We start from the raw sequence: 52,380 nt of genomic DNA on the forward strand, positions 1-52,380 counted from the left end.
TCGATCGACATCGGCCTGCAGCAGGTCGCCGAGCAAGCCTTCGCGGGCCGCCGTGGAGCGCTGGTCGCAATCGAACCGGCAACCGGCGACGTGCTCGCGTTCGTGTCGGCGCCGAGCTTCGATCCGAATTCGTTTGTCGATGGCATCGATCAGCAGACCTGGGACGAGCTCAACAACTCGCCCGACCATCCGCTCCTGAACCGTCCATTGCACGGCACCTATCCGCCGGGCTCCACCTACAAGCCGTTCATGGCGCTCGCCGCGCTGACGCTGCATAAGCGCACGCCGGGCTGGGGCTTCCAGGATCCGGGCTCGTACACGTTCGGCGGCCATACGTTCCGCAACGACGTGCGCTCGGGCCAGGGCTGGGTGGACATGAACCGCGCGATCGTGGTGTCGAACGACACGTATTTCTACATGCTCGCGCACGATCTCGGCGTCAACGCGATCGCCGGCTTCATGAAGCCGTGGGGCTTCGGCCAGATCACCGGCATCGACATTTCGGGCGAAGCGCGCGGCATCCTGCCGTCGACGGACTGGAAGCGCAAGGCGTACCGCAAGCCCGAGCAGCAGCGCTGGTATGAAGGCGAAACGATCAGTCTGGGCATCGGCCAGGGCTATAACTCGTTCACCATTCTCCAACTCGCCCACGCCACGGCCACGCTCGCGAATAACGGCGTCGTGATGAAGCCTCACCTCGTGCGCGACATCGAAAATCCGATCACCAAAGATACGCGCCCGGTCGTGCGCGATCCGAGCGACAAGATCGCCGTGAAGCAATCGGACATCGACATCATCAAGCGCGCGATGGAAGGCGTCGTGACCAACGGTACGGCGTCGAAGCTGTTCATCGGCGCGCCCTATCTGGCCGCCGGCAAGACCGGTACGGCGCAGGTCTACTCGCTGCAAGGCGCGAACTACAAGGGCCATGCGATCGCCGAGCATCTGCGCGACCACGCGCTCTTCATCGCGTTCGCGCCGGCTGAGCAACCGAAGATCGCGCTCGCGCTGATCGTCGAAAACGGCGGCTGGGGCGCGGAAGCGGCCGGCCCGATCGCGCGGCGCGTGCTCGATTACTACCTGGTCGGCAAGAACAAGCCCGGTGCTGAAGCGGCGGCTGTCGCGGCAGCAGCCTCGGCGACAGAGGATGCATCCGCGCCCGAAGTGGGTAGCGCACCGGCACCGCAGGACGCGGCGCAGCCAGTCAAGGTCGCGGCGGGCTTCACGGCATTGCCGATGCCGGGTGCTGCTTCGGCCGCTGCGGCAGCTTCTGCGGCGGCGGCTGCTTCGGCTTCGGCTGCTGCATCGGCGGCCACGGCTGCGACATCGCCTGCTGCTTCCGCATCCGGAGCAACGAGCGCATCAGCGGCCGTCGCTGCATCCACCACCGCAAAGATTCCAACGCCGCGTAAATCCGGCGTCCCGCGCAAACCCCGCCCGAGCAGCGAGTCGGTACCGACTGCCGCCGCTCCGTCGCGGGATGACAGCATTCAACCTACGTCGCCACGCCAGCCGGTTTCCGGCGGCATCGACGAGTAAGGAGAAAGGCATGCAATTCGACAAGCGCGCCTGGCTCGACCGCATCAAGCGGATGTTTGTGGGCTTCGACCGTCCGCTTGCCCTGATCGTGTTTCTGCTGCTGTGCGTCGGCATCATCACGCTATACAGTGCGACGCTGGACATGCCCGGCCGCGTGGAAGACCAACTGCGCAACATCATGCTGACGTTCGTGCTGATGTGGGCGCTGGCCAATGTGCCACCCACCACGCTGATGCGTTTCGCGGTCCCGCTCTATACGTTCGGGATCGCGTTACTGGTGGCGGTGGCGCTGTTCGGCCTCACACGCAAGGGCGCGAAGCGCTGGATCAACGTCGGCGTGGTGATCCAGCCATCGGAAATTCTGAAGATCGCCACACCGCTGATGCTCGCCTGGTACTACCAGCGCCGCGAAGGCGTGATGCGCTGGTACGACTTTCTGGTCGGCTTCCTGATCCTGATTGTGCCGGTCGGTTTGATCGCCAAGCAGCCTGACCTGGGCACCGCCGTGCTGGTGTTCGCGGCCGGCCTCTTCGTGATTTACTTCGCGGGGCTGAGTTTCAAGCTGATCGTGCCCGTGCTGATTGCCGGCGTGATCGCGGTCGGCTCGATCGCGGCGTTCCAGGACAAGATCTGTCAGCCGGAAGTGCAGTGGCCGCTGATGCACGACTATCAGAAGCACCGTATCTGTACGCTGCTGGATCCGACTTCCGATCCGCTCGGCAAGGGTTTCCACACGATTCAGGCGGTGATTGCAATCGGCTCGGGTGGCCCGCTCGGCAAGGGTTGGCTGAAGGGTACCCAGGCGCACCTGGAGTTCATCCCCGAGAAGCACACTGACTTCATCTTCGCCGTGTTCTCCGAGGAGTTCGGGCTGGCGGGCGGGATCGTGCTGCTCACGCTTTATATGCTGCTGATCGCGCGCGGTTTGTATATCGCTGCCAATGGGGCGACGCTGTTTGGGCGGCTACTGGCCGGATCGCTGACGATGGCGTTCTTCACCTATGCGTTCGTCAACATCGGTATGGTGAGCGGGATCTTGCCGGTGGTGGGCGTGCCGTTGCCGTTCATGAGCTACGGGGGCACCGCGCTGACTACGCTCGGGGTCGCGATCGGCCTCATCATGAGCGTCGCACGGCAGAAGCGGTTGATGCAGAGTTAGAGTCGGGCTGGGCGCAGGTCCCAGACTGCGGAGCCGATGGCAGCAAAGTCGCAGCAGACCACAGCAGGCCCGATAAAGAAAGGGGGCGCACCGTCAGGAGCGCCCCTTTTTCATTTAATGCGGTCTCGCCTACTGCGGTTTCACTTCCTTCTGATCCCGCAATTGCGCGCTCAGTTGCTGATACTTGAGTTTCGCCGCCGGATCGCCCTGTGCCGCCGCAGCAGCGTAGTACGCACGCGCCACGTTCAGATTCTTGTCCACGCCGTCACCGCCACGTTCGTAGAACGAGCCGGTCACATACTGCGCGGTCATGTCGCCACCTTGCGCGGCCTTCTTGTACCAGACGAACGCCTGCTGGTTATCGCGAGTCGTGCCGCGGCCATCGAGAAACTGGTTGGCCAACGCGAGCTCTGCCTGCACATGTCCCTGTTGCGCGGCCTTCAGGAACCACCGGTGCGCTTCGACGGGATCACGCCCGACGAACTCACCGTCGTCGTACATCTTGCCGTACACGTACTGCGCGTGCGACATGTTGGCGTCGGCGGCTTTGCGCAGCCACTTTTTGCCTTCGTCGACATTGGCCGTGGTGCCTTCACCGTTGAGCAACATCATCGCGTAGTTGAACTCGGCCAGCCGGCTGCCGCGCTGCGCGGCTTTACGGAACTCGGCAAGCGCCGCGCTCAGATTGCCGGCGTTGTAGTCGGCGACCGCGGTTTGCGTCTCCGGATCGTTCGACTTCGCGACGCGGTTGTCCTGCGCATACGCCGTCACATTCGCTATCAACGCCGCTGTAACCGCCAGACGCACCACGACGCACTGCACCATCCCCTTCATGTCCTCACCTCCTGCAACGCCTGGCGGGTCGCGCGCAACATCCACATGACGTCGGCGGCCAGGGCGATAAAACGAAAACCGGCATCGCGATGCTGCTTTGCGCTCGCGACATCCATGGCAAAAATTCCTGCGGCGATACCGGCCTTGTCGGCGGCGCTGACAATGCGCGCCATCGCCGCCTGCACGTCGGCATGCTTCGAATCGCCAAGGTGGCCGAGGCTCGCGGCCAGATCGGCCGGTCCGACGAACAGGCAATCGACGCCTGGCGTCGCCGCAATCTTCTCCACCTCCTGCAACCCCCGCGCCGACTCGATCTGCACGATCGTCGCAATCTGCGCGTTGGCGGATTGCACGTAGTCGCGCCGCATGCCGTACGCAGCCGCCCGCACTGCGCCGGCCACACCGCGCTGACCGTCGAGTGCATCGGCGGTCGGATACTGCGTCAAACGCACGGCCTGTGCCGCCTCTTCCGCGCTTTCAATGTTCGGGAACATCAGCGTCCGTGCGCCGGCGTCGAGCACGCGCTTGACGAGCCACGCCTCGCTGGCAGGCACGCGTACGACCGGCTCGCTCGGCAAATGCGCCGCAGCGATCGCGCGCAATTGCGACGTAACGTCGCCGCTATCGTTCGGCGCATGCTCCATGTCGATCAGCAGCCAGTCGAAACCGGCGTGCGCGAGCGCCTCGGCTGCGGAATCGCTACCGAGCGAAAGCCACAGGCCGAACAATGTATCGGCTTCTTTCAGACGTTGCTTGAGGGGATTCGTGAAGGTGCTCATTGCCGCGCTCCCTGGCGATGGGATACATCGCCTGAAACACGGGTGAGGATGGCGCAGCCGAACAGGCCAACGCCCAAGCCGTGACGGCCTGAATGCCTGCTGCGACGCAATGCGGTGACCGGCATGTCTCGCTCCATGTGGTTATCGGAGCGATCATACCGTGACAATAACGCGGGGGTTGGGCCGCAGGCTCGAGTCGCGCGGCCCTGAACTTAATCGCGGACCACGTCGGCCCAGCAGTTCGGCGTCTCGAACAGACGCACCTTATGCAAACGCAGATTCACGCCGTAATGCGCGTCGTAGACGTTCGCGAGAATATCGAACGCAACAGCGGCGAGATTCTCAACGGTGGGGATGCGATCGAGTACGACCGTCTTGTGCCCCGCCATGGTTTCCAGAAAACCGCGCACCTGCGTATCGCCTTCGTAGACGAGAAATGCATGGTCCCACTTGTCGACCAGATGCTCGACCGCGAGCGACTTCACGTCGGCGAAGTCCATCACCATGCCGCGATCCGGCGCGCCTTCGGTATCGACCAGATCGCCTTGCAGCGTGATTTCGAGCACATAGCGATGGCCGTGCAGATTACGGCACTGGCTACGGTGATCGGGGATGCGGTGGCCCGCGTCGAATTCGAGTTTTCGTGTAATCGTCAGCACGGCAAATCAGGGAATGTTCAGATACTTGTGGGTCTGCATCGACAGGCGCCATTGCGGATGGCGTTTGCACCAGTCGATCGCGAGCTTGGTGTTGAGGTCGCGCGACGGGCCGTCCATCGGCTGGACGAGGAAATACTCGAAGTCGAGCTTCGCATACTCGGACAAACGCTGGTTGTCCTGCGGAATCACAACCTTCAGTTCGTTGCCCTTGGTGACGACGAGCGGGGCGTCGGCTTTCGGGCTCACGCAGATCCAGTCGATCGTCTCAAGGACAGGCAACGAGCCGTTGGTTTCGATGGCGATTTCGAAGCCGGCGGCATGCAGTGCGTCGACGAACGGCTGATCGATCTGCAACATAGGTTCACCACCCGTGCAGACCACGAAGCGTTCGCCCTCGCCCTCCGGCCATTGCGACGCGATCATCTGCACCAGCTCTTCAGGCGTACGGTACTTGCCGCCGTTCTCACCATCGGTCCCGACGAAGTCCGTATCGCAGAAACGGCAGACCGCATCCGCACGATCTTCTTCGCGGCCCGACCACAGATTGCAGCCGGCGAACCGGCAGAACACGGCCGGACGCCCGGCATTCGCGCCCTCGCCCTGCAATGTGTAGAAGATTTCCTTGACCGCGTAAGTCATGCTGCTTTCTGCCTTGTGTTCCTGAAAATAATTGCCTGCGCGGCGCCCGTTCGCACGGTGCGCCAGCGCAAAACTTCGGTGAGCGTCAAACCGGCTCGGTCACCTTCTCACCGGCCAGATACGCTTCGTAACCGCGCTTGCGCAAGCGGCACGCCGGGCATTCGCCGCAGCCGAAACCCCATGCATGCAACTCGGCGCGCTCGCCGACATAGCAGGTGTGCGTTTCGACGCGCACCAGTTCGACCAGTTCGTCACCGCCCAGCTCATGCGCGAGACGCCACGTATCGGCCTTATCGAGCCACATCAGCGGCGTTTCGAGCAGGAAGCGCGTATCCATGCCGAGGTTCAGCGCGACCTGCAATGCCTTCATCGTGTCGTCGCGGCAATCGGGGTAGCCCGAGAAGTCCGTCTCGCACATGCCGCCGACCAGCACCTGCAAACCGCGCCGATACGCGATGGCCGCAGCGATCGTCATGAACATCAGGTTGCGGCCCGGCACGAACGTATTCGGCAAACCGTTCGCCGTGGCGTGGATCTCGATCTCGCGCGTCATCGCGGTATCGCTGATCGAGCCGAGCACCGACAGATCGATCATGTGATCTTCGCCGAGGCGATCGGCCCAAGCCGGAAATGTCCGCGTCACCGCGTTGCGAAACCCTTCGCGGCATTCGAGTTCGACTCGGTGCCGCTGGCCATAATCGAAGCCCAGCGTCTCGACCGTTTCATAACGTTCGAGGGCCCAGGCGAGGCACGTGGCGGAATCCTGGCCGCCGGAAAACAGCACCAGAGCGCTACGTTTAGCGTCTTTGCGGATCACCGTGAAACTCCGTGAATGATGAGTGCCACGTCGCGCTGCGCGAGGTGCGCCATGCAAGCAACGCGGCGCGACGCGTGCCGGCACTGCTGCCGGCCCAAAGCAGTATAGGCCGCGCCTTCCGCATGCAGAGTCGCTGGGCGCTTATACCGTTAATCGTCGGGCGAAGGGTTCGGCACCTGTTGCGGCCTTGCCGTGTTGCGGCAGAGTGCGCAAAAAGCGCTGCTTCAGGATACGAAAAGACGCGTTTGGTGCGGTGACGCGCAAGTGGAACGCCGACAGCACCCTCGCATGCAAGTCCTTGAACTGGCGCGATTTTATCACGCGACGGCCAATGCCGCCGAGCACACCCGCCGCGGCGGCAAGCTAGCCATGCCGCCACACATGCCCATCAGAAAAGGAAAAGCCCCAGGAATCTTGCGATTTCCTGGGGCTGAATCCTGGTGGCCTGGGACGGAATCGAACCATCGACACGCGGATTTTCAATCCGCTGCTCTACCAACTGAGCTACCGGGCCAACGAAGAACGAAATGATATCAAAGGGTCAGCTGCTCGGCAAGCCCCCTCTCGAAAAAATCTACCGCGCCCGAGCCTGCACGCATTGCGCAGGCCGTTCACTCTCCTTTGTTCTTGCCGAGATCGACACCGAGCTGCTTGAGCTTGCGATACAAGTGCGTGCGCTCGAGACCCGTCTTTTCCGCGACGCGCGTCATGCTGCCATTCTCACGCGCGAGGTGATATTCGAAGTAAGCACGCTCGAACGCGTCGCGCGCATCGCGCAACGGGATGTCGAACGAGATCGACGCCGTTTGCGCAGCCAACGCGCCGCTGCCCATGCCATCCGACGACAGCATCGGCAACGCAGCCGCCGACGCCACGGCCGAGGCGCTGACCGGCAACGCCGGCTTGGCGACCGCGCCGCCCGGTGCACCGACCGCATTTCCGCGGGCGAGACCCTGCTCGACGGCCTTCAGCAGCTTCTGCAACGCGATCGGCTTCTCGAGGAAATTGAGTGCGCCGATCTTGGTCGCTTCAACTGCCGTATCGATCGTTGCGTGACCGGACATCATGATCACCGGCATGGTCAGTTGCCCCTGCGCGGCCCATTCTTTGAGCAAGGTCACGCCGTCCGTATCGGGCATCCAGATGTCGAGCAGCACCAGGTCCGGCGCCTGGCGCAAGCGGAATTCGCGCGCTTCCTGCGCGTTTTCCGCGGCCTCCACGACATGCCCCTCGTCGCTCAGGATCTCCGAGAGCAATTCCCGGATGCCCATTTCATCATCTACCACCAGGATGGTTGCCATTTACGCTGCCCTTGTCTGCACTGTTGCTTTTGTCGTTCCCTGTGACGCATTGCCATGCGCCGGCCGCGACCCTGCTCCAGGTGCCGCGGCATCGTCTGCCAGTTGAAGGAAGAGGATCGAAATCTGCGCGCCCTCGATCACATCGCCCGCTTTCATGCGGTTGCGAATGTCGATGCGCGCGCCGTGTTCGTCGACGATCTTCTTGACCATCGCAAGACCGAGGCCCGTACCTTTGGCCTTGGTCGTCACGTAAGGTTCGAATGCACGTGTCAGGATACGCGCGGGGAAGCCCGGTCCGTTATCCGACACTGTCAGACGCACCGCGACGTGTACTTTGCCTTCCGCGTCGGGGTCTCCGTATTCTACTGTCCTCGTCTCGAGCAACACACGCGGTTGTTCGACGTCGGCCACCGCATCCTGCGCATTCTGCAGCAGGTTGTGAATCACCTGTCGCAATTGTGTCGCGTCGCCACGAATCGCCGGCAAATCCGCGAGTTCTACCTGAATGGCGCCCTTGCCTTCTTCGATACCGTACAGCGTGAGCACTTCGCTGACCAGTTCGTTCAGTTGCAGATGCGCGAGCACCGCCGGAGGCGTGCGTGCATAGTCGCGGAAATTGTCGACCATCTGCTTCATCGCCGCGACCTGGTTGACGATGGTGGTCGCGCCGCGCTTCAGCACATCGGCATCCGATGGCGACAGCTTGTCGGCGAGTTTCATCTGCAAACGCTCGGCGGACAGCTGGATCGGCGTGAGCGGGTTCTTGATTTCGTGCGCGAGACGCCGCGCCACTTCGCCCCAGGCGATCGAACGCTGCGCGGAGATCACATCCGAAATATCGTCGAACACCACGACGTAGCCGGAGGTCTGCATGTCTTCCGCATCGCGGTCGGTGGCGGACACGAGACGCGCGCCTCGCACAAGCAAGGTGAGCGGCTCGGTTTCGCCCGGCACCTGCACCGAGAACTGCTGCTGCCAGTGGCCGCGGTCGTCGTGACCGTCACCGCTCGCGGCCTCGCGATCGGCGAAGGCCTTGCGCACCATGCCGCCGAATTCGCTCAACACGCCAATCTGCTCGAGCGCCGAGCCCATTACCTCCTGGAACTGCTGACGGAAAATCCGCTCGGCGCCGCGGTTTGCGGTAGTGAGACGGAACTGCCGGTCGAACACGAACACGCCGGCGGTCAGGTTCGCGAGAATGCTTTCCAGATAGGCTTTCGAATGCTCGAGTGCGATCCGGTTGTTCTCGACCGCCGCACGCGCTTCGGAGAGCTGCCGCGTCATGGCGTTAAACGACTGCGTGAGGAAGCCCAGCTCGTCGCGCGATTTGATTTCGCGCTTCGGCGTGTAGTCGCCTTCGGTCACTTCCTTGGTGCCCTGCGCGAGCAGGAACAACGGCCGCGCAAGCTGATTGCCAAGCGCGAGCGCCAGCATCATCGCGATGAAGGTGGCGAGGAACAGCGCGAGCGTCAGCGTGCCGATGTACATCTTGCGCAATCCGGTACGGCCCAGCGCCTTCTCCTGATATTCGCGATAAGCCCGCTGCACTGCGTCGGCATTACGCGCGAGCGACGGCGACACCGGCTGCGTGAGCTGCAGGAAGCGTTCGGCGGGCTGCAACAGCGACGCGTTCGAATCGGGAATGCGCTGCACGACGCGCAGCCGCAACGCGCCCTTGCTGCCGTGCGCGCGCGGATCGCCGTCGACTTCCCCTTCGATCGCTGCATAGCCGCGGCCACGCGCCTGATCGATCATCAATGGCGTGGGCAAGTCGTTCGACACGAGCGTCGCGTAATTGCCGGACGCCTGCGCGACCACGTGCATGTCCGGCGTTGCGCCCGACATGCTGCGCGTGGGTTCGACGATCGTCGCGTCCTGCACGCCGAACTGATCGCGCAAGCGCAGCAGCGTGAGTGTGGTGCCGGCGGCATCAGCGCTCGCCAGCTGCTCGGACATCAGGCGGCCCTTGGTCTGCAGATCGGACAGCGAGGCGTCGAGCATGCCGCGGCCGAGATTCAGGCCCGAAGTCAACGCAGTTTCGACATTCACGTCGAACCACGATTCGATACTGCGCGAGACGAACTGATACGAGACCACGTAAATGATGCCACCCGGCACCACACCGACCAACGCCATGAAGAACGCAAGTTTCGCTAACAGCCGGGTGCCGAACTTACCTTTTCTAAGCCGCGCAATGATGATGATGACGAGCGTCGCCACCACCAGCAAAAAGATCATCGCGACCACGAGATTGGCCGCGTACAGCCACTGGTAATAGCGGTCGAAAAATTCGGTATTCGCGCTCGCCGCTGCAAGCAGCACGAGCAGCAGCACGGCCGTCACGGCGACCGTGGACACCAGCACGCGCACGACGATGCTGCTGACGCTGGTGGCTTGGCGCACTCTATTTAGCACGTTCGGTCACCGTGAAGGTAAAGCGTTTCCACTCCGACGAGAGGCTCCAGTCGCGGTTGTTCACCGCGTCGATCTGGAACGGCTTGGGCATCAGTGCGATGTCGAGTTGCATGCGCACCGACGCGTTGTACGTCTCCCCGACATGCACCTGATTGCGATCGATCACGTGCCACGACGTGATGTGCTTGATCACCGCGAGCGCATCTTTCAGCGTCGTGAAGCCGAGCTGCAAGCCACCCGACGACACGCTCGACACACGATACTCACGCGTAAGCGGCTGGAACGACAGGCGGATGCTCTGCGACACGCTCACTGGCTGCTCGTCGAACCAGTACCAGCGCGGCCGGCTCAGTTCGAAGTCTGTCGTGAAGTACAGCGGAATGCCTTTGTTGACGGCGTCTTCGAGATTGCTGTTCAGGTCGAAGTCGAAACGCGCGTCGATGCTCCAGCCGGTGTTGTCCGATTGCAGCGACGCGCGCTGCACCGCGATCGAATCGGCATACGCCGCGCCCGGTACGGCGAGCCACACGGCCAGCACGATCCAGAGCACGGCAGCGAGCCGAAGCGGGAAGAAGCGTTTGATGGTCACCGTTTCTGAAAGCGCGCGTAGAAAAATCCGTCGTGGTCTGAGTTCGAGCCGGCGCTATCTTCAGCGGCATGTCCGGCATGGGACCCGGCCGATGTGCCGGCGGGCGCGCGGGCAACTGAAGGTAAAAGTTGCCCCGGCGCGTCCAATCGTACCGCATCCTGGTACTTGTTTCCAAACCACTGCGCCTGCAACTCGCCTTCTTCGGGGAAGATCGAACACGTAACGTAGAGCAACTCGCCGCCAGGCTTCACAAGTGGCCATAGCGCGTCGAGAATGCGGCGCTGCTCGGCGACCAGCGCGGGAATATCCGACGCGCGACGCAGCCAGCGAATATCGGGATGACGCCGCACGATGCCCGAGGCCGAACACGGCACGTCGGCCAGAATGCGGTCGAACGGCTGGTCGATGTCGTCGTGCCATTTTGCGGGCGCGCCCGCGTCGCCGATACGCACTTCCGCTTCGAGCTTGAGCCGCTGCAAGTTTTCACCGATGCGACGCGCGCGCGACGCGTCGCTTTCGAGCGCCACGAGTTGCAAGTTGGCGAGTTCGAGCAGATGGCCGGTTTTGCCGCCAGGCGCTGCGCACGCGTCGAGCACACGCATGCCGTCACGCACGCCAAGCAGTTGCGCAGCGAGTTGCGCGCCGGCGTCTTGCACGGACACCACGCCGTCGTTGAAGCCGGGGATCCGGTCGACGGACATCGCCGTGGCGAGCTTGACGGCGTATTCGCCGGCCCTGCTCGCGGGAATGTGATGGTCGTGCAGCACCTGCAGATAGGCGTCGACTGTCGAGCGGCGCGCGTTGACGCGCAATGTCAGCGGACCTTGCGTGTTGCCGGAGGCGAGCACGGCTTGCCAGGCATCGGGCCACGCGCGCTTCACCGCATCGATCCACCACGCCGGGTAGTTCCAGCGCGCGACTTCGTCGGCTTGCGCTGCGCTCAGCAGCGCCTCACGCTCACGTAGGAAATTACGCAGCACGGCGTTGACGAGACCCTTTGCGAACGCGAATTCACGACGCGCGGCGATGGCGCTTACCGCCTGATCGACAACCGTGAACGGCGTGTAGGCGGCGTTCGCTTCATCGTCGACGAGCAAAGCGAGCGCGCAGGCGAGCACATGACCGACGTGCGGCGGGGGTGCCTTCTTCACCAACTTCGCGATCAGCCACTCGGCGGTCGCCAGACGCCGCATGGTGCGGTACGCGATGTCCTGCACCGCGCCGCGCGCAGCAGCGGCGCTGCCTTCAGGCGCGGAGACGAATACGGCTTGCAACGCGGCCGGCAACGCCGCGCCGAGGCGCACGGCGCCGACGGCCTGGCCCGCGCAGTCGAGCGCGAAACCCAGCGATTCGGGCGCGAGATGCAGCATCGTCAAACGGGATTCGCGCGGACGCGTCGATGGCGAAGCAGAACGCGAAGAAGGCTTTGGAGTCATGAAAAAGGCAAAGGCAGGCCGTGCGGTACGCGCGGCGCAATCAGCACACATTGTAGCGTGGCGTGGGGTAGAGACCGCCGAAGGCGGACTGGCGGTGGCCCTTGAACAAAAAAGGCGAGCCCGCAGACTCGCCTTTCGTCACGCTGGATCGCCGGGTCAGTGCACCGTTACTCGAAGCGCCCCGTACGCGCCATTTCCATCAAACGCGCGATGCGTTCCTCGGTGGCCGGGTGCGTCGAGAACAGATTCGCGATGCCACCGCCTGACAGCGGATTCATGATCATCATCTGCGCGGTGGCCGGATGCTGCTCGGCCGTAGGGAACGGAATGCCGCTCGCGTAGCGATGGATCTTGTCGAGCGCCGAGGCGAGCGCCTGCGGGTCGCCGGAAATCTGCGCGCCGCCGCGGTCCGCTTCGAATTCGCGTGCACGTGAGATCGCCATCTGAATCAGCGCACCGGCGATCGGTGCGAGCAACGCGACAGCGATGCCCGCAATGGGGTTCGTGGGACGGCCGTTTTCGTCACGGCTGCCGAAGAACATCGCGAAGTTCGCCAGCGCGGAAATGGCGCCGGCCATGGTCGCCGAAACCGTGGAGATCAGAATGTCGCGGTGCTTCACGTGCGCCAGTTCGTGCGCCATCACGCCACGCATTTCGCGCTCGGACAACACACGCAGGATGCCCGTGGTGGCGGCAACCGCCGCATGTTCCGGATTGCGACCGGTGGCGAACGCGTTCGGCGCGTCTTCGTTGATCAGGTAGACGCGCGGCATCGGCAGGCCAGCACGCGTGGAAAGCTCGCGCACCATGCGGTAGAACTGCGGCGCACTGTTTTCGTCGACTTCCTGCGCGTTGTACATGCGCAGAACCATCTTGTCCGAGAACCAGTACGAAAAGAAATTCATCCCAAGGGCGATCACGAGCGCGATCGTCATACCGCGCGATCCGCCGATCATCCCGCCGATCACGATGAAAAGGGCCGTGATCGCGGCCATCAACATCGCGGTTTTGACCCAATTGAACATGTCTGCTACTCCTTGCCCTAACGCGGGTTCATATCTGCGCCGCGTGATCGCGGCGGCTGATTGTAAGCGAAATGTTAGATATGGGCGCGTGAGGAAAATTCAATCATCTTGATGCGGTGGCGAGCTTGATGCCCAAGCCGACGAATGCGCCACCGACGCCGCGATCCAGCCACCGCTTCACCAGCGGCTGGCCGGAGAAGCGCTGGGTCACGCTGCCGGCAACCCACGCGACAAAACTGTTCCAGATCATGCTCATCACGACGAACACCCCGCCGAGCGTGAGAAACGCCAGCGCCTTATGGTCGCTGCCCGTTGTGACGAATTGCGGAAAGAACGACACGAAGAACAGCACGACCTTGGGATTCAGCACATTGGTCCAGAAGCCTTGCAGGAACAACTGACGCAACGACTTCGGCGCGCCGGCCGCGCGCGTTTCGCCCACCGCCTGATCCGCCGCCGGTTTGACGAAAATCAGGCGCACGCCGAGATACATCAGATAAATAGCGCCGACGAATTTGATGACGGTGAACGCGGTGGCCGAAGCGGCCAGCAGCGCCGTCAAGCCGAACGCACAGGCAAGCGAATGAACGCAGCAACCGGCGGAGATACCGAGCGCTGACATCAGCCCTGCGCCACGTCCCTGCGCGACGCTGCGCCCGACGATGTAAGCCGTATCGGGACCGGGCGTCACATTCAGCAGAAAGACGGCAACGACGAAAAACTCGAAATGGGTGATGCCAAACATGGGGATCCTCTAAACGCGGGCTGTTGCATAGAGGATTCTAACGCGCTGCAGACCTGCAGCGGGGCTCCTGAACATCGGCCGAATGGACGATGTTCAAGCTATGCGCAAGGCGGTTATTTTGCTTCGGGCAGCTGGAAACGCTGACCCGCGGCCAGCGTGGCGCCGGCCAGGAATTCGCGCACCGGCAAGCGCTTGCCGCCGGGTTTTTGCAATTGCGTGAGACGCAGGGCGCCTTCACCACAGGCAACCACGACGCCTTCCGGAGAGACGTCGGCGATCGTGCCGGGCGCTGTGTTGCCTTGCGCCTCGACCGGAACCGCTGCCCAGATCTTGATCGACGTACCGTCTTCCAGCGTGCCCACGCCGCCGGGGAACGGGTCGAACGCGCGCACCTGACGCGCGAGGACCGCGGCCGGCTCGCGCCAGTCGAGTGCAGCCTCGTGCTTGCCGATCTTTTCCGCGTAAGTCACGCCGTCCGCGGGTTGCGGCGTTGCCGCCAGCTTGCCGCTGCGCTCGAGTTCGATCAGCGCTTCGACGATCAGCTTCGCGCCGTCCTGTGCGAGGCGGTCGTGCAAGGTAGCGGTCGTGTCGTCGTTGGAGATCGGCGTGCGTGCTTCGGAAATCATCGCGCCGGTGTCGAGACCGACGTCCATCTGCATCAGCGTGATGCCGGTTTCCGTGTCGCCCGCCTCGATCGCGCGGTGGATCGGCGCGGCACCGCGCCAGCGCGGCAACAGCGACGCGTGAATGTTGATGCAGCCCAGCGGCGGAATATCGAGCACTTCCTGCGGCAGGATCAGACCGTAAGCGGCCACCACCATCACGTCGTGCGGCGTGGCGCGCAGTTGATCGATCGCGGCCGCAGCTTCGGCCGGATATTTGCCGACGCGGCGCAGCGAAGGCGGCTGCGCCACGGCAAGCCCGTGTTCCTGCGCGTAGCGCTTGACCGGACTCGCCTGCAATTTCATCCCGCGACCCGCTGGCCGGTCGGGCTGGGTCAGCACGAGCGGCACCGGAAAACCGGCGCTGTGAATCGCGGCCAGCGCGGCCGCGGCGAACTCCGGCGTACCGGCAAAGATGACGCGCAACGAATGACTCATGAAGGGGGCAGTAGGCGAGGTGGACGCGCGTTACATCGCATGAGCGAGCTTCTTCATCTTGCTCTTGATGCGGGTCTGCTTGAGCGACGACAGGTACTCGACGAACACGCGGCCCATCAGGTGATCCATCTCGTGTTGAATGCAAACGGCCAGCAGGCCTTCGCAATCCAGCTCGAAGGTTTCGCCCTTCTCGTTCAGCGCCCGCACGCGCACTTTCTCGGCGCGCTCGACGTTGTCGTAAATGCCCGGTACCGAGAGGCAGCCCTCTTCCGACAACTTCTTCTCGTCGCTCGACCAGATGATTTCCGGATTGATGAAGGCGAGCAGTTCGTCGTGCGTTTCCGACACGTCGATCACGATCACGCGTTCATGCACGTCCACCTGGGTCGCCGCGAGGCCGACGCCGGGCGCGGCGTACATCGTTTCGGACATGTCGGCGACGAGCCGGCGGATGCGGTCGTTGACGACTTCGACCGGCTTCGCAATCTTGTGCAGCCGCTTGTCCGGGTAATTGAGAATGTTCAGTAAAGCCATGATCTTGAGTGTGTTTTTTCGGCGCCGCTGCCGGTGGAAGGCTAGCGTTGGCCATTCGGCCAGGTTGTGGGCACATCGCGTTACGCAGAGGATAGAGGCTGTCGAACCGGTTCGATTCAACGCGCCACGTGCGCCAAACGACGAGCCCGCGCGGGTGGGCGCGGCGCTGCAGTTATTTCGGATGATGAAAATTTTAGCATGGCGCCCGCCTGCCCGCTGGCCCTGTAAGAGGATCGACCGTCAATGGATACCTTGCCCGCAACCAATATTGAACTCGCCGCCTGGCTGCGGCTTTCACTCGCGCCGGGGCTGAAGCCCGCTGCCCTGCGCCTGCTACTGGCCGCTTTCGGGCTACCGGAAGCGATCTTCAATCAATCGCCCGAGGCGCTTGCCGAGTTCGCGGGTGAGGCCGCGGCGCGTGCCGTGCTGGCGCCGTCCAGCCCAGATTTCGACGCGCAACTCGACGCGGTGATCGCATGGCACGAGCTGCCCGGCAACCACGTGGTGACACTCGACGATCCCGCCTACCCGCCGGCGCTCCTGACCATGCCCGATCCGCCGCCCCTACTATATATAAAGGGCCGGCTCGATCTGTTGCATACAAGGGCGGTCGCTCTGGTGGGCAGCCGCAGCGCAACGCCGCAAGGCGCGGAGGACGCGGAGCGCTTCGCGCGTGAGCTTTCGCAGGCCGGTGTCACGATCGTATCGGGGCTCGCGCTGGGCATTGATGGTGCCGCGCATCGGGGTGGCCTGGAAGGCGCCGGTAGTACGGTGGCCGTGATCGGCACCGGAGCCGACCTCGTGTATCCGGCCGCGCATCATGCACTGGCGCGGCAGATAGCAACGGAAGGCGCGATCCTTTCGGAATGGCCGCTCGGCACGCCGGCGCGCGCCGCCAATTTTCCGCAACGTAACCGCCTGATCGCCGGCCTCGTCAGCGGGGTTGTGATCGTCGAGGCCGCCATGCGCTCAGGCTCGCTGATCACGGCTCGGCTCGCCAATGAAATGGGGCGCGATATCTTCGCGTTGCCCGGCTCGATCCATGCGCCCTTGTCGCGCGGTTGTCATCGAATCATCAAGCAGGGCGCCAAGCTGGTGGAAACGCCCGATGAGGTGCTGGAGGAATTGGGCATCGCGAGGTCCGTAGCAACTGCGCCGGCATCACCCACAGCCCCGCCGGCCATGAGCGCAGAGGCGTTGCAACTCCTCGATGCGCTCGGCCACGCCCCCGCCACGCTTGAAATTCTTGCCACTCGTACCGAGATGGGGGACGCGGCATTGCAAAACACGCTGCTGCAGCTCGAACTCGCCGGCCAGGTGACCGCGCTGCCCGGTGGCCGCTTCACGCGAGCCGCCCACGGCTGACCCCGCATGGACCATGGGTTGACCACCATTCGGGATCGGCCATGCTACATTCGCGCCAAAGCACCTGACAAAAGTACGCAAGGAACGACCATGCCCGCGCTGAATCTCGACACCGACCAAGACCGGATCGCCGAGCGCGTCAACGAACCCGACACGCTGTTCGTTGCCTGCCTGTGCGCGGAGTGGTGCGGGACGTGCCGTGAGTATCGGGATGCCTTCGACCGGCTGGCCGATAAGCATCCGGAGATCTGTTTCGCATGGATCGACATCGAAACCCATGCGGACCGCTTCGAGGACCTGGATGTCGAGAATTTCCCGACCATCCTGATCGAAGACTCAGTAACGACACGTTTTTTTGGCACGGTTTTGCCGCAGGCGGCGATTGTGGAGCGGATGTTGTCCGATCTGACGGCGGTGCCCGGCGTCAGCGGCGCACCCAAACTGCGGCCCGCGCTCGCCGTCGCGTGAATGTGGCCGCCAGCCGCTGAACCTTACGGCACGGGCGTTGCGACCGACACACAGCGCGTTTTCCGCAGCTTGCCCAGTTACTGAGCGCGCAATTATCATGGCGCGCTTTTTATGGCACTTGACACGCCGCGTCGGCGCCGTGTGCTATAAAGCGGTCGTTATTGGGTCGCAAAGGTCGCAAACGAGGGTCGCGCTAATAAATGCGCACTCAAGGCCATCAACCCGGATCTACCAACCTCACATCGAGTCATGTCCAAAGCACTGATCATCGCCGAAAAGCCTTCCGTCGCGAACGACATCGCGCGGGCTTTGGGCGGCTTTACCAAGCATGACGAATACTACGAAAGCGACGAGTACGTCCTTTCCTCGGCAGTCGGCCACTTGCTGGAAATTGCCGCGCCCGAAGACTATGAAGTCAAGCGCGGCAAGTGGAGCTTCGCCAACCTGCCCGTCATTCCGCCGCATTTCGATCTGAATCCGATCGCCAAGAGCGAGTCGCGCCTGAAGGTGCTGACCAAGCTGCTCAAGCGTAAAGACGTCGATCGCCTGATTAACGCATGTGACGCGGGGCGCGAGGGCGAGCTGATTTTCCGCCTGATCGCGCAACACGCGAAAGCCAAGCAACCGGTACAGCGTCTGTGGCTTCAGTCGATGACAGCCGGCTCGATCCGCGACGGCTTTGCCCGTCTGCGTAGCGACGAAGAAATGCAGCCGCTCGCCGATGCGGCACGCTGCCGCTCGGAAGCGGACTGGCTGGTCGGCATCAACGGCACGCGCGCCATGACTGCGTTCAACAGCAAGGGTGGCGGCTTCTTCCTGACCACGGTCGGGCGGGTGCAGACGCCCACGTTGTCAATCGTCGTCGAACGCGAAGAAAAGATTCGCCGCTTCGTGCCGCGCGATTACTGGGAAGTGAAGGCGGAGTTCGTCTGCGCGGCCGGTTTTTACGAAGGCCGCTGGTTCGATCCGCAATTCAAACGCGACGAGTTCGATCCGGAAAAACGCGATTCGCGCCTGTGGGCACTGCCCGCGGCCGAAACGATCGTCGCCGCCTGCCGCGGCCAGATCGGCAAGGTAACCGAAGAATCAAAGCCGTCCACGCAACTGTCGCCGGCGCTGTTCGACCTGACCAGCTTGCAGCGTGAGGCCAACGGCCGTTTCGGCTTCTCGGCGAAAAACACGCTGGGTCTCGCTCAGGCGCTGTACGAAAAGCACAAGGTGCTGACCTATCCCCGGACCGACGCACGTGCGTTGCCGGAAGACTATATGGATACGGTCAAGGAAACGCTCGGCATGCTCAAGGAGAGCAACAACTATCTCCCGTATGCCAAGCAGGTGCTCGACAAGGGCTGGGTGAAGCCGAACAAGCGTATCTTCGATAACTCGAAGATCAGCGACCACTTCGCAATCATCCCGACGGCGCAGGCGCCGAAGAATCTGTCCGAGCCGGAACAGAAGCTCTACGACCTGGTCGTGAAGCGCTTCCTGTCGGTGTTCTTCCCGGCCGCTGAGTACCGGGTGACGACGCGGATCACGGAAGTGGTCGGTCATCACTTCAAGACTGAAGGCAAGGTGCTGGTCGAACCGGGCTGGCTGCAGGTCTACGGCCGCGAAATCAGCGGTGAAGACGCGAACCTCGTGCCGGTGCAGAAGGACGAGAAGGTCAAGACGGACAAGATCGCCGCCCAGCAACTGGTGACGAAACCGCCCGCACGCTACAACGAAGCGACCCTGCTCTCCGCCATGGAAGGCGCGGGCAAACTGGTCGAAGACGACGAATTGCGCGAAGCCATGGCGGCCAAGGGGCTCGGCACGCCGGCCACGCGCGCCGCCATCATCGAAGGCCTGCTCGGTGAAAAGTATTTGATCCGCGAAGGCCGCGATCTGATTCCGACCGCCAAGGCATTCCAGCTGATGACGCTACTGCGCGGTCTCGGCGTGAAGGAACTGACCGCGCCGGAATTGACCGGCGAGTGGGAATACAAGCTCTCGCAGATGGAGCGTGGCAACCTGCCGCGCGACGCGTTCATGCAGGAAATCGCCCGCATGACGCAGACCATCGTCAAGCGCGCGAAAGAGTACGACTCCGACACGATCCCGGGCGATTACGCGACGTTGCAGACGCCGTGCCCGAATTGCGGCGGTCAGGTGAAGGAAAACTACCGGCGCTTCGCGTGCTCGAAGTGCGAGTTTTCGATCTCGAAGATTCCGGGTGGCCGTCAGTTCGAAATCCCGGAAGTTGAAGAGCTGCTGCAGAACAAGACGATCGGACCGCTGTCGGGTTTCCGCAGCAAGATGGGCCGTCCGTTCTCGGCGATCCTTAAGCTCTCGCTCGATGACGAGATCAAGAACTACAAGCTCGAATTCGACTTCGGTCAGGATTCCGGCGGCGAAGACGGCGAACCGCCTGACTTCTCCGATCAGGAGGCAGTCGGCGCATGCCCGAAGTGCAAGGGCCGCGTGTTCGAACACGGCATGAGCTATGTCTGCGAGAACTCGGTTGCCAATCCGAAGACTTGTGACTTCCGCTCGGGCAAGGTGATTCTGCAGCAGGAAATCGCCCGTGAGCAGATGTCGAAGTTGCTCGAAGAAGGACGCACCGATCTGCTGACGAACTTCAAGTCGTCGCGCACCGGCCGCAACTTCAAGGCGTTCCTCGTCAAGCAGAACGACGGCAAGATCGGCTTCGAATTCGAGAAGAAAGAGCCGTCGGCCAAGACCGCAGCGAAAACCGCGGCGGCGAAGACTGCAGCGAAGGCAGCGCCGGAGTCTGATGACGAAGACGCACCGATCGCAGTAAAGGCGGCGCCCGCGAAGAAGGCCGCGGCGAAGAAAGCACCTGCCACGAAGACTGCGGCAGCGAAGACCGCCGCAGCCAAGAAGGCGCCGGCCAAGAAAGCAGTAGCGCGCAAGACGGGCTCGTAATTCGGGCGAAGGCTGGAGGGTATTCAACCTCCGGCCAGCTTCGAACTTGCCGATAAAAAAGGCGCAGTCACTTACGTGACTGCGCCTTTTTATTTGTCGGCCCGACCGCGCTTATCTCAAGCGCTGCCGACACAATCGCTCGGTTAATTACAGCGGCGACACAGCGGTTGGCCGCGGACGATTCGTCGTCTTCGTCAAAGTCTTCGGCAGCGGCGATAACTCGCTATCCAACAGCCGTGACAGCGGCTCAGCGCCATCGAATGCTTCCGGCGGCATGGGATCCGCTGAATCGAGCGCGGCGGACGTGGCGGGCCTGCCAAGGCCGTCCTTGATCCACTGCTCACCGAGCAGACTGTTCGGCGTCTGGCTGAAATGCTCGACCAGATGATCGATGAACGTACGCACCTTCGCCGGCAAGTGACGGCGGCTCGGATACGCGATGTTGATCTCGACCTGCGGCAAACGGAAATCGCCGAGCAAACGCACGAGCCTGCCGCGCGTCATGTCGCGGCCAATCAGGTAGCTCGGCAGAATCGCGATGCCCATGCCGAGCAGCGCGAACTGCCGCAGCATTTCCGTGTTGTTCGCCACGATGACGTTGACCGGCCGCACGCGTACTTCGCCTTCCGAACCAGTGAACACGCGCTCGTCGCCCCAATACTCAGACGGCAAGCTCAGGCACGGATGCTCGAGGAGATGCTCAGGACGCGTGGGCGTGCCGTGCTTTTCCAGATACGCGGGCGTCGCGCACACCGTCATGCAACCGGTGGTCAAACGCCGCGTGACAATGCTCGCGCTGCGCATCTGCCGTGTGACCACCACGCCGACGTCGAAACCTTCTTCGACCAGATCGACCTGACGGTCGACCAGCGTGACATCGGGAATGACTTTCGGATAGCGCTCGGCGTACGTCTGCAGCACAGGCGCGAGGTTATGCAAGCCGAACACGACCGGTGCGACTATTCGCAACGTGCCGACGGGTTCGTGATTGCGCGCGACCACCATCTGCTCGACGTCTTCCAGTTCGTCGAGAATCTGGCGCGCGCGCTCGAGATAAACCTGACCGGATTCGGTCAGAGACAAGCTGCGGGTTGTGCGATTGAGCAGCCGCGTACCAAGACGGCCTTCGAGATCGGCAACGTGGCGGGTGGCAACTGCGTTGGAAATATCCATCGCGCTCGCAGCGCGGGCAAAACTGCCGAGATCCGCCACTTTGACGAAAACTCGCATCGACTGCAAATGATCCATAAGACAACTCCTGCCGTGTTACTGCTTCCTGACAATTAGTGAAAACCAGTGAAGCGAACTTGGAATTCTCCTACGACTCGCGAAATCGTGCAGAAGTTGCCCGCGAAAGACGAAATATTGTCGAAATTTGTGCGACTGTGTTCCCCAGTGTTGGGCGTGACCCTTGATTGTTCCGATAAGAGCAACAATCTGCTGCAGCGCAGCTTGCACTGTCTTTTTTGTTCGAACAGATGCAATGGTCGTCCGGCATTGCGAAATCAGAAAAGGTCGCAATGCGGGGTCGGACCGGCAAAGAAAAACCGCCCGAAGGCGGCTTCTGTGCGAAGTGACCACTCACCTAATCAGGCAGCGAGCTTTCCTTCGAGTGCAAGTTTGGTCTCTTTCAAAGCCGGCGGCAGACCTTGCTGCAATGTGTCAAATAGCTCGGTATGGAGCGCGAGTTCGGCGCGCCAGGCCGCGTCGTCGACCGAGATCACCTGCTGGAATTGCTCGCGGCTGAAATCCAGGCCACTCCAGTCGATGTCTTCATAGTGCGGCGACACGCCGAACGTGTGTTCTTCACCTTGCGCCTTGCCTTCGATGCGCCCGACCATCCAGCTCAACACGCGCATGTTCTCGCCGAAGCCCGGCCAGACGAACTTGCCGTCCGCGCCCTTGCGGAACCAGTTGACGCAGAAGATCTTCGGCAGCTTCGCGTTCAGTTTCTCGAGACGCTCGCCGGTTTTGAGCCAGTGCCCGAAGTAGTCGCTCATGTTGTAGCCGCAGAACGGCAGCATCGCGAACGGGTCGCGGCGCACCACGCCCTGCTGCCCCGCTGCCGCTGCGGTCGTTTCCGAGCCCATGGTGGCCGCCATGTAGACGCCTTCGACCCAATTGCGCGCTTCAGTGACGAGCGGCACGGTGGTCGAGCGGCGGCCGCCGAAAATAAACGCGTCAATCGCGACGCCGGCCGGGTTCTCCCAGTCGGCATCGATCGACGGACATTGCGAAGCCGGCGCCGTGAAGCGCGCGTTCGGGTGCGCGGCCTTGCGCCCGCTCTCCTTCGCGCTCGCCGGCGTCCAGTCCTTGCCCTGCCAGTCGATCAGGTGCGCGGGCGGCTCGTCGGTCATGCCTTCCCACCAGACGTCGCCGTCGTCGGTTAGCGCGACGTTCGTGAAGATGACGTTTTCCTTCAACGTGGCCATCGCGTTGAAGTTGGTCTTTTCGCTCGTGCCCGGCGCGACGCCGAAATAGCCCGCCTCCGGGTTAATCGCGTACAGACGGCCGTCCTTACCTGGCTTGATCCACGCAATATCGTCACCGATCGTGGAGATTTTCCAGCCGTTCAGACCTTCCGGCGGAATCAGCATCGCAAAGTTGGTCTTGCCGCACGCCGACGGAAACGCCGCCGCGACGTGATGCTTGTGCCCTTGCGGCGACGTCACGCCGAGAATCAGCATGTGTTCGGCGAGCCAGCCTTCGGCACGGCCCATCGTGGACGCGATACGCAGCGCAAAGCACTTCTTGCCGAGCAACGCATTGCCGCCGTAGCCCGATCCGTAACTCCAGATTTCGCGCGATTCAGGGAAATGAACGATGTATTTCGTGTCGTTGCACGGCCACGGCACGTCTTTCTCGCCCGCCGCGAGCGGTGCGCCAACGGAATGCACGCACGGCACGAACTCGCCGTCTTCGCCCAGCACCTCGTACACCTTGCGACCCATGCGCGTCATGATGCGCATGTTGGTCACCACGTACGGGCTGTCGCTCAACTCGACACCGATGTGCGCGATCGGCGAACCGAGCGGTCCCATCGAGAACGGCACCACATACATGGTGCGGCCGCGCATGGCGCCGTCGAAGAGGCCGTTGAGCGTTGCACGCACCTCAGCCGGTTCGATCCAGTTGTTGGTTGGCCCGGCATCTTCACGACGCTGCGAGCAGATGTAGGTGCGGTCTTCGACACGCGCCACGTCCGACGGATCGGACCATGCGAGATAGGAGTTGGGACGTTTGGCGGGATTGAGCTTCTTGAGGGTGCCGGCTTCGACCATCTGGGCACACAGGCGGTCGTACTCTTCCTGTGAACCGTCGCACCAGACGATTCGATCGGGCTGGGTCACGGCGGCAACGCGCTGGACCCACTCGATCAGTTTTCGGTGTTTGACCCACTCGGGCGCCCCTGCGGACGCCTCGATAGTGGGCTGTCCTTCGAATGAGGGATGATTCATCGACCTGTCTCCGTTTTGAAAGCAATAGAAAAACGGTACAAGCCCAGTGACGCTGCATGCGAGAGGCGTTCAATTCATTGCGTCGACATTCCTGCAAGCCGACGCGTAATTTGTGCAGGTCATCATGGGCTACACAGCGCGTTGCGCGGAGGTTCCAGCCGACGGTCGTCTGCAACCGTCTGTAAAGCGACTTGCCTCAACACGCAACAAACTGTTAAAAACGATGTCAATCGGCCTTGCCGTGGCGCTGCCGTTCTACGCGGCAGCTTCTACAGTAAGGCATTCAGCCAGACCGGCATGTGACCTGGGTCACATGGTGGGACAGTCAGCATAACACTCGGTTCCGCACCGCTATGGTGCACCGCAAGACACATACCATGAAGATTGCCATCCTCGACGATTACCAGGACGCCGTCCGCAAGCTCGACTGCTTTCAACTGCTGGCCGACCATGAGGTCAAGGTTTTCAACAACACCGTCCGCGGTCTCGGCCAGTTGGCGAGCCGTCTTTCCGAAGTCGACGCACTCGTCCTGATTCGCGAACGTACCCGCATCAACTCGCAACTACTCGATAAATTGCCGCGTTTGCGCATGATCAGCCAAACCGGCAAAGTCTCCAGCCATATCGATCTGGCCGCTTGTACCGAGCGCGGCATTGCCGTGCTGGAAGGCAGCGGCTCACCGATCGCACCGGCCGAACTGACGTGGGCTCTCATCATGGCCGCTCAACGGCGGATTCCGCAATACGTAGCAAACCTTAAGCAAGGGGCCTGGCAGCAGTCCGGTTTGAAGACGTCGGCGTTGCCGCCGAACTTCGGTTTGGGCCAGGTGCTGCGCGGTCAGACGCTGGGGATTTGGGGTTACGGCAAGATCGGCCGCCTGCTTGCCGGGTACGGCAAGGCATTCGGCATGAACGTGCTGATCTGGGGTCGCGAGCATTCACGCGAAGCGGCGCGCGCGGACGGCTATGGTGTGGCCGAGAGCCGCGAGGAGCTGTTCGAGCAGAGCGATGTGCTGTCGTTGCACCTGCGACTGCATGACGACACGCGCGGCATCGTCAAGCAGGAAGACCTGATGCGGATGAAGCCGACCGCGTTGCTCGTGAACACGAGCCGGGCCGAACTGCTCGACGACAACGCACTCGTCAATGCGTTGTCGCACAACCGTCCGGGGATGGTCGCGATCGACGTCTACGAAAGCGAGCCGATTCTGCAGGGCTACAGCCTGCTGCGCATGGAGAACGTAATCTGCACGCCGCACATCGGCTACGTGGAACGCGAGAGCTACGAGCTGTATTTCACCGCTGCGTTCCAGAACATTCTGGCTTTCGACGCCGGTGATACGTCCAGCGTGGCGAATCCGGAAGCATTGCAGGGCGGGCGCCGGCGTTAATTTTCGGCGTTAGTCCCGCGCCGCTACCCGCCTCAGCGCACTTCGTGTGCGCCGGCTTCCAGCAGATCGGGCATGCGTTCCAGAAAGGTCTCGCCGTCGGTGCGACCCAGGTTGTACGCGTGCACCATCTGCGAAGGACTCGTGTAGTCCCAACTCGAAATGGGCACCTTGCGCGACGGTTGCACGTAGAGCCGTTGCTGCACGCCGTGTGGCACGACGAACATCTGCGGCCGCGGATAAAGGCGCGTGACCATCACCAGCACGTTGCCGGGCGCATCGGCGTCGAGCGCGCCGACCGGCACGTTATCGACCATCCCGCCGTCGAGCACCGGCCGGCCATTGCGCCGTAAAACCGGCGTGAACGGCGGCGTACTCGACGATTGCAGGATCAGATCGGCGAGGTCCTCGACGCTCGCGCAATCCTGCGCGCGCACAAATTCCGGATGAAAACCGAGCGTCTGACCCAAGGTCGGATGCAGCGTTTTGCGCACGTATTTCTCGATGTTGTACGCGATCAGGCCCGCGGCAACGGCGCTGCGCGCGCCAAGCCAGCGCGGCAGGTGCGACACGCCGATGCGGATTTCGGGCGCGTCGGCAAGCGTGGAAAATTGGTCGCGGTAGATATCGAGCAGCGCCTGCCGGTAGATCCGGTAATGCGGAAACACCGATTCGCCACGCAGCAGATTGCCCCAGTAGGCATTGCGGGTGTTGTGGCGCAGCGCGTCTTCGTAATAGCGCATGACCCAGTCGGAATCGCGCGTGTAGAGCATGCACGCGGTGGCGGCGCCGGCCGAAATGCCGGCGATGACGCGCGGCCGGATATCCAGCTCCGGCTGCACCACGTCCCAGAATCCCGCCTGCCACCAGCAGCGATTGCCGCCGCCGGCGAATACGACCTGATCGAACATCTTGGCTTTTTCCTCTAATACAGCTTGCTGGCCCGCTTCAGGTGTCAGTCGAGCAGCGCGTAGGTGGTGGTCGCGTGGACGGCCATGTTGCCGGCTTCGTCGAATAACTCGACTTCGCCGAACACGAGATTGCGGCCCATGCGCAGCACGCGCGCGGTGATCAGCACGTCGCCGTTGCGAACCGCGCGCATGAAACTGATGTTGAGCGAGACGGTGCTCATCGGCTTGAAGCCGCCGAGCGCGGCCGAAATCGCGACGATCATCGCCGTGTCGGCGGCCGCCATGAAGACCTGGCCGCAGATCACGCCGCCGGAATGGCGCAGTCCGCCGGAAAACGGTAAACGCAACGTCGCACTTTCTTCGTCGACCTTGACCGGGGTCAGCGTGAGCGCGCGGACCCAGGGCGCGAGGATGCGGTCGAGCAGCTCGTTAATCTCTTTATCATCCATGGCGGTCCCCGGTCGAAAGCCGCGCGACGCTTCGCGCGGCAGGTATCCGCGACATGATACCGGCACGGCGAACCGCGCGCCTTCCCGGTGCGTAACGGTCGGCAGCGCAGGTGCCGGGTCTCCGCCCTTCCAGATTTTTTAAGAAATCTGCTAAAGGGGCTTGGCAATCTCGGAAAGTTTCGGCATAATTTCGCTTCTGTTGGGGGCGTTAGCTCAGTTGGTAGAGCAGCGGACTCTTAATCCGTAGGTCGAGTGTTCGAGTCACTCACGCCCCACCAAAGCATTCAACAAAAAGCCCGGTCCTTGCGACTGGGCTTTTTGCTTTTCGGCGCCGGTGCGGTGCGAGAATACCGGCTCCGCATTCCCCCGACATGCCATCGGGAACCCACGATCCAAAACGCCGGAATCGCACTATGTCCAAGTCAAAATTACGCCCCGGGGATCTGGGTGCCCCGCTCTCCGAAAAAGAGTTCGAAGAACTCGATGACTTTCTGACTTCAGACCAGACGTCGGACGAGACCCTAACAATCATGGGCCTGGACGGCTATCTGACCGCCTTGGCCATCGGCCCGACTACCGTACCGCCAAGTTACTGGCTGCCACGAGTCTGGGGCCCGAACGAGGATGACGCTCCCAAATTCGAGACAACGGATCAGGCGCAGCATATTCTCGGACTGATCTTGCGGGACATGAACGGCATCATCACCAGCCTCGAAGACGACCCGGACGATTTCGAACCAGTGCTTGCCTTTAGGCGGATAGGCGACCGCGAATACCTCGACGGCGAAGCGTGGGCTTTGGGCTTCATGGAAGGCCTCATGCTGGTTCGGGCAGATTGGCAAGCGCTGTTCGATAACGAGCAGGGCCGGGAATGGCTGAATCCGCTGTATCTGATGGGCTCGGACGAGATTCTGCCGGAAGAGCAGCAGTTGATCGCCACGGCAGAACAGCGGGAAGTCCTCACCAAACAAATTCCCGCCAGCGTCGCCGCGATCTATCGTTTCTGGCTGCCCCACCGTCAGGCAGTCCATGAGCGAAAGCTCGCCGCCGCGATGCAGCGCACTGAACCCAAAGTCGGACGCAACGACCCCTGTCCTTGCGGCAGCGGCAAGAAATTCAAGAAATGCTGCGGCGCTGCGGCGGAGCTTCACTGAAAGTCATTTCCTTCAATACACCCCGCCCCACCGCCCGATACCGTTGAGCGTCGCAAATCCTGCGCGCTCACGTATCGAGGCATCAGATGACCGTCTTACTCTCCATGGCCGCCTTCGCGTTGGCCTCGTCGATTTCTCCTGGGCCGGTCAATGTCGTCGCGCTGAGCGCCGGCGCACAACATGGGTTCGCCGCGAGCATGCGGCATGTGACCGGCGCGACCCTCGGGTTCACGCTGCTGTTGTTGCTCATCGGTCTCGGTCTGCACGAGTTGCTCGCGCATTTCCCCAATCTGATCGACATCGTCAAATGGGCCGGCGTCGGGTTCCTGCTTTACATGGCCTACAAACTCGCCGTCGATGACGGCAAGCTCGGCGCGGACAAGCCCACCCGCGGCCCCTCCTTCGCCTACGGCGCGGCGATGCAATGGCTCAATCCGAAAGCGTGGCTCGCGTCGCTAGCCGGCATGGGTGCCTACGCGGCCGATGGCGACGGCCGGGTAGTCTGGCAATTCACCGTCGTGTACTTCGTGGTTTGCTATCTGTCGATCGCCAGCTGGGCATATGCCGGCACGTTCCTGCGTCGATACTTGCAGGATCCGAAGCGCGTGAGGTTTTTCAATCGTGTGATGGCGGCTTTGCTCGCGGCTAGCGCGTTGTATCTGCTGATTGCGTGACGCGAAACACGCGTCCGCAGTTCAACTGCGATACTGCCCCGGCGTTGCCGCAACCAGCCGCTTGAAGGTCCGCTGCAAATGCGCCTGATCGGCAAAGCCGGCATCGAGGGCGACGTCCGCGATCGGGTAGCCGCGCCGGAGTTGCGCGCGGCTGAACTGGATGCGTCGGTTGATCAGATACGCGTGCGGCGTCATGCCGTAACGCTGTTTGAACGCACGGATCAGATGCGAAGCGGATAGCTCAGCCGCCTCGCAGACATCCTCCAGCTTCAGCGGACGGGTGCAATTTTCGGCGATGAATTCCGCGGCGCGCGCGAGTTGGCCGCTCGCGTCGTGATCCGGCAAGGGCGCCGGATTCAACTTTTGCTGGACTTCCGAGAAGAACGAGAGCGCTGCGCTTTCCTTGCGCATGGGTTCGCTGTCATCGTCTACGAGGATCGTGTAGAGACGGTTCAAACCATCGAACAACGCCGGGTCCGTCGTCATGGTCTGTGAGAAAGCGCGAAACGCGTGGTTGTCGCTGAAACCCAGGTCGTGTTGCAGACCCGTGAGCCAATCGACGTCCACATGCAGCATTCGATACGACCAGCGCTCGTCGGCAAGCGGGTTGCAGGCGTGCACGTCGTCCGGATTCATCATCACCACCGCACCGGCACCGATCCACTCATTCGCGTGACGATTCACGTACACGCTGCGCCCGCCGGTGACGGCGCCGATCGAGAACGTCTCGTGCGAATGCTTGGCATAGCAGACCTCGCGGCCGTCTTCGATGGAACGCGCCTCGATGAATGGCAACGCGTCATCGCGCCAGAATTTCGGCGCCGCCGCCATCACCGCTGAATCACTCCGGCCATTCGTCCCGCTCATCTCGTGCTCCTCGGTCAGGCGCTTTATTCCGTCGCAACTTCGTCGCCGCGGCACAGTCGGCGCGAACCACATCGTAACGGTCCAAACCGCTACGGACCAGCGTCGAAAGCATCGCGCTCGCAGGAAACCCCGGAATTTCACGCTTGCCAATCTCAAACACATAGTTATATTATGACTAGATCAACAAAGACTAGCCTGCAGCCACTTTAATTATGGTCCGCCACTCTCCGCTCGCCCTCGCCGTTCTCGCCATGCTGACTGAGGCGCCGATGCATCCGTACCGGATGCAGCAGCTCATCAAGGCACGCGGCAAGGACGAGGTCATCAACGTCGGCCAGCGCAACAGCCTGTACCAAACCATCGATCGCCTGGTGCGCGGCGACCTGATCGCCATCCGCGAGACGGAGCGCGACGGCGCGTTCCCCGAACGCACGGTCTATGAAATCACCGAAGCCGGCCGCGACACCGGCCGTCTGTGGCTGCGCGAACAACTTGCGCAACCTGCGCGCGATTTCCCGGCCTTTCCGGCTGCGCTCTCGTTCCTGCCGCTGCTCTCGCCCGAAGATGTGTGCCGTCAACTCGATACCCGCGTCGGCGCACTCGAACGGGAATTGGCCCGGCTCGATGAGACCACTGCACAAGCCACCGAGGTGCAGGTGCCGCGGTTGTTCCTGCTGGAAGGTGAACTGGTGCGCGCGCAACTGGTTGTCGAACTGGACTGGGTTCGCAGCGTTGTGGCTGATCTAAAGGCCGGCACGCTGACCTGGAGCCAGGAATGGCTCGACGAAATTGCTCAACGTTTCATACTGCCGGCCGGCGAATACAAGTACCGGCTTGCCCAACCTGCCGCAAAGAAGGAGGCGAAGTCATGAACCGTGAACCCATGGAGGTGATCGTGATCGGAGCCGGTACGGGCGGCCTCTGCCTGGCGCACGGGTTGAAGCGCGCCGGCATCAACGTGAATGTCTACGAACGCGACCGCACACGCGCGGACGGTTTGCAGGGCTATCGCGTCGGCATCAATCCGCACGGGCTCGCGTCGCTGGAAGCGTGTCTTCCGCCCGAACTCTATGCGACCTTTCTCGCGACCTGCGCGCGCACACCCGGCCACTTCAACATCCTGACCGAGCGCATGACCGAATTGCTCACGGTGCCGCTTGAAGACGAATCGATGAGCGGCGGCAAATCGGTCAGCCGGATGACGCTCAGGCAAGTCCTGCTGACAGGTCTCGAAGCGCAAGTGCACTTCGACAAGACGTTCACGTCGTACGAGCAGAACGGCGACGGCAGCGTCACCGCGCATTTCGCGGACGGCACGCATGTGACTGCCGATCTGCTGGTCGGTGCGGACGGTGCGCGTTCGAAGGTACGCCGCCAGCTCCTGCCGCACGCGCGGCTTGAAAACACCGGCATCGTCAGCATCGGCGCGAAGGTTCCGATGGACGAAACATCACGCGCGCTGCTGCCGCCCAAGGTGCTCGACGGCATTACGTTAATCAATGCACCGAAGGGCTATGGCGGCATCATCCATGTGATGGAATTTCCGTGGCGCGCGGACGGCGGCGGAATGAAAGAAGGCATCGGCAGCAACGACGCCGAATTGCTCTCGCGCTGGCCCGGATTGCTCTACGACAACACGCGCGACTATTTGATGTGGGGTATCTGGGGCGCACTGCACAACTTGCCGGCCAACCCCAAATCGCTCGGACCGGCCGCGTTACTCGCGCTCGCGACGCAGATCACCGATGGCTGGCATCCCAATCTGCGCGCTCTGATTCGCGCGTCGGATCCTTCCACCACTTTCAGCGTCGATGTGCGCACGTCGGTGCCTGTCGACGCATGGCCGACCACCAACGTCACGGTCCTGGGTGACGCAGTGCATCTGATGACGCCGGGCCGCGGCGTCGGTGCGAACACCGCGCTGCGCGATGCCGCACTACTCGCCGCGCGTCTCGCCGACGCGCAACAGGGCAAGCTATCGGGGCGCGACGCCGTCGCGGGTTACGAGGAGGAGATGCGCCGCTACGGCTTTCATGCGGTCGCGGAATCGCGCAAGCAGTTCGACGCGCGCGGCGCGCTGCATCGGCCGGTCGTCGGAAGAATGGCGTTGAGCGCCATGCGCACCAGCTTGCGTGTAGTGAACAACGTGCCGATGCTCAAGCGCCGCATGATCGACGCCGAGAACGAATTTCGCGGCGTCGATCGTCGCGCGGCACCGGCCGTGCACGATCAGCAATACGGTCAATAAGTTACTTCGGCGTGATGTCGATATTGCCGAGGTACTTCGCCGCCAGCGTCTTCACCGTGCCGTCGGCCTGAACCTTCGCGATCGCCGCGTTCAACTGGTCACGCAACGCGGTGTCGCCCTTGCGAATCCCGTAGGCGATACCGCTGCCGAGAATCTTGTCATCGCGCACCGGCTGTCCGACGAACGCATAGTCCTTGCCAGTAGGCTTCGACAGAAATCCCGTCTGGCCGGCCGGCGCGAGAACGAGCGTCGCATCGAGTCGGCCCGCCAGCAGATCTGTATAGACCTGGTTCTGATCCTGATACGGTACGACGGTGACACCCGCCGGTTCCCAATGCGCCTTCGCGAAGGTTTCCTGAATCGACGCCTGCAACACGCCGACGCGTTTGCCCTTCAACGATTCCGGCGTCGGCAGCAAACCGCTGTCGCGCTTCGCAATCAGTTGCGTCGGCACGCGATACACAACAGTTGTGAAATCGATCGCCTGACGACGTTGCTCGGTGGCGTTCATCGCCGAATTGATCGCGTCGAACTTGCGGCCTTGCAGCGCGGGAATCAAGCCGTCGAACGAGGTTTCGACCCACTTGCACGTCATGTGCGCAGCGACGCACACGGCATTGCCGACGTCGATGTCGAGACCTTGCAACTCACCGTTCGGCCCTTTCGATTCGAACGGCGGATACTGCGCCTCGAGTCCGAAACGCAGCGTCGAGGTGTCGGCGGCGATCGCGGCGGTCGACGCAGCAATCGACGCGAATGCGCAGGCCAGCGCCAATAGAGGCTTGAGCAATTTCATAACGGGTCCCTTTCCTTCGATATTGTTGTAACGCAGCATGCTGCGCGCTGATGCGTAACGACGTGACCGCGCGACGATCATACTGCTGTCAAAAATGCTGCCGGTTCATGCGGCTGTTGATCTCATTGCGTTCTTCTGCGATCCGACCAGGTCTTCATGCAGCCGCAGCGACAACCTCGCACAAGCGGCAAATCAGATCAGATTTCGCACAAACGTCGCGCGCCTTCGATCAAGGTCGCGTCGTCCTTCGAGAAGCTCAGGCGGATCAAACCGGAATCTGTGCCATCGGTATAGAACGCCGACAGCGGAATCGTCGCGACACGTGCATCGCGAATCAGGCGCAGCACGAAGTCGCTATCGCTTTCCTCGGAGAAACCGCGGAAACGCGCGAGCATGAAGAAGCTGCCTTCGCTCGGCAGCAATTCGAAGCGCGACTCGCGCAGCGCATGGGCGAGCAGGTCACGCTTCTTCTGATAGAACGCGGACAGGCCGAGGTAGCTCTCGCGATTGGCCAGCGCATCGACAAACGCATACTGCATCGGCGTATCGGCAGAAAACACCATGAACTGATGGACTTTGCGGATCTCGTCCATGAGCGCAGCGGGCGCGAGGCAATAGCCCACGCGCCAACCAGTCACGTGATACGACTTGCCGAATGACGACACGATCACGCTGCGTTCAGCGAGTTCAGAATCGCAGGCCATGCTTTGATGTTTGGCGCCGTCGAACACCACGTGTTCGTAGACTTCGTCGGCGAGAATCACGATGTCGGTGTTGCGCGTCACGGCCTTCAGACGCGCAATGTCGGCCTCGCTGAACACGGTCGCGGTCGGGTTGTGCGGCGTGTTGATGATGATCATGCGCGTCTTCGGCGTGATCGCGGCGGCGACCTCGTCCCAGTCCACACGGAAATCGGTCAGCGACAGTTTGATCGCGATCGGCGTTGCGCCTTGCAGGCGAACGATCGGGCCGTAGCTATCGAACGAAGGCTCGAAGTAAATCACTTCATCGCCCGGATGCACCAGGGCGCTGATCGTCGAATACAGGCCTTCGCTGGCGCTGGCGATCACCGTGACTTCACTCGACGGATCATAGCGAACGCCGTACAGCGTCTCGACCTTGTCCGCGAGCGCTTCGCGCAGGGCCGCGATGCCGGCCATCGGCGCGTACTGGTTATGACCGGCGCGCATGGCTTGCGCGACACCGTCGATCAGCTTCGCGTCGGGTGCGAAATTCGGCGCACCTTGCGACAGGTTCAGCGCATCGTGTTGCGCGGCCAGTTGGCCGATCACGGTAAAAATCGTCGTGCCTACGTCAGGCAGTTTCGAGCGGGCTTGCATGGCGCTCTGCATAAGGCTTTCTCCCTTTCTCCATCCGGCAGCGGATTCGCGGACTGCCCACAGCGCGGCGGTCCCATCCGGTTCGATGATTAGGCATCAGCCAAAGAACCGTCACAATCGAAACTTTGTCATGCGCGGCATGCGTTTACGTCATGGCTCGCGCAATGCCGTGCTGTAGCAGGCTATGGCAATGAAATCGGGGGGTTGGCGGGAGAATTGCAGCCGCGCGGGGCGCACGGAAAACAGTAGAGGTATGACGTAATGTGATGCGGAGCGGTAATGCGATGGTGCGATTTGCTGCTGGTTGCTGCTATTTGCAACGACGGCGCGCAGTGGCGCTGCAGAACAACCCGGCTGCGACCAGGCGGTCGCAGCCGTCTAAAACAAACTAATCGACGATCAGGCATCGTCCATCATGCGGACTTTGACCTTCTTGCCCTTCACCTTGCCCCCGCTGAGCTTGCGCAGTGCCTCGCGCGCGACGCTACGCTCCACGGCCACGTAGGTGGACATTTCGGTTACGTTGATCTTGCCGATCTGCGAACCGGCGAAACCTGCTTCACCGGTGAGCGCGCCGAGCACGTCGCCCGGACGGATCTTTTCCTTGCGGCCGCCGAGAATCTGCAGCGTCTCCATCGGCGGCAGCAGACGCTCGTTGCTCGCCGGCTTGAGATCAGCCAGCTTGTGCCATTCGACCTCACGCTTTTGCGCCTGTTCGAGACTGCCCACGCGGCCCATCTCGTTCATGCTGGCGAGACTCAGCGCCCAGCCTTCCTGATCGGCGCGACCCGTGCGGCCGATGCGGTGCACGTGCACTTCCGGGTCCGGCGTCACGTCGACGTTGATCACCGCTTCCAACTCCGCGATGTCGAGGCCGCGCGAGGCAACGTCCGTCGCAACCAGCACCGAGCAACTGCGGTTTGCGAACTGGATCAGCACCTGATCGCGTTCACGCTGATCGAGTTCGCCGTGCAACGCGAGCGCATGAAAACCCTGCGCGCGCAGCACGTCGAGCAGATCGCGGCACTGTTGCTTGGTATTGCAGAACGCCAGCGTGCTTACCGGACGATAGTGGTTCAGCAACAAACCGACGGCATGCAGACGCTGGTCTTCAGTCACTTCATAGAAGCGCTGGCGAATCTTGGTGTTGTCGTGCCGCTCGGCGAGCTTCACTTCCTTCGGATTACGCAGGAATTGCTGGCTGAGTTTGACGATGCCTTCGGGATACGTCGCGGAGAACAGCAGCGTTTGCCGCTCTTTCGGGCATTGCTTCACGACGGTCGCGATGTCGTCGAAGAAACCCATGTCGAGCATGCGGTCGGCTTCGTCGAGCACCAGTGTGTTGAGCGACTGCAACGGCAGGCTGCCGCGCTCGAGGTGATCCATGATCCGGCCCGGCGTGCCGACCACGATGTGCGCACCGTGTTCGAGGCTGGCGGTCTGCGGACGCATCGGCGTACCACCGCACAGCGTCAGCACCTTGATGTTTTCTTCGGCGCGCGCGAGACGGCGGATTTCCTGCGTGACCTGATCGGCGAGTTCGCGCGTCGGGCACAGCACCATCGCCTGCACGGCGAAGTTGCGCACGTCGAGGCGGTTGAGCAGCGCCAGCGAAAACGCCGCGGTCTTGCCGCTGCCGGTTTTCGCCTGGGCAATCAGATCGTTGCCCGCCAGCGCGATCGGCAGGCTCGCGGCCTGAATCGGCGTCATCTCGACATAGCCGAGCTGCGTCAGGTTGGCGAGTGTGGCGGGCGGTAGCGGTAGCTGGCTAAACGGCGCGCCGGCTTGGGTGGGAGTGTTCATAGGGTGAGGGCTCGCTATCGACGGAAGAGGCTGAAGAGACTGAAGGCCAAGGACTATTCGGCCATGGGGCCGGTGGCGGGACGGCCTTCGATCTGCTCGTACAGCACCGAGCCATCTTCCCCGTCGAAACGTTCGACGTAATTGCGCGCGCCGCACATCGGGCAACGGAACAGGAGCCCCTGCCCTTCATTCTTGATGACGACGTCCGACATTTCCCACTGCTCGCCGCAGGGCTGGTTTCTACAGGTAAACACGTTGATTCTCCAACTGGATTCGATTGTTTATTGGGTGGGCCGGATAAATGGCCCAGCCGGGAATGCTGTCACTGCCGTGGTCGGCGGCGCCGGCCGCATGGGCAGAGCGCTTTAACCCAGATGCGTATGCCGCGCGCGCGTGGCGCCCACGTCCATTTCGGTGAGGCCCTGGACGATGCCGCAGTCTTCAACGGCCTGCTCGCCGTGGCATTGCTCGCGCAGCGTGGTCAGTTGCGCTTTCAGTTGCTTCAATTCGTCGATACGCGTGTCGACGTGCGCAATGTGCTCGTCGATCAGGGTATTGATGCCGCCGCAGCCGTCTGCCGGTGCGTCTGTTAGACGCAGCAACGCACGGATTTCGTCGTGGGTCATGTCGAGCGCGCGGCAGTTGCGGATGAAGCGCAGCCGTTCGACGTGTCGGGCCGAATAGCTGCGGTAATTGGCTTCGGTGCGCTCCGCTTCGGGCAACAGGCCCTCTTTTTCGTAGAAACGGATGGTTTCGGTCGTGCAGTGGGCGATTTTCGCCAGTTCGCCAATTTTCATGGTCCCTCCGGAATGCGGCCTTGACCTTGTAGTGGCTTCAAGGTGTTTACTAGACCACAAATCGAACCAGGAAGCCACCCATGCCTCACGCCAACCTCGCCGAAGCGGATCGCCCGGAACGGGCCAAAGCCAGTGCCCACGGGCATGACGGGCATGTCCATGGGCATGCGGATGAAAATGCCGATGGGCATGGTCAGAGCGAAAGCTGCGCTCATGACCACGAAGCGGGTGCTCGTGAAGACAGTCACGAGCATGGCGAAAGCTGCGGTCATGACCATCAAGCGCATGGCTCTGACCACGCGCGCGAATACGCCGATGGTCACGAGCACGGTGAAAGCTGCGCTCATGACCACGAAGCGCACGCTCACGTTCACGGTGAAAGCTGCAGCCATGGCGGCGCAGCGAACGACCACGCCCACAGCCACACCGAGTCAGCCTGCTGCGGAACGGCGCACGCTGCAGCCGCGCCGGTCAAGCTCCCGCAATCGGAAGCCGTCGGCAGCGATCTGCGCACCGCGATCCGCATCATGCAGATGGACTGCCCGACCGAAGAAGCGCTGATCCGCAAGAAATTCAGCCGCATGCCGTCCGTTCGCAGCATGGACTTCAACCTGATGCAGCGCGTATTGACCGTCGTGCACGCGCCGGACGCCCTCGAAACGATCCTTGCCGCGATCCGTTCGCTCGACTTCACGCCTGAACTGGCAGACGCGAACCCGGACGCGGCAGCAGCCGCGCCTCAAGCGCCGTCCAAGCCGTGGTGGCCGCTGGCGCTCGCAGGCATTGCTGCGGTGGGCTCAGAGGCCGCCAGCTGGCTTGGCGCTCCCGTCTGGCTGGCAGCGGGTCTGGCGCTCCTCGCGATCGCCTCCTGCGGCCTCACGACGTACAAGAAGGGCTGGGTCGCGATCCGCAACGGCAACCTCAACATCAACGCGCTAATGAGCATTGCGGTAACCGGCGCGCTGATCCTGCAACAGTGGCCCGAAGCGGCGATGGTGATGGTGCTCTTCACGATTGCCGAACTGATCGAAGCGAAATCGCTCGACCGCGCCCGCAATGCGATCCAAGGCTTGATGCGGCTGACGCCCGAACAGGCGAGCGTGCAGCAGGCGGACGGCAACTGGCGTCTCATGGACCTCAAGGCGATCGCGCTCGGCGCAGTGGTACGCGTGAAGCCAGGTGAGCGGATCGCGCTCGATGGAGAAATCGTCGCGGGCCGCTCGAGCGTCGATCAGGCGCCGATCACCGGTGAAAGCCTGCCCGTCGACAAGACCGTTGGCGACGCGGTGTTCGCCGGCACGATCAATCAGGCCGGTTCGTTCGACTACCGCGTCACGGCCGCGGCCAGCAACACCACGCTCGCGCGCATCATCCACGCGGTCGAGGAAGCGCAAGGCACCAAGGCGCCGACGCAGCGTTTCGTCGATCAGTTCGCGCGTGTCTACACGCCGGTCGTGTTCGTTGCCGCACTCGCCGTGGCGGTGCTGCCGCCGCTGCTGTTCGGCGGACAGTGGCACGAATGGGTCTACAAGGCGCTGGTGATGCTCGTGATCGCCTGCCCGTGCGCACTGGTGATTTCGACGCCGGTGACGATCGTCAGCGGCCTTGCTGCGGCCGCTCGCAAAGGCATCTTGATCAAAGGCGGCGCCTATCTCGAACAGGGCCGCAAGCTGAGCCGGCTCGCGCTCGACAAAACCGGCACGATCACGCACGGCAAGCCGGTGCAAACCGAGTTCGAGATACTGGCCGACGTCGACGTCGCTCGTTGCAGGACGCTCGCGGCGAGTCTTGCGGGCCGCTCGGATCATCCGGTGTCGATGGCGATCGCGGCAGCGGCGAAAAGCGACAGCATCGCTAGCACCAGCGCCACGGTCAAGGCGTTCGAGGCACTGGCCGGACGCGGCGTGCGCGGCGACATCGACGGCTTGCCGTATTGGCTCGGCAATCACCGGCTGGTCGAAGAACTCGGCCGCTGCTCGGCGTCGCTCGAAGCGCGGCTGGATACGCTCGAGGGACAAGGCAAAACCGTGGTGATGCTGGTGGATGCCGAACGCGTGCTCGCGCTGTTCGCCGTCGCCGATACGGTGAAGGACACGAGCCGCGCCGCTATCGCCGAGTTGCAGCGCCTCGGCGTGCGCGCCGCCATGCTCACCGGCGACAACCCGCACACGGCCGCCGCGATCGCGCAGCAGGTCGGTATCGACGAAGCACGCGGCAATCAGCTGCCAGAAGACAAGCTGAACGCGGTGGCGCAGTGGTCGCAGGAAGGCGCGACGGTGGGCATGGTTGGCGACGGCATCAACGACGCCCCCGCGCTGGCGCGCGCCGACATCGGCTTTGCGATGGGCGCGATGGGCACCGACACCGCAATCGAAACCGCCGACGTCGCGTTGATGGACGACGATCTGCGCAAGATTCCGCAGTTCATCCGTTTGTCAAAGGCGACGCATTCGGTGCTGGTGCAGAACATCACGCTCGCGCTCGGCATCAAGAGCGTCTTCCTCGTGCTGACGATGATGGGTCTGGGCACGATGTGGATGGCCGTATTCGCCGATGTGGGCGCGAGCCTGCTGGTAGTGGCGAATGGCTTGCGGCTGTTGCGCAGTTAAGCGCGGCAGCAGGCCCGTTTCAATTGCTGGAAAAGGGAGGTTGGCATGGGATTCTGGGAAAAGATGTTGAGCGGGCATCGCGGCGGCGGTCACCACGGCGGTGGATATCGGAGTGGCGGACATGGCGACTGGGGGCGTGGAGACGGCTACGGCTCGCGGGACGATGGTAACGGCGGCAGGACGCCGCCCACATCGACCTTGACGACCGGCGTAACCTGTCCAGGTTGCCAAGCCGTCAACGCGACAAGCGCCCGCTTCTGTCAGCAATGCGGCGCGTCACAGGCGCCGGCCGCATGCAAAGGGTGCCAAGCCTTGCTGCCCGCCGGCGCACGTTTTTGCCAGCAATGCGGCGCGGCGGCGCAGCGCTAGTGAGCGAACGAACGGCGACCCGTTACCTGATGAGCGCCAAGGGCGGCCTTTAACGTATCGGAAGGCCGCATGCCGAACAGCTTCCGGTAGTCGGTTGCAAACTGGCTCAAATGCCAGAAGCCCCACGCCGCGGCGACATCCTGAACTGAACGCGAATCACGTGACGCGTTGCACAGATCTCGTCGCGCACCGTTCAGGCGAATCGTGCGTAAATACGTGGCGGGCGCCATACCCAACACATCCTGAAAGCAGTATTGCAACGTGCGTCGGCTAACGTGCAAGCGCTCGCACAACTCCGGCACGTTGATCGCGCGCTCGCGATTGGCCAGAACATACTCGCGCGCTTCAGCCACGATCGACTGGCGCCGTCCACGCGCAGGCATTTCAATCTGCCCATTGGCCGGTAACGCACCGACGTCGAACAACGAGGCCAGCACCGACGCCTGCAAATTATTGCGTGCGAACGTGGACAGCGGCGCGCCGTTCGCCGCGCCGTCGTCGAGAAGCTGGCGCAGCGATGCGCACAAGCGCTCCTTGCGAGCCGTGCCGATCGGCACGACTTCCGTGTTCGGCAGATGCTCGGCCAGACCGACCCGCTCCACTTCGGCCGCGTAGCGGCGCAGCACTTCGCCCTTCACCACCACACCGAAAATCTCGTAGCCCGCCGAAGTCAGCAATTCGAATTCGATCCCGCCCGGACGAAATGCGAGCGCATCGGCCGCGATCACCTGCGTATCGATACGACCGGAACCCGCGGGACACGTCGGAATGCCGAACCAGTAGGCGTCCTCCTGCACTTCGCAGGTCTGCCGCAGCGTGTGGCTGGTGGTTTCGACGAACACCTGCATGTGGTCGAGGCACAACTCCGTCAAACCGCCAAGGAAGCGGCCCGCGGTCAGTTGGTCGTAGGTCTGGCTCCAGCCATGGAGGTTGCGCGCCTGCTCGTCGGCGTCGTAGGCGACGCAGGTCTGCACGCAAAAGCTTGGCTGTTGCGCGAGTGTGGGTGCTGTCAGGCTGTCGGTTCGGAGTTCAAGCGTCATACCGGATCTACGAAATCGAAGTATTGAGGAAATCTGGAAGGCAATTCCCATGCCGAACGGATTTGCTGCTTACATTGCTTTGACCGCGGCCGCACATGCTCACGCCCTGTTCAATTCATGAACAGGGCTGCGCACACTGATCAGAAACGAAACGCTCATCGTTTAACAAGGTGAACAGGTCTGCGCGCCATGCCTGCGGGCGTGCCTGCTGCGCGTGCACAGCTCACCAGCGCGGTGCATTGGCACAGTTCTGGCTCTAGTCTGTCGCGGCCAGCGAAATATCGCGCCGAATATAGCCCATTCAAACATGTGAGGAGCACACAGATGAATCACGCAGAGATGCAGTTTCTGACTACCGAATTCCCGTACAAAAAGCAGTATGGAAATTTTATCGGCGGCGAATGGGTGAAACCCGTGGGCGGTGAGTATTTCGACAACGTGTCGCCGATCACCGGTGAGCCGTTCACGTCGATCCCGCGCTCACGCGAAGCCGATATCGAACTCGCCCTCGACGCTGCGCATCGTGCGAAGGCAGCATGGGGCAAGACGTCGACCACCGAACGCGCGAACATCCTGAACCGTATCGCCGATCGGATGGAAGCGAATCTGCAGCGCATCGCCGTGGCTGAAACGATCGACAACGGCAAGCCGCTACGCGAAACGATGGCGGCCGATATCCCGCTTGCCATCGATCATTTCCGCTATTTCGCCGGCGCCGTCCGTGCGCAGGAAGGCTCGCTCTCCCAGATCGACGACGACACCGTCGCATATCACTTCCATGAACCGCTCGGCGTGGTCGGCCAGATCATTCCGTGGAATTTCCCGATCCTGATGGCGGTGTGGAAGCTCGCGCCTGCATTGGCTGCCGGCAATTGCATCGTGCTGAAGCCGGCCGAGCAAACGCCTGCGTCGATTCTCGTGCTGCTCGAACTGATCCAGGATTTACTACCGCCGGGCGTGCTGAACGTGGTGAACGGGTTCGGCCTCGAAGCCGGCAAGCCGCTCGCATCGAGCAAGCGCATCGCGAAGATCGCGTTCACGGGTGAGACGACAACCGGCCGCCTGATCATGCAGTACGCGAGCCAGAACATCATTCCGGTGACGCTCGAACTCGGCGGCAAGAGCCCGAACATTTTCTTCGCCGACGTGATGAATGCGGACGACAGCTATTTCGACAAGGCGCTCGAAGGCTTCACGATGTTCGCGCTGAATCAGGGCGAAGTGTGTACGTGTCCGTCGCGTGTGCTGATCGACGAAAAGATTTACGACCGCTTCATGGAACGCGCGTTGAAGCGTGTGGCTGCAATCACGCAAGGCCATCCACTCGACACGAAGACGATGATCGGCGCACAAGCCTCGCAGGAACAGCTAGAAAAGATCCTCTCGTACGTCGATCTTGGCAAGCAGGAAGGCGCTGAATGTCTCATCGGCGGTGAGCGCAATACGCTCGGCGGCGAACTGAGCAAAGGCTACTACGTGAAGCCGACCGTGTTCCGCGGTCACAACAAGATGCGCATCTTCCAGGAAGAAATCTTCGGACCGGTCGTTTCTGTGACGACGTTCAAGAACGAAGACGAAGCGCTCGAGATCGCCAACGATACGCTCTACGGTCTGGGCGCCGGCGTATGGACACGCGACGGTACGCGCGCCTATCGCTTTGGCCGGCAAATCCAGGCGGGCCGCGTGTGGACGAACTGCTATCACGCGTATCCGGCGCATGCTGCGTTCGGTGGCTACAAGCAATCGGGCATCGGCCGCGAAAATCACAAGATGATGCTCGATCACTATCAGCAGACCAAGAACCTGCTCGTCAGCTATAGCGACAAGCCGCTCGGTTTCTTCTGAGCGTAACAACCCTGTACGAGCGGGCCGCATTGCGCGGCTCGCTCTTTTTCAACGAGGGCATGTAATGGCTGATGAGAAGGAAGTAGCCCGCGTGATCGCCACGCCTGCTGCGGTCGATTTGATCGATAAGCTATGCGCGGAACACGGGGCCGTGCTGTTTCACCAATCCGGTGGATGCTGCGACGGCAGCGCGCCGATGATGTTCCCTCAGAGCGAGTTCATGGTCGGCTCGTCCGATGTCAAACTCGGCACGATTGCCGGCGTGCCGTTCTATATGAGCGAATCGCAGTTCGAATACTGGCAGCACACGCAGTTGATCATCGATGTGGTGCCGGGGAATGGCGGGATGTTTTCTCTGGAGCGGCCGAGCGGATTGCGTTTCTTGACACGCTCACGGCTCTTCGAGGATGAAGAGAACGCGTGGTTGGAAACGCATCCGGTGGAACGGGCGGATGCTTAGCGTTTCTGTGTCATGCCTAGTTCGAGTCGTCGCCGACTGCCGGTGTTGTCGGCGTACTCGCTAGCAGCGCGTCGCTATCGTCTTTCAAACCAACTCCCGTGAGACCCAGGCGTCTTGCGTGCGTCAGCAGATAGTGCAACTTGTGTGCGGCTGACTCGTAGTTCAGACCTTCAGGACGCACGTTCGAAATGCAGTTGCGTTGGGCATCGCTGCAGCCCACTTTCGGCGCGTAAGTCAAATAGATGCCGAGACTATCGGGCGAACTCAGACCCGGTCGCTCGCCGATCAACATCACAACCAGTTTGGCACCAAGCAGTTCGCCGATTTCGTCACCGAGCGCGACGCGGGCCTGACGTGCGACAACTACGGGACCGATCTTCCAGTCCGTGAGTTTTTCGCAAACGGCTTGCAGCAGCGGAATCGATTGCTTCGATGCAGCGAATGCAGAGAGACCATCTGCGATGACGAAGACCACTTCGGGTGATTCGACCTTGAGTTGTCCAAGCGCTGCGCGGCTCTCATCGCTCAGGCGCCTGCCGAGATCCGGACGCCGCAAATAGTGCTCGCGATCGGGCGCGGCACTATGCACATCCAGTGTGGTGAAACTTTGCGCACGCAGTTGTTCGTGCAGCACGTCCGTATCGAGCGGATGATGCACTGCGTCGCGTGCCTGCGCATGCGACAGGTTGAACGCCAGCAATGGCGCAGTCGGCAAACTGTTGCCCGCGCGGCCCAATGCGATACGCGCGTTGGTGAACTGCCGCAACGCGTTCCATGGATTCTTTTCGAGGAAGTCGCTCATGCGATGCCCATCCAGTCATTCGCGCCTTGCAGCAGCGGTTGCTGTGACGATGCGCTCAGCAACGTGCCACGCGCGTCGGTGATCTGCATGGACTCCAACCATTCTTCGAATTCCGGTGCGCGGCGCAGGCCGAGCACGTCGCGCACGTAAAGTGCGTCGTGGAAGGACGTGCTTTGATAGTTGAGCATCACATCGTCCGCACCTGGAATGCCCATGATGAAGTTGATACCCGCCACGCCGAGTAGAGTGAGCAGATTGTCCATATCGTCCTGATCGGCTTCGGCGTGATTCGTATAGCAGATGTCGCAGCCCATCGGCACGCCAAGCAGCTTGCCGCAGAAGTGGTCTTCGAGACCCGCCCGCGTGATCTGCTTGCCGTCGTACAAATACTCTGGTCCGATAAAGCCGACCACCGTGTTCACCAGGAACGGATTGAATTTGCGTGCCACTGCATAGGCGCGGACTTCGCACGTCTGTTGATCGACACCAAAATGCGCATCGGCAGACAAGGCGCTGCCCTGCCCGGTTTCGAAATACATCAGGTTATTGCCAACAGTGCCGCGATTCAGCGACAACCCCGCTTCATACGCTTCCTGCAACAGCGCAAGCGAAATACCAAAACCCGAGTTCGCTTTCTCCGTGCCGGCAATCGACTGAAACACCAGATCTACCGGCGCGCCTTTCTCTATTGCCGCGATCGTGTTCGTGACGTGAGTCAGCACGCACGATTGCGTGGGCACCTGATAGCGTTGGCGGAAGTCGTCGATCATCAGCAATAGCTTGGTGATCGCGGCAAGATTGTCGCTGGCCGGATTGATGCCGATCATCGCGTCACCGCAGCCGTACATCAGGCCGTCGAGCATCGACGCGGCGATACCTTTGACGTCGTCGGTTGGATGATTCGGTTGCAGACGCACCGACATGTGACCGGGCAAGCCGATCGTATTGCGAAAGCGCGTAATCACCGGACGCTTGCGCGCCGCCGCGATCAGATCCTGATTGCGCATCAGCTTCGAGACTGCAGCAACCATTTCCGGCGTGAGGCCGGCAGTGATACGCGTGAGCGCATCGGCATCGGTCGTGCTGCTCAACAGCCAGTTGCGGAAATCGCCGACCGTGAGATGCGAGATCTCGGCGAACGCTTGCGGCGAGTGATCGTCGATCACCAGACGCGTGACCTCGTCGCTTTCGTACGGGATCAATGCTTCGTTGAGAAACGTGCGCAGCGGCACCTGCGCGAGCGCCATCTTGGCCGCGACGCGCTCTTCTTCACTTGCCGCCGCGACGCCCGCGAGCTGGTCGCCGGAACGCTGCGGACTGGCCTTCGCCATCAAGGTCTTCAGGTCGGCAAAGCGATACGTGCGGCTGCCGATTGTCTCGGTGTAGCTCATCTTTACGACTCCATCGCCGCTGCTTGCGCAGCGGCTCAATCCGTCACTCTTCGAGCAAAGCGTCCGACGGCGCTGCTTCGCGTTGATGGCGTGTCAACAGGAAGTAGACGTAGCCGAGCGCGAGGAAAATCGCGAACACGACGGCCACCAGGAAATTGAAGTAGACCATCGTTGCCAGACAAATCACCGCGGCCACCAGCGCGAACGCCGGAAAGAACGGAAACAGCGGCGCGCGGAACGGGCGTTCCATATTCGGATCCGAGCGGCGCAGCTTGAACAGCGACAACATGCTGATGATATACATCACGATAGCGCCAAATACGGACATCGTCACGATGTTCGCCGTCAGCGTCTGACCGCCGAACTGGATCAGCTCATCGCTGTAGATTGCCGCGATGCCGACCACACCACCCGCGATGATCGCGCGATGCGGTGTCTTGAAGCGCGGATGCACCTTGGAAAGCCACTCCGGCAGATAACCGGCGCGAGCCAGCGCGAAGATCTGACGTGAGTAGCCGAGGATGATGCCGTGAAACGACGCGACGAGCCCGAACAGGCCGAGCCACACCAGCATATGCATCCAGCCGCTATGTTCACCGACGATGAACTTCATGGCCTGCGGCAGCGGATCGTTGATGTTCGACAACTTGGTCCAGTCGCCGGCGGCGCCTGCGAACACCATCACGCCGATGGCTAGCACGACCAAGGTCAGAATACCGGCGACGTAAGCAATCGGAATCGAACGCTTGGGATTCTTGGCCTCTTCAGCAGCCATCGCCACGCCTTCAATCGCGAGGAAAAACCAGATGGCGAAGGGAATTGCTGCGAACATGCCGTGGAACGAGCCCATGCTGAAGGTGTCCGCGCCGGACCAGCCGCCCTTCGTGAAATTCGCCCACTGGAACCCCGGCGACACGACACCCATGAACACCAGCAATTCGAAGATCGCGAGCAGCGTCACGCACAACTCGAAGGCCGCAGCGATCTGCACACCGACAATATTCAGCGCCATGAAGACGAGATACGCGCCCATTGCCGCGTGTTTCGGTTCGAGCCCCGGAAACTGCACGTGCAGATAGGCGCCGATCGCGAGCGCAATCGCGGGGGGTGCGAACACGAATTCGACTAACGTTGCCGCGCCCGCCAGATAACCACCGGTCGGGCCAAAAGCGTGGCGCGCGTAGGCGAACGGGCCGCCCGCATGCGGAATCGACGTGGTGAGTTCGGTGAAACTGAAGATGAAGGTGGTGTACATCGCGGCAATAAAAACCGCCGTGATGACGAAGCCGAGCGTGCCGGCGCTCGCCCACCCATAGCTCCAGCCGAAATACTCGCCGGAAATGACCAGACCAACCGCGATCCCCCACAGTTGCCACGTGCCGAGCGTCTGCTTCAACTCGTGATGCGTGACTTTACCGACGTGCTGACTTTTTGATTCTGATTTCATCGGGTGCTCCTGATGTTTTCGCTTGCTCGACGCCGCAAGGCTTTGCGGTGCATGGGCGGACAGGCTTCAGCCGATGGTAGTGAGCCAATAATCGAGGTGTTATCGAAATTCGGCAAAGTTCGGGCGCGATTGTGTCAGTGGGCGCTTAATTCCGTTAATGGGTGCTTTGGCAAAGTTCGCAGGATTTGGTAAATGGGGACGTGGTACTTTGGTTCGCATCCCTTCGGCAATCTTCTCTTTGTTGGCCACTTAGTCATGAACCAATCGGACAATCGGGCGCGCTACGAAACGCGGCTGGGCCGCGTGCTTGACCACATTTACGATCATCTCGACGAACCGCTGGATATCGATCGTCTCGCGCAAATCGCCTGCATGTCGCCGTATCACTGGCATCGCATCTTTCAGGCGATGTATGGCGAGACGGTGGCGACGACTGTGCGGCGTTTGCGCTTGCATCGCGCGGCGGGATATCTGGCGAATGGCTCGATGCCGATAGCTGAAATTGCCGAGCGTTCGGGCTATAGCAGTTTGCAGTCTTTCACTCGCACCTTCCGCGCGGTTTTTGGCATCCCGCCGGCGCAGTATCGCAAGCAGGGTACGCATAGCCGGTTTCGTCCGGCACTTTCAGGAGACGCTCAAATGACGATGCGTGAAGTGGTGATTCGTAACGTGGAGCCGATGGAGGTTTTGTCGGTGGATCACGTTGGGCCGTATATGCAGATCGGCAAGGCGTTCGATGGACTGTTCGGCTGGTTGGCGAAACATAATTTGCTGGCGGGACAGATGCGCATGATCGGGATTTACTACGACGATCCTGGTGTTGTTGCGGAGGATGAGTTGCGGTCGAAGGCTGGGGTTTTGTTGCCGCATCCGGTGCAGGCTTCGGTGACGGTGAGTCCACCGGTTTCAGTGGCGCATGTGAAGGGCGGGGAGTACGCGGTGTTGCGGCATAAGGGACCGTATAGCGATATGCGGGCGGCTTATGAGTGGTTGTACGGGACGTGGCTTGTGCAGTCGGGGCGTGAGGCTGCGGATGCGCCGGTGTTTGAGGAGTATTTGAATAGTCCGAAGGAGACTGCGCCTGCGGAGTTGTTGACGGAGATTTGTTTGCCGTTGGTTTGAGGGGTTGGGTCCTGGTTTGGTTGTTGTGCTTGCGTTGTGCATGTTTACGCAGCGGGGTTTGGGGATGCTTCTCTGGTTTTTATAGTCTTTGTATATGTATACGTAGTAATAGTTAACAAGCACCTCACTTTTCTGTGGATAACTTGGATCTTCGTTTACGGATCAAGAGGATGCGGAATCGATAACCCTGCGGAGGGTGGGCGAACAGGACGGAGGAGCCAGGGAAAACTTTTGACTGACCTTGCGAGGTCGCTGGTTTATCAAAGTTTCGCCCACAACGTGTCAGGTGGTTTGTACAAAAGTTGTCCAGAGGGGGTTGTGGATAACTGGGCGGTGCGAAGATCGAGCTCGATCGTCGTAAAAATGGACGACCTTTGCGGGCCAGACGACATTTACGTAAAACTTTGTCGCGAAAGATTGATTCGTACTGCCAATGCGTTGACAACAGTTATCTGCATTCGCATCGGATGTATTGATAGTTTCGCAAAATCAACTTTCGTGCTCAGAAACAACAAAGCCGGCTCGAGGCCAGCTTTGTTGCGAAAGCATAATTTTGCAGTTACAGCAAAATACAATTCATGTCCCAACTTTGTAGTTACTTGGAATCTGTTTGGCTCAGGCGGAGCGTCGAGCTGTCGATCGTCCGCTCCCCGCTGCGCTAGGATCCCGTCTTGATTCAAGTCATGTATTTGCGAATCTTCTCAACTATTTTCAAATTCTGCCGTAGGGCGCCACAAAAGGCGCACCTGAGCGTCCAGGAGAATCAAGCACTTACAAGTTTTCGCGCCACAAAGACCCTTTGACCGGTGTCTAAGTTGGTGAGACTGGGCTACGACCGCGCCAAATTTAGTGCGACCGCAATTTAACTATGCGGTTAAAGCATTAAACCCTCGTTGCATCAGCGTCGAGATGCCGCGTTTATTCATCGCCGCCCGACCGGTTGCCGCCCGTCCGTCGCAATCACGACATCGAGCGTCATCATGAAATCCCCCCGACTTTGCCTTGCCTGCGGCAATCCGTTTCATCCCCTTTTGCGCGTCCCCAATCAACGGTACTGTTCGGCCGCGGCGTGTCAGCGGGAACGCCGACGCCGTTGGCAACGGCGGCGACTTCGCGTCGACGCCGACTACCGCGATAACCAGGCGCGGGCGCAATCGAACTGGCGTGCTCGTCACCCGGACTACTGGCGTCAATACCGCGCGACGCACCCGGCCTACCGGGAGCGCAATTGCGCGATGCAACGGGAGCGGAATGCGCGACGAAGTTCCAGTCCGGTTGCAAACATGGACGCGTCACCGCCTTTACACCCGCTAGCGTCAGGCTTCTACATACTGCGCCGTGCGGTCGAAACGGGCATTGCAAAGATGAACGCGTGCACCGTCCATATCGCCGTGCTGTCGACACCAAACGGGCCACCCATACGTGATTGCAAAGAGATGACGTGATCGACTTCCGCGCCACGCCTGCTACCTTTGCCTTGTACCCGCTCTGAATCAGACACCACCGCAGTTGCGACGCGGTTGCGTTTCGAAAGTGACGATCTGCGTTTCCGGCGCGATGCCGGACGCGCAAGCTCAGGGGAGCGAGGATTCGAAGCAGCGGGAGCAGGACCGTGTCACTCGATCACATAGGCGATACCGTCGTCGCGCAGGCCCCCTCGGTACGGGCGGCCGAATATGTTCGGATGTCGACTGAGCACCAGCAATACTCGACTGAGAACCAGCGCGACAGGATCCATGAGTATGCCGTGCGGCGCGGTCTCGAGATTGTTCGCACCTATGCCGACGAGGGTAAAAGCGGTTTGCGTATCGACGGGCGGCAGGCGCTTCAGCAGCTGATCAAGGACGTTGAAAGCGGCCGTGCGGATTTTCAGGTGATCCTCGTCTATGACGTGAGTCGCTGGGGAAGATTCCAGGACGCGGATGAAAGTGCGTACTACGAGTATGTCTGCCGGCGTGTCGGCATCCAGGTCGCGTACTGCGCCGAACAGTTCGAAAACGACGGCTCGCCGGTTTCCACCATCGTGAAAGGAGTGAAGCGGGCAATGGCCGGCGAATACAGCCGGGAATTGTCGGCCAAGGTGTTTGCCGGCCAGTGCAGGCTGATCGAGCTCGGCTTCCGGCAGGGCGGACCGGCTGGCTACGGTTTACGCCGCGTCCTCATCGATCAGCACGGAATCATGAAAGGAGAACTTCAGCGAGGCGAACACAAGAGCCTGCAGACCGATCGGGTGATCCTTATGCCAGGGCCCGAGAGCGAAATCCGGACTATCAATCTCATCTACAACTGGTTTATCGACGGGTCATTAAATGAATATGAAATTGCGGCCCGGTTAAATGGTATGCGAGTTCGCACAAATCTCGATCGGGAATGGACGCGAGCGACTGTACGGGAGGTACTGACCAACGAGAAATACATCGGCAACAACGTCTACAACCGCGTGTCGTTCAGACTCAAGAAAATGCGCGTCGTCAATACACCGGACATGTGGATCCGGAAGGAAGGCGCGTTCCAGCCGATCGTATCAAGCGAAGTGTTTTACACTGCGCAGGGCATCATGCGGGCGCGCGCCCGGCGCTATTCGAATGAAGAGCTGATTCAGCGCCTGCGCAACCTGTACCGCGATCGCGGATTCCTGTCTGGTCTCGTTATCGACGAGACCGACGGCATGCCATCAAGCTCCGTGTACATGTACAGGTTCGGCAGTCTGATCCGCGCGTACCAGACCGTGGGCTTCACACCCGGTCGCGACTACCGCTATCTCGAGACCAACCGCTTTCTCCGGCAACTGCACCCGGAAATCGTTGCGCAGACGGAGAAGAAGATCGCCGATCTCGGCGGCACGGTGCTGCGAGATCCAGCCACAGATATGCTCACCGTCAACCATGAGTTCACTGCCTGCCTCGTTCTCGCGCGTTGCCAGACACACGAAAATGGGCGGCATCGCTGGAAGGTCCGGTTTGACACGAGCCTGCTGCCGGACATTACGGTAGCCGTTAGGCTCGACCACGCGAATTCCGCGTCGCTCGATTATTACCTCCTGCCGCGCCTGGATTTCGGCCAGCCGCGCGTCAGCCTCGCCGACCAGAACAGGATTGAGTTCGAGAGCTACCGTTTTGACACGCTTGATTATCTCTATGGCATGGCTGAGCGGGCCCGCCTCCGGAGGGTGGCATGAACCAGCAGCAACAGGCGGGCGAGGTGCGGATGATTCCGATCGACCAGATTGAGGTCATCAATCCTCGTGAGCGTAACAACCGCGTCTTCAACGAAATCGTCGGCAACATCAGGGCGATCGGCCTGAAAAAGCCGATCAAGGTTACGCCGCGTGCTACAGCGGATGGCATCGAGAAGTATCTGCTTGTGTGTGGCGAAGGTCGCCTGAAGGCTTTCCGTTCACTCGGCGAAACGACTATTCCGGCGATGGTTGTGAATGTCAGCGACGAAGACGCATTCATCATGAGCCTCGCGGAGAACATTGCGCGTCGTCAGTGCAGGCCGCTCGAACTCCTCGCCGGCATCCGGCAATTGCAGGAGCAGGGATACGCTTCGAAGGTGATCGCGGAAAAAACGGGACTCACGCAGTCATATGTCCAAGGTATCCTGATGCTACTGCATCATGGTGAAGAGCGCCTGGTCATAGCAGTGGAGAAGGGACGGATTCCACTCAACGCCGCACTGTCTATTGTCAGCGCCGGTGACGACGACACGGCAATGCAGGCTGCTCTGCAGGAAGCTTACGAATCCGGCAAGTTGCGTGGCAAGCAATTGATAGATGCCCGCCGGATTATCGAGCGACGTAAAACGCTTGGGCGCTCCGCTGCCCGCAACATGTCGGGCAAGCTCGCGGATGTGACGACATCGAGCCTGGTGCGGACCTATCAGCATGAAGTCGAACGCCAGAAGTCGATGGTGCGTAAGGCCGAATTTGCGCAGCAGCGGCTCATGTTCGTCGTTGGCGCACTTCGGCAGATTTTTTCAGATGAAAACTTCGTCAATCTGCTACGTGCAGAGGGGCTGGCAACCTTGCCGAAATATCTTGCCGAGCGCGTCTGGTCGGGCGGGAGCGTCGCATGACAGGCGTAACGCTCGGCTTCATTCCCGAGCCTCTATCTGTTCCCTTAGTGTGCATCTTGCCGTCGCGCAAGATGCCGGCGACGATCATCGATTCGCGCAAGTTCAAACAGATCAAGGCTTCGATCGAGGAGATCGGCCTGATTGAGCCACTGTCGGTTACTGCAGTACACCAGAGTACGGGTCAACATGTGCTGCTTGATGGCCACCTGCGCCTCATTGCGATGCAGAAGCTCGGATTTGTCGAGGTATCGTGCCTGGTTGCAACCGACGACGAAAGCTACACGTACAACAATCGCGTCAATCGGCTGTCCACAATCCAGGAGCACTATATGATCCGGCGCGTCGTCGAACGAGGCGTGTCGCCGGAGAGGCTGGCAAAGGCCCTCGCTATGGACGTGTCCATGATCCTCAAGAAGCTTTCGCTGCTGGACGGCATATGTCCTGAAGCCGCCGAACTTCTGGGAGATCGCCAGTTCTCAGTAGACCTCGCTCGCGCAATTCGAAAAATGAAGCCCACGCGGCAGGTCGAATGCGTCGAGCTGATGATAGCGGCGAACAACGTGACCGTGCCTTATGCCGAAGCGCTGCTTGTCGCGACACCCGCAGCGCGACTAGTTGACGGAAAGAAGCCGCCAAAGCTTACAGGCGTGACACCTGAACAGATGGCGAAGATGGAGCGCGAGATGAGCAATCTGCAGGGGCAATACAAACTTGTGGAGCAGACCTACGGACAGGATGTGCTGAACCTGGTGCTCGCAAAGGGATACCTCGCCAGGCTCCTGGAGAACGAACTGGTGGCTCAATATCTGCGGCAACGTCAGCCAGACCTGCTGGCTGAGTTCGAAACGATCGTCGAGACGGTGTCGCTTGAACAGCAGCAATTCAGCGTTCTCACTGACCTTGCCCCTGTTTAGCGAATCCCATAGCTGAGAGATTTATGCGGCTCGTCCCTGTTGAGCGGCGAACCAGTTTTTCTCGAACGTCATGGGGCTGACGTAGTCGAG

Annotated in this window: 46 protein-coding genes and 2 tRNA genes (1 of these 48 cut by a window edge); 19 read left to right on the plus strand and 29 right to left on the minus strand. The window is 61.4% G+C overall.

The window, feature by feature from the left end; genetic code table 11:
- Together mrdA and rodA are read left to right on the plus strand one after the other, a co-directional pair.
- Positions 1 to 1,539 carry the 3' portion of a penicillin-binding protein 2 gene (gene mrdA, locus KHO33_RS33395; protein WP_054037123.1) on the plus strand. 792 nt of this gene lie to the left of the window's left edge, so only the last 1,539 of its 2,331 coding nucleotides appear in the window; its start codon lies off the left edge, out of view; it ends in the stop codon at positions 1,537 to 1,539.
- 10 nt (positions 1,540 to 1,549) lie between these two features.
- The gene (gene rodA / locus KHO33_RS33400; RefSeq protein WP_054037121.1) at positions 1,550 to 2,698 is read left to right on the plus strand and encodes a rod shape-determining protein RodA; all 1,149 of its coding nucleotides are present in this window, start codon (positions 1,550 to 1,552) and stop codon (positions 2,696 to 2,698) included.
- A gap of 129 nt (positions 2,699 to 2,827) precedes the next feature.
- On the opposite strand, the gene KHO33_RS33405 is transcribed toward rodA, so the two are convergent.
- The 14 genes from KHO33_RS33405 to def form a co-directional block, all read right to left on the minus strand.
- On the minus strand, positions 2,828 to 3,532 hold the full coding sequence (locus tag KHO33_RS33405) for a tetratricopeptide repeat protein (protein ID WP_200567014.1): 705 nt from the start codon (positions 3,530 to 3,532) through the stop codon (positions 2,828 to 2,830).
- On the minus strand, positions 3,529 to 4,311 hold the full coding sequence (locus KHO33_RS33410; RefSeq protein WP_200567015.1) for an HpcH/HpaI aldolase family protein: 783 nt from the start codon (positions 4,309 to 4,311) through the stop codon (positions 3,529 to 3,531). The genes KHO33_RS33405 and KHO33_RS33410 overlap by 4 nt, the downstream gene beginning before the upstream one ends.
- Positions 4,312 to 4,523: 212 nt before the next feature.
- On the minus strand, positions 4,524 to 4,967 hold the full coding sequence (queD, locus tag KHO33_RS33415; RefSeq protein ID WP_093634683.1) for a 6-carboxytetrahydropterin synthase QueD: 444 nt from the start codon (positions 4,965 to 4,967) through the stop codon (positions 4,524 to 4,526).
- 9 nt (positions 4,968 to 4,976) lie between these two features.
- Positions 4,977 to 5,609: a 7-carboxy-7-deazaguanine synthase gene (gene queE / locus KHO33_RS33420; protein WP_093634630.1), complete on the minus strand. Its 633-nt coding sequence runs from the start codon at positions 5,607 to 5,609 to the stop codon at positions 4,977 to 4,979.
- 85 nt (positions 5,610 to 5,694) lie between these two features.
- A complete protein-coding gene (queC, locus tag KHO33_RS33425; RefSeq protein WP_054037110.1) occupies positions 5,695 to 6,426 on the minus strand; it encodes a 7-cyano-7-deazaguanine synthase QueC in 732 nt (243 codons plus the stop codon).
- Between the two features lie 438 nt (positions 6,427 to 6,864).
- A tRNA-Phe gene (locus KHO33_RS33430) sits at positions 6,865 to 6,940 on the minus strand.
- A gap of 97 nt (positions 6,941 to 7,037) precedes the next feature.
- Positions 7,038 to 7,727, minus strand: a complete 690-nt coding sequence (esaR, locus tag KHO33_RS33435) for a response regulator transcription factor EsaR (protein WP_054037109.1) — start codon at positions 7,725 to 7,727, stop codon at positions 7,038 to 7,040.
- A complete protein-coding gene (locus KHO33_RS33440) occupies positions 7,728 to 10,142 on the minus strand; it encodes a sensor histidine kinase (protein ID WP_200567016.1) in 2,415 nt (804 codons plus the stop codon).
- Positions 10,132 to 10,731 (minus strand): DUF4390 domain-containing protein, encoded by a 600-nt coding sequence (locus KHO33_RS33445; protein WP_054037187.1) that lies wholly within the window; start codon positions 10,729 to 10,731, stop codon positions 10,132 to 10,134. Before KHO33_RS33445 ends, KHO33_RS33440 begins: the two co-directional genes overlap by 11 nt.
- Positions 10,728 to 12,167 (minus strand): 16S rRNA (cytosine(967)-C(5))-methyltransferase RsmB, encoded by a 1,440-nt coding sequence (gene rsmB / locus KHO33_RS33450; protein ID WP_200567017.1) that lies wholly within the window; start codon positions 12,165 to 12,167, stop codon positions 10,728 to 10,730. Before rsmB ends, KHO33_RS33445 begins: the two co-directional genes overlap by 4 nt.
- 167 nt (positions 12,168 to 12,334) lie before the next feature.
- Positions 12,335 to 13,192 carry a zinc metalloprotease HtpX gene (gene htpX / locus KHO33_RS33455; protein WP_054037107.1) on the minus strand — a complete coding sequence of 286 codons (858 nt, stop codon included), beginning with the start codon at positions 13,190 to 13,192 and terminating at the stop codon, positions 12,335 to 12,337.
- Between the two features lie 103 nt (positions 13,193 to 13,295).
- The gene (locus KHO33_RS33460) at positions 13,296 to 13,937 is read right to left on the minus strand and encodes a LysE family translocator (RefSeq protein WP_200567018.1); all 642 of its coding nucleotides are present in this window, start codon (positions 13,935 to 13,937) and stop codon (positions 13,296 to 13,298) included.
- Positions 13,938 to 14,050: 113 nt separating this feature from the next.
- Positions 14,051 to 15,037, minus strand: a complete 987-nt coding sequence (fmt, locus tag KHO33_RS33465; RefSeq protein ID WP_200567019.1) for a methionyl-tRNA formyltransferase — start codon at positions 15,035 to 15,037, stop codon at positions 14,051 to 14,053.
- A 30-nt stretch (positions 15,038 to 15,067) separates the two neighbouring features.
- The gene (def, locus tag KHO33_RS33470) at positions 15,068 to 15,571 is read right to left on the minus strand and encodes a peptide deformylase (protein ID WP_054037103.1); all 504 of its coding nucleotides are present in this window, start codon (positions 15,569 to 15,571) and stop codon (positions 15,068 to 15,070) included.
- A 243-nt stretch (positions 15,572 to 15,814) separates the two neighbouring features.
- Between def and dprA the strand changes: the two genes are divergently transcribed.
- From dprA to KHO33_RS33485, 3 genes are all read left to right on the plus strand, one after another.
- A complete protein-coding gene (dprA, locus tag KHO33_RS33475) occupies positions 15,815 to 16,936 on the plus strand; it encodes a DNA-processing protein DprA (RefSeq protein WP_200567020.1) in 1,122 nt (373 codons plus the stop codon).
- Between the two features lie 90 nt (positions 16,937 to 17,026).
- Positions 17,027 to 17,404 carry a thioredoxin family protein gene (locus tag KHO33_RS33480; RefSeq protein WP_054037185.1) on the plus strand — a complete coding sequence of 126 codons (378 nt, stop codon included), beginning with the start codon at positions 17,027 to 17,029 and terminating at the stop codon, positions 17,402 to 17,404.
- 249 nt (positions 17,405 to 17,653) lie between these two features.
- A complete protein-coding gene (locus tag KHO33_RS33485) occupies positions 17,654 to 20,329 on the plus strand; it encodes a DNA topoisomerase III (RefSeq protein ID WP_054037101.1) in 2,676 nt (891 codons plus the stop codon).
- Positions 20,330 to 20,476: 147 nt separating this feature from the next.
- Here the strand turns inward: KHO33_RS33485 and KHO33_RS33490 are convergent, their stop codons facing one another.
- Complete coding sequence (locus KHO33_RS33490; RefSeq protein WP_093634620.1) at positions 20,477 to 21,577, minus strand: LysR family transcriptional regulator; 1,101 nt, start codon at positions 21,575 to 21,577, stop codon at positions 20,477 to 20,479.
- Between the two features lie 341 nt (positions 21,578 to 21,918).
- Positions 21,919 to 23,787, minus strand: coding sequence for a phosphoenolpyruvate carboxykinase (GTP) (locus KHO33_RS33495; RefSeq protein WP_200567021.1), 1,869 nt, complete (start codon positions 23,785 to 23,787; stop codon positions 21,919 to 21,921).
- Positions 23,788 to 24,164: 377 nt separating this feature from the next.
- Here KHO33_RS33495 and KHO33_RS33500 point away from each other — a divergent pair, with 377 nt between their 5' ends.
- Complete coding sequence (locus KHO33_RS33500) at positions 24,165 to 25,178, plus strand: D-2-hydroxyacid dehydrogenase family protein (protein ID WP_200567022.1); 1,014 nt, start codon at positions 24,165 to 24,167, stop codon at positions 25,176 to 25,178.
- A gap of 32 nt (positions 25,179 to 25,210) precedes the next feature.
- Here KHO33_RS33500 and KHO33_RS33505 read toward each other — a convergent pair whose 3' ends face one another.
- The gene (locus KHO33_RS33505; protein ID WP_200567023.1) at positions 25,211 to 26,086 is read right to left on the minus strand and encodes a patatin-like phospholipase family protein; all 876 of its coding nucleotides are present in this window, start codon (positions 26,084 to 26,086) and stop codon (positions 25,211 to 25,213) included.
- 44 nt (positions 26,087 to 26,130) lie between these two features.
- The gene (locus KHO33_RS33510; protein WP_028197697.1) at positions 26,131 to 26,535 is read right to left on the minus strand and encodes a PaaI family thioesterase; all 405 of its coding nucleotides are present in this window, start codon (positions 26,533 to 26,535) and stop codon (positions 26,131 to 26,133) included.
- Between the two features lie 202 nt (positions 26,536 to 26,737).
- Here KHO33_RS33510 and KHO33_RS33515 point away from each other — a divergent pair.
- From KHO33_RS33515 to KHO33_RS33525, 3 genes are all read left to right on the plus strand, one after another.
- Positions 26,738 to 26,813: transfer RNA gene (locus KHO33_RS33515), tRNA-Lys, on the plus strand.
- A gap of 135 nt (positions 26,814 to 26,948) precedes the next feature.
- Positions 26,949 to 27,689 carry a UPF0149 family protein gene (locus tag KHO33_RS33520; protein WP_054037098.1) on the plus strand — a complete coding sequence of 247 codons (741 nt, stop codon included), beginning with the start codon at positions 26,949 to 26,951 and terminating at the stop codon, positions 27,687 to 27,689.
- A gap of 86 nt (positions 27,690 to 27,775) precedes the next feature.
- The gene (locus KHO33_RS33525) at positions 27,776 to 28,363 is read left to right on the plus strand and encodes a LysE family translocator (protein ID WP_200567024.1); all 588 of its coding nucleotides are present in this window, start codon (positions 27,776 to 27,778) and stop codon (positions 28,361 to 28,363) included.
- Positions 28,364 to 28,384: 21 nt separating this feature from the next.
- Here KHO33_RS33525 and KHO33_RS33530 read toward each other — a convergent pair whose 3' ends face one another.
- Entirely contained in the window at positions 28,385 to 29,230 is an 846-nt protein-coding gene (locus KHO33_RS33530; RefSeq protein WP_200567025.1) for a helix-turn-helix transcriptional regulator, read from the minus strand.
- Positions 29,231 to 29,442: 212 nt separating this feature from the next.
- Between KHO33_RS33530 and KHO33_RS33535 the strand changes: the two genes are divergently transcribed.
- Both KHO33_RS33535 and KHO33_RS33540 read left to right on the plus strand, forming a co-directional pair.
- Positions 29,443 to 30,102: a PadR family transcriptional regulator gene (locus KHO33_RS33535; protein ID WP_200567026.1), complete on the plus strand. Its 660-nt coding sequence runs from the start codon at positions 29,443 to 29,445 to the stop codon at positions 30,100 to 30,102.
- Positions 30,099 to 31,478: an FAD-dependent monooxygenase gene (locus KHO33_RS33540; protein WP_200567027.1), complete on the plus strand. Its 1,380-nt coding sequence runs from the start codon at positions 30,099 to 30,101 to the stop codon at positions 31,476 to 31,478. The genes KHO33_RS33535 and KHO33_RS33540 overlap by 4 nt, the downstream gene beginning before the upstream one ends.
- Before the next feature lies 1 nt (position 31,479).
- Here the strand turns inward: KHO33_RS33540 and KHO33_RS33545 are convergent, their stop codons facing one another.
- The 6 genes from KHO33_RS33545 to KHO33_RS33570 all read right to left on the minus strand — a co-directional run bounded on the left by KHO33_RS33545 (position 31,480) and on the right by KHO33_RS33570 (position 36,606).
- The gene (locus KHO33_RS33545) at positions 31,480 to 32,274 is read right to left on the minus strand and encodes an ABC transporter substrate-binding protein (RefSeq protein WP_200567028.1); all 795 of its coding nucleotides are present in this window, start codon (positions 32,272 to 32,274) and stop codon (positions 31,480 to 31,482) included.
- A gap of 197 nt (positions 32,275 to 32,471) precedes the next feature.
- Positions 32,472 to 33,626 (minus strand): pyridoxal phosphate-dependent aminotransferase, encoded by a 1,155-nt coding sequence (locus KHO33_RS33550; protein ID WP_175053794.1) that lies wholly within the window; start codon positions 33,624 to 33,626, stop codon positions 32,472 to 32,474.
- A gap of 387 nt (positions 33,627 to 34,013) precedes the next feature.
- Positions 34,014 to 35,417 (minus strand): ATP-dependent RNA helicase DbpA, encoded by a 1,404-nt coding sequence (gene dbpA, locus KHO33_RS33555; protein ID WP_093634610.1) that lies wholly within the window; start codon positions 35,415 to 35,417, stop codon positions 34,014 to 34,016.
- Positions 35,418 to 35,470: 53 nt separating this feature from the next.
- Entirely contained in the window at positions 35,471 to 35,671 is a 201-nt protein-coding gene (locus tag KHO33_RS33560) for a hypothetical protein (protein ID WP_028197690.1), read from the minus strand.
- 111 nt (positions 35,672 to 35,782) lie between these two features.
- On the minus strand, positions 35,783 to 36,214 hold the full coding sequence (cadR, locus tag KHO33_RS33565; RefSeq protein WP_093634609.1) for a Cd(II)/Pb(II)-responsive transcriptional regulator: 432 nt from the start codon (positions 36,212 to 36,214) through the stop codon (positions 35,783 to 35,785).
- Positions 36,211 to 36,606 (minus strand): hypothetical protein, encoded by a 396-nt coding sequence (locus KHO33_RS33570; protein WP_200567041.1) that lies wholly within the window; start codon positions 36,604 to 36,606, stop codon positions 36,211 to 36,213. Before KHO33_RS33570 ends, cadR begins: the two co-directional genes overlap by 4 nt.
- Before the next feature lie 135 nt (positions 36,607 to 36,741).
- On the opposite strand from KHO33_RS33570, the gene KHO33_RS33575 reads away from it, so the two are divergent.
- Both KHO33_RS33575 and KHO33_RS33580 read left to right on the plus strand, forming a co-directional pair.
- Positions 36,742 to 38,823: a heavy metal translocating P-type ATPase gene (locus tag KHO33_RS33575; protein ID WP_234480745.1), complete on the plus strand. Its 2,082-nt coding sequence runs from the start codon at positions 36,742 to 36,744 to the stop codon at positions 38,821 to 38,823.
- 63 nt (positions 38,824 to 38,886) lie between these two features.
- The gene (locus KHO33_RS33580; protein WP_234480749.1) at positions 38,887 to 39,192 is read left to right on the plus strand and encodes a double zinc ribbon domain-containing protein; all 306 of its coding nucleotides are present in this window, start codon (positions 38,887 to 38,889) and stop codon (positions 39,190 to 39,192) included.
- Here KHO33_RS33580 and KHO33_RS33585 read toward each other — a convergent pair.
- Entirely contained in the window at positions 39,189 to 40,232 is a 1,044-nt protein-coding gene (locus KHO33_RS33585; RefSeq protein ID WP_200567030.1) for a helix-turn-helix domain-containing protein, read from the minus strand. The genes KHO33_RS33580 and KHO33_RS33585 overlap by 4 nt on opposite strands.
- A 324-nt stretch (positions 40,233 to 40,556) precedes the next feature.
- Here KHO33_RS33585 and adh point away from each other — a divergent pair, with 324 nt between their 5' ends.
- Together adh and KHO33_RS33595 are read left to right on the plus strand one after the other, a co-directional pair.
- Positions 40,557 to 42,077, plus strand: a complete 1,521-nt coding sequence (adh, locus tag KHO33_RS33590; protein WP_200567031.1) for an aldehyde dehydrogenase — start codon at positions 40,557 to 40,559, stop codon at positions 42,075 to 42,077.
- A 64-nt stretch (positions 42,078 to 42,141) separates the two neighbouring features.
- Positions 42,142 to 42,537, plus strand: coding sequence for a DUF779 domain-containing protein (locus tag KHO33_RS33595; RefSeq protein WP_171925241.1), 396 nt, complete (start codon positions 42,142 to 42,144; stop codon positions 42,535 to 42,537).
- Positions 42,538 to 42,553: 16 nt separating this feature from the next.
- Here the strand turns inward: KHO33_RS33595 and eutC are convergent, their stop codons facing one another.
- Genes eutC through eat form a run of 3 tightly spaced genes read right to left on the minus strand, consistent with a single transcriptional unit; the run spans position 42,554 to position 46,177 of the window.
- Complete coding sequence (eutC, locus tag KHO33_RS33600) at positions 42,554 to 43,339, minus strand: ethanolamine ammonia-lyase subunit EutC (protein WP_200567032.1); 786 nt, start codon at positions 43,337 to 43,339, stop codon at positions 42,554 to 42,556.
- Positions 43,336 to 44,730 (minus strand): ethanolamine ammonia-lyase subunit EutB, encoded by a 1,395-nt coding sequence (locus KHO33_RS33605; protein ID WP_093634603.1) that lies wholly within the window; start codon positions 44,728 to 44,730, stop codon positions 43,336 to 43,338. Before KHO33_RS33605 ends, eutC begins: the two co-directional genes overlap by 4 nt.
- 43 nt (positions 44,731 to 44,773) lie before the next feature.
- Entirely contained in the window at positions 44,774 to 46,177 is a 1,404-nt protein-coding gene (gene eat, locus KHO33_RS33610; RefSeq protein WP_200567033.1) for an ethanolamine permease, read from the minus strand.
- 255 nt (positions 46,178 to 46,432) lie between these two features.
- Here eat and KHO33_RS33615 point away from each other — a divergent pair, with 255 nt between their 5' ends.
- The 4 genes from KHO33_RS33615 to KHO33_RS33630 all read left to right on the plus strand — a co-directional run bounded on the left by KHO33_RS33615 (position 46,433) and on the right by KHO33_RS33630 (position 52,290).
- Positions 46,433 to 47,299, plus strand: a complete 867-nt coding sequence (locus tag KHO33_RS33615; protein WP_093634680.1) for an AraC family transcriptional regulator — start codon at positions 46,433 to 46,435, stop codon at positions 47,297 to 47,299.
- A gap of 1,612 nt (positions 47,300 to 48,911) precedes the next feature.
- Positions 48,912 to 50,477 (plus strand): recombinase family protein, encoded by a 1,566-nt coding sequence (locus KHO33_RS33620; protein WP_236074744.1) that lies wholly within the window; start codon positions 48,912 to 48,914, stop codon positions 50,475 to 50,477.
- Positions 50,474 to 51,376 (plus strand): ParB/RepB/Spo0J family partition protein, encoded by a 903-nt coding sequence (locus KHO33_RS33625; RefSeq protein WP_200567034.1) that lies wholly within the window; start codon positions 50,474 to 50,476, stop codon positions 51,374 to 51,376. The genes KHO33_RS33620 and KHO33_RS33625 overlap by 4 nt, the downstream gene beginning before the upstream one ends.
- Positions 51,373 to 52,290 (plus strand): plasmid partitioning protein RepB C-terminal domain-containing protein, encoded by a 918-nt coding sequence (locus tag KHO33_RS33630; protein WP_200567035.1) that lies wholly within the window; start codon positions 51,373 to 51,375, stop codon positions 52,288 to 52,290. Before KHO33_RS33625 ends, KHO33_RS33630 begins: the two co-directional genes overlap by 4 nt.
- The last annotated feature ends 90 nt before the right edge of the window (positions 52,291 to 52,380 follow it).

This window comes from Paraburkholderia nemoris (assembly GCF_905221015.1).
In the GTDB taxonomy this organism is placed as follows: domain Bacteria; phylum Pseudomonadota; class Gammaproteobacteria; order Burkholderiales; family Burkholderiaceae; genus Paraburkholderia; species Paraburkholderia nemoris.

What these genes read in the sequence shown, in the direction of transcription:
- KHO33_RS33605 (WP_093634603.1), bottom strand. Translation starts at nt 44,730, where the DNA reads ATGAGCTACACCGAGACAATCGGCAGCCGCACGTATCGCTTTGCCGAC.
- KHO33_RS33500 (WP_200567022.1), top strand. Translation starts at nt 24,165, where the DNA reads ATGAAGATTGCCATCCTCGACGATTACCAGGACGCCGTCCGCAAGCTC.
- queE (WP_093634630.1), bottom strand. Translation starts at nt 5,609, where the DNA reads ATGACTTACGCGGTCAAGGAAATCTTCTACACATTGCAGGGCGAGGGC.
- KHO33_RS33405 (WP_200567014.1), bottom strand. Translation starts at nt 3,532, where the DNA reads ATGAAGGGGATGGTGCAGTGCGTCGTGGTGCGTCTGGCGGTTACAGCG.
- eutC (WP_200567032.1), bottom strand. Translation starts at nt 43,339, where the DNA reads ATGAGCGACTTCCTCGAAAAGAATCCATGGAACGCGTTGCGGCAGTTC.
- rodA (WP_054037121.1), top strand. Translation starts at nt 1,550, where the DNA reads ATGCAATTCGACAAGCGCGCCTGGCTCGACCGCATCAAGCGGATGTTT.
- KHO33_RS33520 (WP_054037098.1), top strand. Translation starts at nt 26,949, where the DNA reads ATGTCCAAGTCAAAATTACGCCCCGGGGATCTGGGTGCCCCGCTCTCC.
- KHO33_RS33490 (WP_093634620.1), bottom strand. Translation starts at nt 21,577, where the DNA reads ATGGATCATTTGCAGTCGATGCGAGTTTTCGTCAAAGTGGCGGATCTC.
- KHO33_RS33550 (WP_175053794.1), bottom strand. Translation starts at nt 33,626, where the DNA reads ATGCAGAGCGCCATGCAAGCCCGCTCGAAACTGCCTGACGTAGGCACG.
- KHO33_RS33410 (WP_200567015.1), bottom strand. Translation starts at nt 4,311, where the DNA reads ATGAGCACCTTCACGAATCCCCTCAAGCAACGTCTGAAAGAAGCCGAT.
- KHO33_RS33615 (WP_093634680.1), top strand. Translation starts at nt 46,433, where the DNA reads ATGAACCAATCGGACAATCGGGCGCGCTACGAAACGCGGCTGGGCCGC.
- eat (WP_200567033.1), bottom strand. Translation starts at nt 46,177, where the DNA reads ATGAAATCAGAATCAAAAAGTCAGCACGTCGGTAAAGTCACGCATCAC.
- KHO33_RS33480 (WP_054037185.1), top strand. Translation starts at nt 17,027, where the DNA reads ATGCCCGCGCTGAATCTCGACACCGACCAAGACCGGATCGCCGAGCGC.
- KHO33_RS33505 (WP_200567023.1), bottom strand. Translation starts at nt 26,086, where the DNA reads ATGTTCGATCAGGTCGTATTCGCCGGCGGCGGCAATCGCTGCTGGTGG.
- fmt (WP_200567019.1), bottom strand. Translation starts at nt 15,037, where the DNA reads ATGAGTCATTCGTTGCGCGTCATCTTTGCCGGTACGCCGGAGTTCGCC.
- KHO33_RS33625 (WP_200567034.1), top strand. Translation starts at nt 50,474, where the DNA reads ATGAACCAGCAGCAACAGGCGGGCGAGGTGCGGATGATTCCGATCGAC.
- htpX (WP_054037107.1), bottom strand. Translation starts at nt 13,192, where the DNA reads ATGTTCAATTGGGTCAAAACCGCGATGTTGATGGCCGCGATCACGGCC.
- KHO33_RS33570 (WP_200567041.1), bottom strand. Translation starts at nt 36,606, where the DNA reads ATGGCTGCAGCTTTCACCGTGAACGTGAGCGTGCGCTTCGTGGTCATG.
- KHO33_RS33580 (WP_234480749.1), top strand. Translation starts at nt 38,887, where the DNA reads ATGTTGAGCGGGCATCGCGGCGGCGGTCACCACGGCGGTGGATATCGG.
- KHO33_RS33525 (WP_200567024.1), top strand. Translation starts at nt 27,776, where the DNA reads ATGACCGTCTTACTCTCCATGGCCGCCTTCGCGTTGGCCTCGTCGATT.
- esaR (WP_054037109.1), bottom strand. Translation starts at nt 7,727, where the DNA reads ATGGCAACCATCCTGGTGGTAGATGATGAAATGGGCATCCGGGAATTG.
- def (WP_054037103.1), bottom strand. Translation starts at nt 15,571, where the DNA reads ATGGCTTTACTGAACATTCTCAATTACCCGGACAAGCGGCTGCACAAG.
- KHO33_RS33630 (WP_200567035.1), top strand. Translation starts at nt 51,373, where the DNA reads ATGACAGGCGTAACGCTCGGCTTCATTCCCGAGCCTCTATCTGTTCCC.
- KHO33_RS33575 (WP_234480745.1), top strand. Translation starts at nt 36,742, where the DNA reads ATGCAGATGGACTGCCCGACCGAAGAAGCGCTGATCCGCAAGAAATTC.
- adh (WP_200567031.1), top strand. Translation starts at nt 40,557, where the DNA reads ATGAATCACGCAGAGATGCAGTTTCTGACTACCGAATTCCCGTACAAA.
- KHO33_RS33585 (WP_200567030.1), bottom strand. Translation starts at nt 40,232, where the DNA reads ATGACGCTTGAACTCCGAACCGACAGCCTGACAGCACCCACACTCGCG.
- KHO33_RS33595 (WP_171925241.1), top strand. Translation starts at nt 42,142, where the DNA reads ATGGCTGATGAGAAGGAAGTAGCCCGCGTGATCGCCACGCCTGCTGCG.
- KHO33_RS33540 (WP_200567027.1), top strand. Translation starts at nt 30,099, where the DNA reads ATGAACCGTGAACCCATGGAGGTGATCGTGATCGGAGCCGGTACGGGC.
- KHO33_RS33460 (WP_200567018.1), bottom strand. Translation starts at nt 13,937, where the DNA reads ATGTTTGGCATCACCCATTTCGAGTTTTTCGTCGTTGCCGTCTTTCTG.
- dprA (WP_200567020.1), top strand. Translation starts at nt 15,815, where the DNA reads ATGGATACCTTGCCCGCAACCAATATTGAACTCGCCGCCTGGCTGCGG.
- KHO33_RS33545 (WP_200567028.1), bottom strand. Translation starts at nt 32,274, where the DNA reads ATGAAATTGCTCAAGCCTCTATTGGCGCTGGCCTGCGCATTCGCGTCG.
- dbpA (WP_093634610.1), bottom strand. Translation starts at nt 35,417, where the DNA reads ATGAACACTCCCACCCAAGCCGGCGCGCCGTTTAGCCAGCTACCGCTA.
- cadR (WP_093634609.1), bottom strand. Translation starts at nt 36,214, where the DNA reads ATGAAAATTGGCGAACTGGCGAAAATCGCCCACTGCACGACCGAAACC.
- KHO33_RS33535 (WP_200567026.1), top strand. Translation starts at nt 29,443, where the DNA reads ATGGTCCGCCACTCTCCGCTCGCCCTCGCCGTTCTCGCCATGCTGACT.
- KHO33_RS33495 (WP_200567021.1), bottom strand. Translation starts at nt 23,787, where the DNA reads ATGAATCATCCCTCATTCGAAGGACAGCCCACTATCGAGGCGTCCGCA.
- KHO33_RS33530 (WP_200567025.1), bottom strand. Translation starts at nt 29,230, where the DNA reads ATGAGCGGGACGAATGGCCGGAGTGATTCAGCGGTGATGGCGGCGGCG.
- KHO33_RS33510 (WP_028197697.1), bottom strand. Translation starts at nt 26,535, where the DNA reads ATGGATGATAAAGAGATTAACGAGCTGCTCGACCGCATCCTCGCGCCC.
- KHO33_RS33485 (WP_054037101.1), top strand. Translation starts at nt 17,654, where the DNA reads ATGTCCAAAGCACTGATCATCGCCGAAAAGCCTTCCGTCGCGAACGAC.
- rsmB (WP_200567017.1), bottom strand. Translation starts at nt 12,167, where the DNA reads ATGACTCCAAAGCCTTCTTCGCGTTCTGCTTCGCCATCGACGCGTCCG.